This window comes from Sphingomonas sp. IC4-52, from assembly GCF_020707225.1.
GTDB lineage: Bacteria > Pseudomonadota > Alphaproteobacteria > Sphingomonadales > Sphingomonadaceae > Sphingomonas.
Window position 1 is genome coordinate 1 of sequence record NZ_JAJFEU010000002.1, and the last position, 57,671, is coordinate 57,671.

The following is a 57,671-nucleotide window of genomic DNA, read 5'->3' on the forward strand; positions in this document are numbered from 1 at the left end:
GCGTCGCCAGGCATTGCAGCTTGCGGTTGTACGGTTCTCCCAGAACCCATTCATAACGTCCGTCCACCAAGGACACACCGTCGCCTCCGCCACAACGCGGAGGCGTTCGTGTTTCCAAACGGACACATTTGGTGACGCGGGGTGGAGCAGCCCGGTAGCTCGTCAGGCTCATAACCTGAAGGTCACAGGTTCAAATCCTGTCCCCGCAACCAACACCAACGCCATCCCCCCCCCACACGCGGCATCGGCGGCACCGCAAACAACCGCGAATATGAGTCAGCGCGACACCGCTGACCACACGCACACCGTCCCGGCAAGGTCCGGCGGGGCGCCTCAAACGCGCGACGCACCCGCTGCTCGCTGGCGGAGGACCAATTGCGGTCCGCGACAGCACTCTCCCCCGCTTCGCGTCCGTATAGCCGACGTCTGCAGCAGACCCACTCGAGCGCCTGGCCCTGAGCCGCGTCTTGTAGCTATCTCACACCACCAAGAAGAGCTGTGGCGGTCGGGTCGTGAGCATCGGCGCACCCAATGATGGCACCCGATACCTGCCTCTCTCACCAGCCCGGCGGACCAACGGTTGGCTCTGCAGGCCGACCAACCTCTCACGCCCAACCCCCCGCTCCCGCCTGACAGCCGCGCTGCTGACTCCAGCCGTCACATCGAGCCAGGACCGTAAAGCAGCTCCGGCGCTCATCTATACCGAGGTTTGGAGTAGATGATCACCAACCTAGACGAGCCCTATCGCAGCTTACGGCGCTCGTCTGCCGCCGATGGAGAGACATTCTCTCTGGTTCGAAGTCGGCACAGCGGGTGCCGAAAGCCCCCGACGACTTCTCCCGAGTAGACGCGGGCGTGCGGCTGTCATGTTAACCACCGCAGCGTGCTTGCCCCTTCGGCAGTGTACCGATGAACGTCAGACTGCGGCAGGCGGCATCCGGTGCTAGACTCTGGTAGACCGGGTACTCGGAGGAGGAGCGGTCCGGCGCTTAGAGCCCCTAGACCCTCAAGTTCCGCGAATCTGAACCTTTGCAGCGGCGTTAAAGGTAGCTGCGTTCAGCTTGCGCGCCGCGGAGTCATTCCAGCGGAGAAGTGCCGAGTCATATCAGACGTTGCCGTATTGCCGCCCCGCTGGATCTCTCGCCCGATGCAAGGAATGGACGCTTCTACGAGGCCGCGCCGGGGGATGCCTAGACCAGCGTCCTCAATCCATTGCTCATTCCGCCTGAGGGAGCCGCGATGGCTTATCGGTCGGGAGGGCCATCGCTTCCTCAATCAGCGGTCTGAAGTTACCCGCTTCCATTTCAGCCGAGTGACGTAGGTTTGGCCCGATCTCGATATTTCAAGCTCGGTGATCAGCTCGATTGTGTTGTTGTCCAGCGGCACGATCAGCCGGACGAAGCTGGTCCCCACCCGTGTTGGTTGCGAGGCGAAGAGGATATCGTGAATCACTCTGTCGCCCTCGCGCCGCCACGTGCCCGCATAAGAAAAGAATTGCGTAAAGCTATCTGCGATCGGATCCCCGATAGCGGCCCAGGCGGGATCCATCAGGAACGCGGACATGCGTCCATCCGCGGCATATTGCAGTTGCCCCGCCGGTGGATCACCGAAGGTCTTTCGTTCTTGGTCGCCCCGCTGGTTGACGCAGGAGACGAGCGTCCAGGTACCGAGAAGATCGGTCATGCTTTCCCCCGATATGCCGGGGAAGGGGCGAGTAACCGTCGTCCGCCCGCCCCCTCCTTAACCGCTGCTCAGGCCGCGACGGCTTCCTTGCGCTTTTTGCGCACGATCGTCTGGGCATTGGTATATTCCAAAAGGCCCTCGATCCCGCCTTCGACGCCGACGCCGGACTGCTTCATGCCGCCGAACGCCGCCATCGGCGACAGATGCTGCGTCTCGTTGACCCACACGGTGCCGCTGGCGATGCGCTGCGCGATCTCGAACGCCTTGTCCTCATCATTGCCCCAGACCGAGCCGCCAAGGCCGTAGTCGGTCGCATTGGCGCGCGCGACGACATCATCCACGTCCTCGAACTTCAGGAGCGGCAGGACCGGGCCGAACTGCTCCTCCTGCACGATTCGCGCGTCCTCGGGCGGATTGTCGAGGATCGTCACGGGCACGAAGTAACCCGGCACGTCGGCCTTCTCGCCCCCCACCAGGAACTTGTAGCCCTTGTCCTTGGCGTCCTGGATCAGCTCCAGCACGCGGGCATATTGCTGCTTGTTGTTGATCGGGCCGATCTGCGTGCCCTGTTCGGATCCGTCGCCGACCTTCACCGTCTTGGCATAAGCCACCAGTGCATCGCGCAGCTGGTCGTAGATATCCTTGTGGACGTACATCCGCTTGGTCGCGATGCAGATCTGGCCGTTGTTGCGGAACGCCGCCCAGAACAATTCCTCCGCGACCTTCTCCACGTCCACATCGGGCATCACGATCGCCGCGTCATTGCCGCCCAGCTCCAGCGTCACGCGCTTCAGCGTCGGCGCGGCCGACTCCATCACGCGCTTACCGGTCGCGGTGGAGCCAGTGAAGCTGATCTTGTCGAAACCCGGATGACTCGTCATCCACGGGCCGAGATCGTCGCCGCCGGTGACGATATTGAGCACGCCCGGCGGCAGCAGCTGCGCCGCCAGCTCACCGAATTTCAGCGTCGACAGCGGGGTGAAGGGCGACGGCTTCAGCACCATCGTATTGCCCGCCAGCAGCGCCGGGCCGACCTTGAACATCGCCAGGATCATCGGGAAATTCCACGGCGCGATGGCGCCGACGACGCCCAGCGGCACGTGGCGCGTCTCGCTGTAGCGCTCCTCCGAATCCTCGTTGACGGTGACGGGGAGGTCGAGCTGCGAGGCGGCCATCAGCCAATATCCCGCGCCCATCACCTCGCCCTGCGATTCGGCGTGCGGCTTGCCCTGCTCCTTGGTGAGGAGGCGCATCAGCGGATCGGCATTCGCCATGATCGCCTGGCCCAGCGCGGCGAGCTTCGCCTTGCGCTCGGCGATCGGCGTCGCCGCCCAGCCGGGGTATGCCTTGCGCGCGGCGGCAATCGCCTTGTCCAGATCCTCGCGCGTCGCGTCCGGCACGCTGGCGATCTTCTCTTCATTCGCCGGATTGACCACATCGAGCGTCGCGGAGCCGGTTACCAGTTCGCCGCCGATCAGCATGCGATAATCACTGTCGAAGTTCATCGCGTCTCTCTCCCGATTCTGTTTGCGCGTCACATAACAGAAGTTACGGGATCAATACCACCTTGATGCACTCACCCCGTGCCTGCGCCGCAATGGCGTCGTTGATCTCGGCCAGGGGGAACGTCTGCACCAGCCGATCGAACGGAAAGCGCCCGGCAGCATGATGCGCGATCAGCTCGGGGATGAAGTTCTGCTGATCGCTGTCGCCTTCGATGATGCCATAGATGCGATGCCCCGGAGTCATCAACGCGCTGATGTTGACGGTGATCGACGCACCGGCTTCGCGCGGCACGCCGACCAGCCCGATCGCCCCATGGCTGCCCAGCGCTGCCATGCCCGCCTCGATCACCGAAACATTGCCCGTGGTGTCGAAGGCGAAGTCCACACCTTCAGGCACGAGCGCGCGGATTGTTGCCGCCAGATCGCCCGCCGCTGGATCGATCACATCGGTCGCGCCGAGTTCGCGGCCGACCGCCCGCCGAGTCTCGACCGGCTCCACCAAGATGATAGGCGCACAGCCGCGGATCTTCGCCGCCATCACTGCCGCCAGCCCGACCGGCCCGCCACCGAACACCACCAGCGAGGTGCCCGGCTGACAGTCAAAGGTGCGCATGATCGCCCCGGCGCCGGTTTGAAAGCCGCAGGCGAGCGTGCCCAGCATTTCGAGCGCCGCCGCGCTTCCCTCAACCCTCACCAGATTGCGTGCGCGGGTAATCGCATAGGTGGCAAACGTGGATTGTCCGAAGAAGTGCGAGGCGACCGGCGCGTCGCCATTGGCATAAGCGCGCGATCCGTCCGTCACGCGCATCCCGGCATAATTGAGCGGCACGAAGCTGCGGCAATAGCTCGGCAGACCCTCGTCGCAGCGCGGGCAGGCGCCACAGCTGGAAAAGCCGACGATCACTTTGTCGCCGACGGAAAAGCCTTCCACACCCTCGCCAATCGCGTCGATCACCCCGGCGCCCTCGTGGCCGAACACGGCGGGGAACGGGTAAGTTGCGATCTGATCACGAAAGACAAGGTCGGTATGGCACAGCCCGACGCCCGCGACCCTGACACGTACTTCGCCGGCCTGCGGCTCCTGCACCGTCAGTTCCTCCAGCACGAAATCGGAATGGGGCCCGTGCGCAACGGCGGCGGTGCAGGTCGTCATCCTTGTCTCTCCCCAACTTTTTTCTGTGGTGGAGCCTAAGAGCGCCTCGCGCGAAGTTCAAACGGTCGCATCATTGCAACGACCGCCTGATACCGCCGCGATGGCCGATCGCTTGTAAGCCTCTGGAGCGGAAAGTGCCGGCTATCGCGGCTCCAGAATTTGTAACATGATCCGTTTCCACGAAGCCGGCGCCCGCGTGTCGACCGGCAGGAGGAGAGGGCAGACCATGCTGGTAGGAGATATCCCTGCCATCGCCGCGCATCATGCACCCGATGTCGTGGCGGTGCAGTTCCAGGATCGTGCCGTGACCTACGCCGAGCTGCGCGACAGCTGCTGGCGGTTATCCAATGCGCTGCTCCGGATTGCGGCACCGGGAGATCGGGTGGCGATCCTGGCTGAGAACTGCCCGGAATATGCTTTGTGCTATTACGGCGTGCCCGGCGCAGGCATGGCGCTCACCTTCCTCAATTATCGGCTGAGCCCGGCGGAGCTTGCGTATATCATCGGCAATGCCGAGCCGACGGTGCTGATCGTGGAGGACAAGTTCGTCGCCGCGATCGAGGCGATCCGCGACCGGATCGACGTGCGTACCATCATCACAATCGGCGTGCCCTCCGCCGGCATGCTGAGTTTCGACACTTTGTTGGCCTCGGGCGAGCCGGTGCCGCCGGACGTGACAGTTGCGGACGACGACCTTGCCTGGCTGCTGTACACTTCAGGCACGACCGGGCTGCCGAAGGGCGCGATGCTGAGCCACCGCAACGTGATTGGCGCAGTGATGAATTCGCTCGTCAGCTGGGATCGCGACGATGGCGAGGTGAAGCAGCCCGTCTACATGCTCACCTTTCCGATGTATCACGTCGCCGGCTATGCACTGCTGATCCAGCATCTGCGGGCGCAAGCTGTCGTGCTGATGCAGAATTTCGATCCGGAAATCCTGTTCGCGACAATCGAGCGCCATGGCGTAACGGCGACCTCGGCCGCACCGACGATGATCGCCATGCTGCTCGATCATCCGGCCATGGAGCGCTACGATCTCTCCTCACTGCGCAACATGGGATATGGTGCCTCTGCCATGCCCGCGGCGGTGCTGCGGCGCGCTCGGGAGCGGTGGCCGAATGTGCGCTTCGCGACAGGTTTCGGCATGACCGAGCTTGCCGGTAACGTGATGGTACTGACCGCGGAGGAGCATGACCGCGCGCTGGACGAGGGGCTGCCTATCCTCAACTCTGTGGGGCGGCAGATGCTGCTGTCGCAGGTGCGCGTAGTGACTGAGGATGGCCGCGACGCAGCGCCGGGGACGGAGGGCGAGATCCTGGTGCGCGGCGATCAGGTGCTGTCAGGCTATTGGCGCAATCCCGAGGCGACGGCCAAATCCTTCACCGGTCCATGGTTTCACACCGGCGATGTCGGCCGCTGGAACGAGGATGGCTATCTGTGGATCGTTGATCGCAAGAAGGACATGATCGTTTCCGGCGGGGAGAACATCTATCCGCGGGAGGTGGAGGAAGTGCTCTACCGCCACCGGGCGATCCGCGAGGCGGCGGTGATCGGCGCAGAGGATCCGACGTGGGGCGAGCAAGTGGTGGCGATCGTCTCCTGCCGGTTGGGCGAAACGACCACCGCGACGGAGCTCATCAGCTTCTGCCGCGAGCATATCGCCAGTTACAAGAAACCGCGCGCGGTAGTGTTCGTCGAGGAACTGCCGAAGAACGCCTCGGGCAAGGTGCTGAAACGCGAACTGCGCGAGCGGCTGGCCGCCGGCGTGCTGGTGCTGGAACGATAGGTCCGGGCCGGGCGGAGCACCGCCGAGCGGCGCCCCGCCCGTGCGGTCTCAGGCGTTATAGGCGAGCTTCAGGCCCGGTCGCGGCCAGCGCGCCTTGTACAGCTTACCCGTGCCCGAACAGGTGATCCAGGCCGTGCGCATGTCATCTCCGCCGAAGCAGATGTTGGTGGTGATCGGATCGGGGAAGGCGAAATGCTCCGATGAACCATCGGTCGGATCGAATGCGGTGATGCCGCCGTTCACGATCGTCGCGACGCAGATATGCCCGTCCGCCTCCACCGCGAGGCTGTCGAACAGCTGATAGCCGGGCAGCGGACCGTACACCTTGCCCGCCACCCACATGTCCTGGGGTGTCGCGAGCTGGCCCGGCCCAGCGATCTCGAACGCCCAGAGGCGGCCGGTTGTGGTCTCGGCGACATAGACGGTCCTGCCGCTGGGCGAGAGGCCGACGCCGTTGGGTGTCACCATGCCCTCGCGCACCCGCACGATGTGTGAGCCATCAGGCCTGGCGTAGAGCAAGTGGCCGACCTGCGTGACGTCGCCATTCCCCTTGCCGAGATCGGTGAACCAGAAGCCACCCTCGCGATCAAAGACGATGTCGTTCGGGCCGCGCAGCGGCCGGCCGTCGCACTCGGTGTACAGCGTGGTCACCTCGCGGGTCGCAAGGTCGATGCGCTGGATCGAACCGGTTTTGTAATCGGCCGGCGTTCCGTGCGGCGCGAGCATGCCATCCTCGCGCTCGATCCACTCGAAGCCGCCGTTGTTACAGACATAGACCGCACTGTCCGGGCCGATTGCAGCGCCGTTCGGGCCGCCGCCGAGTTCAGCGATCACCTCGCTCGTGCCATCCGGCCGCACCCGTGTGAGCGTCTGCCGCTTGATCTCGACCAGGATGATCGAGCCGTCGGCCATGGCGATCGGACCTTCGGGAAACAGCAGGCCATCCGCTACCAGTTCGATCTCCATTCTTCCTCTCCTCCGGCACGCGCCTTCGTTCGAGACGCTGTTGATCATGGGCGTTAATCAGTGCCCCACCTGCACGGCGCGGGATCATGCCCCGATCAGGCGTCAGTGCCAAATGCTACAGCCGCTCGCGGGGCAATGCGGCAGCGACGCAGAAGGTGTAGCCTGTTTTTGAATGTGGCCGGCGATCTCATTGAGGTTGCGGGAGCCAGGCGGGCAGCGTTCCGCCCGTGTCCACGGCCCCCACTTTCGACTCAGCCGGCGTAGCGCGCTTCCAGCAAATCGAGCTCGCGGATCAGCTTGCGCGCGGTGTCCGTGCCCACTTCCCGCCGGCGCCGCATCCCATAGATCGCGGTCCGCTCCGCCTTCAGCGCCGCGAGTCTCAGTTCGCGGCCAATGCTGTGAAGCTCGCGGCGCTCCTCGATGGTCGCAGCGTTGCTCTCCAGGCGATCGATGCGCTGGCGATAGAGATCCATCACGTCAGCGGCCATGGAGACATAGATGTCGGCGTCCCGGCGACCGCTTCCCATCCGATGTTCCAGCTCACCGATGGCAACGATTGCCGCCTGGGCGGCTGCAATCCGCGCACGATCCTCTGCATCTCCTGCCTCGGCTTCGGCGGGCATGTTCAAGTCTCGGAGAAGCCAGGGCAAGCCGATGCTGGCGATCACCAGCGACACGATGATCACGCCCATGGCGAGCAGAATAGCCAGATCGCGGGCCGGGAACGGTTCGCCGCTCGCCATCGCAAGCGGCAAGGTCAGCACACCGGCCAGGGTGATGGCACCGCGAACACCCGCGAACGACATGGCCGCGACGATCTTCCAGTCCGGCCGGATCTTCTCGCCCCGACGGCGCAGGGTCAGGCGGAAAGACACCCACACCCAGGCAAAACGCAGCGCGGCAAGGCCGAGATTGATCGCCAGCACATAGATCAGCAGCCAGCCGGGCCCATGGTGCCCGGTCAATTGCACGGTTTCCGTCGCGCTCATCAGGATGACCGGCAATTGCTCGCCTAGCAGCACAAAGATCGTGCCGTTTGCGGCAAACTGGATCACGTCCCACACCGTGCTGCGGCGGATGCGTGTGGTGGCCAGCGCATGGCCGCGTCCTTCCACCCAGCCCATGGTGAGGCCGGCGGACACAGCGGCGAGAATGCCGGAGCAGTGGAAATGCTCGGCCAACAGATAGGCGCCGAACGGGATCAGCAGGCTGATGAGGATCTGCGACGCGCTTTCCTCGCCCAGCTTGTCACTGACCCATTCCTTCATCCGCGCCACGGCCCAGGTCACGCCAACGCCGATCGCCAGTCCGCCGAACGCGAGCCAAAGGAAGTTGAGCGATGCGTCGCCCAGCGAGAACGTGCCCGTGAGCGCCGCGGCAATGGCAAAGCGGAGGCACACCAGCCCCGATGCGTCGTTCAGGAGCGACTCGCCTTCCAGGATGTGCATCATCCGCTTGGGGATGGGCACCCGCTGCGCAATCGCGGAAACCGCAATGGGGTCGGTTGGTGACACCACTGCGGCAAGCGCGAACGCCACTGGCAGCGGCATGGCCGGGATCATCCAGTGGATGAAGAAGCCCATGCCCACGACGGTGAGCAGCACCAGGCCCAGCGCCAGCTCGACGATGGTGGCGGCATCCTTGAACAGCTCCTCGCGCGGGATGCGCCAGCCGTCCAGGAACAGCAACGGCGGAAGGAAGAGGAGGAAGAAGATTTCGGGGTTCAGCGTTACTCGCCAATCCGCGGCGAGGCCGATCAGGGCGCCCAGTGCGATTTGCACCAATGGTCGTGGCACGTTGAGCGGAAGGAGGCGCGATAGAACCCCGCTGAGCACCACGGCAAGCAGCAGGAAGAGAATGATCGTAATGGTTTCCAGTGTTCCGCCTTTCACGTGTCGGGACGTGGGCGGACACCTAGCCAGCTTGGCGGGTGGTGAGTACCCTCTTGGTCAGTTCCCGCTGTCTTTTGGAGCCGCGGAGCAGAGGACCGGGTGGCGGTGGAAGCTCTTCTCTAGGGATCACGGGCGATCGTTCAATCGCCTCGCGTGATCAGGCGCTTGCCGAGCCGGCGGTGATGGTGGTGATTTTCGGCGCGGGCGCGCAGCCGCATCGCTGGACGTCGTGCATCAACATCTCTCCGGTTGCGACCACGGCGAACGTACGAGCATCGACATATCGTACCGGCTCGCCATCCGGCAATGCGGCCCAGCTTGCGCCGCGGTACAGGCTGGTCCCTCCCTCGCCCTGGGTGGTGAACACGTGGCAATGCTCGATCACGTACAAGGGTGTGCCATCGTCCCCGGTGCAGCGATGCCGGGCCAGTTCCTCGATCATCGCGCCATGCTTTCGACGGTGCGTACAGATCGCGCACGCTGAGGTGGTTGTCCGCTCGGGGGACGGAGATGTTGTTCCATTGTACGGCTGCCACTTGTTCGAGGTCGGCTCGCTCAGACGGCGCGCCGAAAGACCGGATCCTGTTACCCCCGAGCTCGACCGGCCATGCCGGACGAGCCGGGGCTACTGGCGCGCGGCCAGTTGCCCCCCGTGGTGGCGAAAACGCGGATAGGTCGCGGGTGCGAACATGCGTCAAAACTGATCGCGCAGGGGCGTCAAGTCAAGGAAGCCCCGCCCGGGCTATGGGAATGGCGGCACGCAAATCGCCTGAAATCACGATCGTTTAGGGTCCGCAGAGCACTTTCAAGGAAATTACGCGGGGTGCCGAACCAGTTGCGCTCAGCAACGTTTATGTCCCTTACGCGCCAGGCAGGGAAGCGCTGATGATCTTCAACCTTCAGGTGAATGGCACGCCTCGAGCGGTTGACGTGCCCGCGGACATGCCGCTGCTTTGGGTATTGCGCGACGTCGTCGGCCTCATGGGGACGAAATATGGCTGCGGCATCGCCCAGTGTGGGGCCTGTACGGTTCACCTGGATGGAAAGCCGGTGCGATCCTGCGTGTTGCCGGTTTCAGGTGTCGGCACTCGAGCCATTACCACCGTGGAAGGGGTCGGCGAAACGCCGCAGGGCAAGGCGGTGCAGGAGGCTTGGCTTGCCATTGAAGTGATTCAGTGTGGCTATTGCCAATCGGGTCAGATCATGTCGGCAGCGGCGCTGCTTGGCCGAAATCCGCGGCCGGATGATGCTGCCATTGACGCGGCCATGGCCGGCAACATCTGCCGCTGCGGCACCTATCCGCGCATCCGCGCAGCCATCAAGCGAGCCGCCGGTCTGCCGACGGAGCACGTCTGATGCCCGCCGCCCGCCGCGGCCCGGCGTATGGCCTGCTGGACGCGGGCGACCTGACCGACACATCCCGCCGCCGTTTTCTCGTCAGCGGCGCGCTCATGATGGGCTTTGCCGTGACTGGCAAGGCATGGGCCCAGAACAAAGGGCGGGGCGAACAACCGACGTTGCGCGCGATCACGCCCGGCGGTCCGGAGCAGGGCGCCGCCTTTCAGGGGTTTGCCCCCGGTGGCTTCATCCGCATTCCGCGCGAGGGCAAGGTATCCTTCATCATCCCCTCCGTCGAAATGGGGCAGGGGATCTACACCGGCGAAGCCATGATGATGGCGGAGGAGCTCGAGCTCGCGCTGGAGCAGATCGAGGTTGTGCATGCCCCGGCCGATGAGAAACTGTACAGTCAGCCGATCCTGAAAAGCCAGGCGACGGGGGGCTCCACCTCCATCCGCGGCGCGTGGAAGCCGATGCGCCAGGCGGCGGCGGCGGCGCGGACCATGCTGATTGCTGCGGCTGCCGAACGGTGGCGCGTTGCACCCGACCAGTGTTTTGCCGATCAGGGCCGGGTTTATTGCCGCACGAACGGGCTCTCGCTTCCTTATGGCGCGCTCGTCGACGCGGCCGGCGGACGGCCCGTGCCGCAGGAGGTGCCGCTCAAAACTCCCGGGCAGTTCAAACTGATCGGCCGGTCAAAGCAGCGAGTGGACACGCCGGCGAAGACCAATGGCACCGCCGTGTTCGGCATCGACGTGCAGGTGCCCGGCATGAAGGTCGCGGCACTGGCGATGTGCCCGGTTCAGGGTGGCCGCGTGAAAGCGATCCAGGACCGCGGTGTGAAGCAAGTGCCCGGCGTGCTTGGCGTACTCAGGATCGACGATGCCGTCGCAGTCGTGGCGGACCATTTCTGGGCCGCGCAGAAAGGGCTTCAGGCGCTCGACGTCGAATGGGATCTGGGCCCCCTTGCAACTCTCCAGTCCAATCACGTCCGCGACCGGCTGGTCGCTGCTGCCGAGAACGGGAAGCCGGTGCTCGGCCGCTCGGTCGGGGATGCGGATGCAGCCCTTCGCGGGGCTCGTTCAACCGTGGAAGCGCGCTACGATCTTCCGTTCCTTGCCCACGCGACAATGGAGCCGGTGAACGCCACCGTCCACGTTCGCCCCGATAGCTGCGATGTGTGGGTCGGAACGCAAGTGCCCGCCGCCGCTCAAACGCGCGTTGCCAAGACAGTCGGCCTGCCGCCGGAGCGGGTGTTCGTTCACAATCAATATCTCGGCGGCGGCTTCGGGAGGCGGCTTGTTCCCGAACACATCGTGCAGGCCGCCCTGTTCGCCAAACAGGTGCCGTTCCCGCTCAAGGTGATTCAAACGCGCGAGCAGGACATCCGCCATGATCTGTTCCGTCCGGCCTATCACGATCGGCTGTCCATGGGTCTGGACGCAAAGGGCATGCCCGTCGTCTTTACCGATCGTGTGACTGGTGGCTCAGTGCTGGCGGACGGCAGCTTTCTTGAGGAGGGGCTACCGGAAGGTACGTTGGACAGTGACGCTGTCGAGGGAGTCGCGGAGACGCCTTATGCGATCCCGACCGTTCGCGTGGACTGGATTCACGAACGATCGCCGGTGAAAGTGAACTGGTGGCGCGGCGTTGGCCCAGCGGCCAATGTGCATGTTCTGGAAAGCTTTATCGACGAATGCGCCCATGCCGCGGGGCAGGATCCGGTGGTCTATCGGCTGAAGATGCTGCGCAACAATCCTCGTGGCCGAAATGTGCTGAAGATGGCCGCCAGGGAGGCGAAATGGGGCTCTTCGTTGCCGCCACGGACTGCCCGGGGTGTCTCGCTGCACCAGAGTTTCGGCAGTTACGTCGCGCTGATCTGTGAAGCGCACGTCACCCCGGTCGGCGAAATCGAGTTGCGCGGCCTGACGGCGGTGGCCGATGTCGGGGTCGCGATCAACCCGAACAGCGTGATCGCCCAGATCGAAGGCGGCGTGATCTTCGGCCTGTCGGCGGCGCTGTACAATGAAATCACTTTCACCGACGGGCGTGTCGATCAGAGCAATTTCAACGATTACCGACAGATGCGCATCAACGAGGTGCCGCCCTTCACCGTCAAGCTGATGGAGAGCGAGGCGGAACCCGGCGGTATCGGGGAGTCCGGCACCGTCTCCGCAGCGCCTGCACTGGGCAATGCGATCTTCGCCGCCACCGGCATCCGTTTGCGCAGCCTTCCCTTCCGACGCCAGGAACTGATGGAAAAGGGTGCCGAGAAAAACATCATTGCCGGCACGGCAGCCGTCGCGGGTCTGTCGGCGATGTTGGCGGGTGACGCGGGAGAGCAGGCATGAGGCGCTGGCTCCGTATCTCTCTGGGGATATTGGGGATCCTGCTTGTCGGGGCCGCCCTTTTCTTCTTCCTCCCAGCCCGCCTCGACCCCGTTCAGGCTAGTGTTCGTCAGCCACGCGGCGCCGCGCTGATCGAACGCGGCCGATATGTCGCGACCGCCTCGGACTGCGTTGCGTGTCACTCCGTGCCGGGCGGGCGCCCCTATGCCGGTGGGCTTGCGTTCAATTTGCCGTTCGGCACCATTTTCTCCTCGAACATCACGCCGGACCGGCAGCACGGTATCGGCACCTGGACAGATGCGGAGTTCGTGCGCGCCATGCGTCACGGCGTCGATGACCAGGGGCGAGAGCTGTATCCGGCCTTCCCCTACACCGCTTATGCTAACCTTAGCACCGACGACATTCTGGCGCTCCGGGCATATCTCAACACATTGGAGCCTGTGGCGAAGCCGGTTCAGGCGAATGGTCTGCGCTTCCCGTTCAACCAGCGCTATCTGATGCGCGCCTGGAAGTTGCTCAATGCCCCGCAACATCCTTGGCAACCCGATCCCCAGCGCTCGGCGGAGTGGAACCGCGGCGCCTATCTGGTGGAGGGTGCGGGGCATTGCGCGGAATGCCATACCCCGCGCAACTTCATCTATGGTCTGGTGCGGAGCCAGGCCTATGCCGGTGCCGTCACGCAGGGGTGGAAGGCCTACAATATCACCTCCGACCCAGAGAGCGGGATTGGCAACTGGAGCGTCGACGAACTGGCGCGATATCTGGGTACAGGACACGCGCCGGGACGCGGTGCTGCCAGTGGATCGATGGGGGAAGCCGTCAGTCTGAGCTTGAGCAAGCTCACACCTGCCGATTTGCGGGCGATGGCAGTCTATCTGCGGTCCCTCCCTCCCAAAAATACCGAAGCTGCCGCGCGAGTTGAGCGAAACTCGCCAGCGATGGCGGCTTCCACCCTGTACAGCCCCGGGCAAGCCGCCGCCCACGGCAACGTGCCAGGGCTTCGGCTGTACGAAAGCGCATGTGCGAGTTGTCATGGCTGGAACGGCGAGGGTGTACAAAGCCGGTATGCGTCGCTGCGAGGCGCTCAGACGGTCAACGATCCAGAGGCTACGAATCTGATCCAGGTCATTCTGCGGGGCACGTCGATCGAGACGCAATATGGCCATGCGACGATGCCGGCTTTTGGTGCCTCATTAAGCGACGCGGAGGTCGCCGCTCTCTCCAACTACGTCCTCCAGCACTTCGGGAACAAGCGCCCGTCGGTCACGCCCGAACGCGTGGCCCGAGCCCGCGCGGAAGGGCGCTGAACGGCATTCAGGCAGCCCAAGGTGATACCCGTCAAGATCGTCGTTCGTTAGAATGACCGGCGAACTCTCGCGCGCACGCCTCCTGATCGCTCAAGTGCTATTGCGAGCCATTCACAACTTCGTTAGGTCCGTCGCGCGATGACACGGTGCGAAAGCGGAGTTCCGCTGCCGTCGGTGTCTCTGTCGGGTCGAAAAAGGACGAAGAACAGTCGTGAGCTTTCACCGCATGTTGCTGCTGCTCCCCACGGCCGGTCCGATGAGCTGCCCCCGAGGAGTGAGCGGATACACATCCTTGCCTCCTCATTGGCAGCGGCTCCGTCAGCCCGCCACAGATGCAATGGCGCTTGCGTCCTTCGATGGCTGCTGAAGCTCTTCTTGCCAGCGCAGCGGCCGCGTCCACGGCGGGGGTGGGTCTGCTCCGGTTCGCATGGTCACTGCCGAGGCGATCTCTCGTCCTGAACAGCCTCGGCTGGGCCGCGGTGTTTCTCGGCTGCGTCCTCGCTGGCGCGCATTCCGGGGCCTGGGGCATCTCCATCGCGACCATGTTGGGGATGGCGGCGGCATTAGTCCTGCTCGCCTATGCGGCTGTTGCTTCGCCGTCATCTGCCGGGCCGAAGGTGTCGAACCGACGCGTCAGGATGCTTCCGGAAGGAAATGAGCCGCTCCATCTTCGCAGGCGCATCATCACCTTCCTGATCATCGCAGTGGCGGCGCCAGTTGTTTCAACCATCATCGCGGTGGGTGCACGTGTTCTTGCGATGCGCGTTGGAACGGGAGAGGCGAACGCGAACGTGATCGCGCTTGCAGTGATGCCTCTCGCCTGGACGGCGCTCAGCCACGTTTTGCTGATGCAGGAAGAGCGTTCCACCCAAGTCAAAATGCTAATGATCTGGGCTGCTATCGGCAGCCTCGGCGTGATCCTGGAGCTTGTCGGATGAGCCTCGCGCCGGACAATGCAACAGTCAAACGCGCACTTTCCGTGCATGCAGCCATCGGCCTCGTCGCCAGTGCGCTGCTGTATCTGGTGAGCTTATCGGGCGCCGTCGCAGTCTTCTATCAGGAGTGGCAGCGGATCGAACAGCCCGACGCCCCGGAGATGACGGCGATCGGCCCCGCGGCGGTACAGCGGGCTGTTGAGGCAGTTCTTGCAACTGAGAAGGGCAAGCCGCCCACCACTCATCTTTATGTGCATCTCCCGGTGGAGCCTCTGCCGCGCGCGACGATCACGACCGACACCCAGGCGTTCCACGTCGACCCATCCGGCAAGATCGCGGGCCCGGAAGAAATCGCCTGGTCCGACTTTCTCGTCGAGCTTCATTATACGCTTAACCTGCCGGCTGTTCTCGGGATCACCATCGTCGGGGGATTGGGCGTGATGATGCTCGCCTTGTCGCTGTCCGGCGTGGTGGCGCATCCTCGCATTTTCCGGGATGCCTTTCGGCTGAGGGCGCGCGACAAAGGTGGCATTGGTCTTGCGGATTGGCACAACCGGCTGAGCGTCTGGACCCTTCCTTTCACGGTCGCGATCGCCTTCACCGGCGCCTTGATCGGCATGGCGTATGTCACGGCGTTCGGTCTCGCAGGGACGAGCTACCAGGGCGATATGGAGGCGGTCTACGCACCGATCTTCGGCGCTGAAGGCCAGCCGGATAAGACTGCGGCGCCACCGCCCAACGTTGCGGCGGCAATGGAATATATGCGTGATCACCACCCGGAGGTGGAATTGACCTACGTTACCTTGCACGATCCCGGTACGGCCGGGCAGCACGTCCAGGTGCTCGGGGAACACCACAGGCGCCTGATTTTCGGAGAATATTACACCTTCGACGCGCAAGGGCGCTTTCACCAACGTGCCGGCCTTGCCGATGGTGCGATTGGTCAGCAGGCTGCGGCTTCCAATTACCGGCTGCACTTCGGCAATTTCGGCGGTTTGCCAGTGAAGGTCGCTTATTTCCTCTTTGGTCTGGTGCTGACCGCCATCTGCGCGACGGGCACGTACATCTGGCTTGGCAAACGGGAGCGCCGAGGGGTGAACGAACCGCGCCTGCGGGCCGCCTGGGACGCCACAATATGGGGTACGCCGCTCATGCTGGGGGTCACGTTTCTGCTTCGGCAGGTGATCGGCAATGATGCGCCGCTCGCGCTCATCTTCTGGTTGGGAATGTCGGCGCTTGTAGCCGCTGGCTGCTTGATCACATCGCGCGATACGCTTGCGAAGGCGCTCCAACTCGCACTGGCCGCAACCCTCGCCCTCATCCCGATCGTAATCTGGATGCGCTAGGGCTCAGGCTACGATCGTCGTTAACAAGTTGATAACCATGAATATACCGGAACGATAGTCGTGCTGATGGGCTTCTATTCCAAGCATTGCGAACCTTTTCGCAAAAGGAGGGATGATGAACGCCAATCTTGTGTCAGCCGTGTTTGACAGTCATGCAGAAGCGGAGCGTGCCGTCGCCGAGTTGCGTAGCAGCGGCATCTCCGACGATGCGATTTCCGTTATTGCTAGGCATGATGGTGACGGCACCTCGGATGAGGGCAGCGGTGCGGGCAGCAAGGAGTTCATCGGCAAGGTCGCGGCAGGTGCCGGCATCGGCACGCTTCTAGGCATCGCCGCTCTCGCCATTCCGGGTGTCGGCCCGCTCGCAGCCGCTGGTGCCATCGCGTCTTCAGCGGTCCCAGGTATGGCGATCACCGGTGCCGCCCTGGGCGGGGCGGCAGGCGGGCTCGAGAAAGTGATGACCGACCACGGCGTCAGCCATGAGGACGCGAGTTACTACGGTGGCCGGGTCAACGAAGGCGGCGTTTTCGTCTCGGTTGACACTGGTGCGGGTGGCTTGGCTGCAGATCAGGCCGCCGAGATCCTTTATCGTGCCGGCGGCCACAGCGCTGCGCGCCCCAGGGCAGTCGGCACCGTCTGATCGCCTTAAGCCAGGTTGAACAATGTTCAAAGGCGGGCCGGAGCTCTATCCGGCCCGCCCGGCTTTACCTGATCATAGCCGAACGCGGAGACCAACGCGGCAAGTTGGCGATCGTTACCGCCCGTGCTGTTCTCGCCCCATAACGCCACCGCCTGCGTGCCAACGACGTATCGATACTCCTTCATCTCGCCAGCGCATCTCGTCTTGGTGCCGAGCCGGCGGCCCATCCACCAGAACCAAAGATCATCGCCTTGAGGGGCAAGCTGCATGAACATGTCAGCGCGCAGCACATCGGCATGCAATGCGCCCGGCGGGTAGAGAACGCCTCCCGCACCCACCGCCAGCAGATCATCCGCTGGTTCGAAGGCCGACCCATCGTTTAAGTTCAGCTCCCAGGCCAGGTACGGCTTGAAGCCTTCTGTGTCGAAGCCAATCCGATGCGCACGTCGGCACACGATGGAGGGATCTACGGGACTGTAGCCGTCGACCAGCACTCCGAGCCAATCCGGCGGGTAGATGATGTCGTCATCCGCAGTTGCGATGAAGGCATGGGGAAACGCTTCAAGGGCAGGCACCAATTTCTTGTAGGATCGAATGTCAGCGGAGAAGCGTATCTCCAGCCCCCTGTCGCGCAGCGCCCACACCGCGCGTGGGATGGCATCACGATCGCGCTCGGCTATCCACAAGATCGTCCGGTCGGCTTTAACATCCTGCTCCAGCAGCGATCGCAACGTGTAGTGAAGCGAGCGAAAGCGCCGGGGATAGGAGGTCACCGACACGATCAGCTCGCTTGCCAATCCGTGTGGGCGACCGGGCGGCTGCCAGACCGGCAGATTGGCCCAGATCAGCTGCCGGACTTCGTCGATGCGCCGCCGAGCCGCTGGTCGCGCGCGCTGCAGCAGATCGAACAAAGGAAGCGATCGCTTCAAGTTGGCAGAGGTGTCGCTGATCGGCCTTGGGGCAATAGCCTGTTTGGTCATCGCTTCTCAGGATATGGTCCAGGCGAGAACCTTTCATCCCGTAATAGTTCCTAAGTATAGAAACATGGGTATGATCAGGAAGTATCCTTATTGCCCATCCTGGGTGCATCGTGTTGTTTAGATCGTACATCTAATGACTTAGATGGAGGCGGTTGCGCGTTGACCCGGTGTAAGGGGGTGTCTTCGGAGAGGCCTCAATCCGTTGGTGAGCGATGCGCCGCCGACGCACCGGTGCACTAGGCGCGCGGCGGCGCATCGTGGCCAGAAATGAGGCATGCCGATGTCTGACAAGGGGCTGAGCGCGCCCGATCAAGCTTCCTTGCTTCGCGTGCCAAGGCCGGCCTTGCTGCCATCCCTTGCGGAGGCTCTTGGAGAGCGTCCAAGTGCGGACGAGGCCTTCCCGGTCGACAAGGCGGCGCTTCGGTTGCGCATTGCATTGCTGATGCTGACGATGGACGTCCTGTTCTTGTCAGCCAGCTATGGTGTGCTTGCATTGGTCCGAAGGCCTGGCCGACTGGTTTTTTCCGACACCCATATGGTGGCCTTGGTGTCACTGTTTCTGCTGATCGCGATCAACACCAAGGTTTATGGTTTCGAGGCCATCTCGAACTTCTCCACCAGTTTGCGCCGCGGGTGGGGAGCGTTGTCGCTTGCGCTGTTCATCATGGCCTCGGCGGTTATGTTGTTCGTTCCGCATGGAATATCCGCCATTGCCGGATTGGCGCTGCTTGCCCCCTGTGGAATGATCGGGCTGTTCGTCGTTCGTCGGTTCACGGCATGGCGCGCCCGTGCCCTGATGCCGGACGGCCCAACCAACAAATTGGTCGTTTGCGACGGCGTCGATCGAGCGGCAAAACCGGGCGAGTTCGTCGTGTGCGTTCGCGAAGCCGGCATCCAGCCCTCTATGGACGATCCGCTCATGCTGGATCGGATCGGCCGGCTGGCCCGCCGGGCAGACCGGATCGTGGTGTGCTGCCCGCCAGAACGGCGCGAAGCGTGGATCACCGCACTACGGGGCACGGGGGTCGACGTGGAATTGATCCTGCCGGAGCTTTGCGCGCTTCAGCCCCTCGGCTTGCAACATTTCGACGGCGCAACGACGATAATGGTAACCCGCGGTCACCTGAGCCCACGGGACAGAATGGTCAAGCGCGCGCTTGATCTTGGTGTGGCCATTGTGTTGCTGCCGGTGCTGCTGCTTGCCACGCTGGTCATCGCCGTCCTCATCAAGCTGGACGATGGCGGGCCAGTATTCTTTGTCCAGAAGCGGGTCGGCCAAGGCAATCGCCTGTTCAATCTCTACAAATTTCGAACCATGCGGGTCGGTCAACTGGACCGCGACGGCGCGCAATCCACGCGCAGGGACGATGAGCGAGTGACGCCAATTGGCCGCATCCTGCGCTCATCGAGCCTGGATGAGCTTCCGCAGTTCTTCAACGTGCTCAACGGTGACATGAGCCTGGTCGGGCCACGACCGCATGCTTTGGGTTCGTTGGCCGGTGAGGCGCTGTTTTGGGAAGTGGACCAGCGCTACTGGCATCGTCACGCGGCAAAGCCGGGGCTGACCGGGTTGGCCCAGGTGCGGGGTTTCCGGGGGTCCACCGCCGCTTCCAGCGATTTGACGAACCGGCTGCAGGCGGATCTGGAATATGTCGCAAACTGGTCACTACGGCATGACGTGCGGATCATCTTAGCCACCTTTAGCGTGCTGGTGCACCGAAATGCTTATTGATGCAGTCTAAAAAGGTTCTCCATCTGAGCTAGTCGATCGCGTGAGGCGGGCTGCTGGCAACTTGTAATTAGGCGAAGTAATCCGGATAGGTTTTCCTGGGAAAAGCCACCCTTATCATACGCATAGAGCGCGATGCTTAAGCGTTTTTCCTTAGTGATAGGGCACTTGGATTCTGGCAGCGTTGCACCTGGCCATTCCTGACGGGATGGTCATTGGCGATTGCAGTGAATGCGCTCTGCGTCGCAAGTTCCAGGAGCGGCAAGATGGGCAGCAATGCCGTGGCTTCACTGTTTGCCACGCGAAGTTTGTTCGGTCGAACGGGTAGCGCGCCAGTATCGCTGACGAACATCGGTGCGCATCGGCGGTGGCGGGGCTCATGACGTGGCTTGTCCCTGTCGTGATGTTCGCGTGCCTGGTGGCTCCCTCGTGGGCGGAGGCGGAACCGGCGAACAGGGCTTCGCGCTTGCCGATGGGCGGCATCAATCTCGCGGGCGGAGAGTTCAACGCACGCCGCGCGCCAGGCGTCTATGGTAAGGACTATATCTACCCATCGGGCAAGACAGCTTCTCCGTTCGTGAACAGCGGAATGCAGATCGCGCGGGTACCGGTGCTCTGGGAGCGTATTCAGCGCGCTCCCGGAGGAGATCTGGACGCTGGCGAAATGGCGCGTCTTGATCGCGCATTTGCCCAGCTTGCGGGCTTCCGCCTGATTGTCCTCGATCTGCACAATTATGGACGGCTGCGCGGCAAACGCCTGGACCAGTGGGAGGGTGGTGCTGGCCGGCTTGCCGATCTGTGGCGCCGCCTGGCGACATATTACCGCGGCCATCCGCAGATCGCCTTCGGTCTGATGAATGAGCCGAACGGAATGTCGGCGCGCACATGGCGCGGGATGGTCGACCGCGCAGTGCAATCGATCCGGGGCACTGGCGCGCGAAACTTAATTTTGGTCCCTGGGAGCAACTGGACGGGTGCGCATAGCTGGACGCGTGGGGGCGCGGCCTCCAACGCCGCTGCCTTCGCCGACTTCCGCGACCCCGCCGGCAATTTCGCCTTTGAGATGCACCAATATCTCGACCGGGATCATTCCGGGACGAAGTCAGAGTGCGTCGATCCCGCCGCGGCAGCGCGCCGCCTGGAGCCCGCGACCCGCTGGCTGCGGCATCAGGGCCAGCGGGGCTTCCTGGGTGAATTCGGGGCGGCGGCCAGTGCCGAGTGTCTGGCTGCTTTGTCGTCGCTGCTCGGCGCGGTGCAGCGCGCGCCCGACGTGTGGCTGGGCTGGGCATATTGGGCCGGGGGGGATTGGTGGGGCAAATATCCGATGAATGTACAGCCCGCCGGGGACGGGCGGGCGAAGGCGCAGATGGCCGTGCTCAGCCGCTTCACTCGGGCGCCCCAAAGATGAGAGCGCGGCACACATTTTGGTTCGCGGCCGTCGGCGTCGCGTTAGCAAGCGCCAACGCCTCGGCTCAAACCGTGCCGGATACGCTCGACGTGCGCGCAGCGGTGGTCTCCACCTTTGATACCAACCTGCTCCGCCTGAGCGAGGAGCGCGCGCCGGGCGACCGCGACGATGTTCGGGTCACCCCGCAACTGGACGTGAACATACGCCGTCTGATCGGCGGCCGGCACCAACTCACGATCGGCGGCACGGCCGGCTATGACTTCCACGGCCGCTACTCCTTTCTGGATCGAGAAAGGATCGATCTCGGCGCAGACGTGAACATCGTCCTGGGTGCGTTCTGCAATATCAGGCCAGGCGTACGCCTCAATTGGGGCCAGGCGCAGCTTTCCGACCAGGGCGTGATCGTCGGCAACACAGAGCGGCGAACCGATTATGAAATATCGCTGGCGTGTCGCCGACCGGCCGGCCTGTATCCCCGGTTCGCCGGACGGCTGACCCGGGTGACCAACAGTGCGGAGCGACGCCGGGTCTTCAACCTTAACGATGATTATGTCGAAGCGGGGCTCGGCTATTCGCTGCCGAGCGTCGGAGACGTGCTGCTCGTTGGAAGCTATGAGCGGTTCGACCGGCCGGTGCTCCGCGACATCGCGGACTTAAACGACCGGACCGAGACATACCGCGCCGGCCTTGAGTTCCGACGCGCTGTTGCACCGCGCATCTCCTTCAGAGCAGCCGCCTATTACCTCCGCGTTGAAACGGAAGATGACAGCTGGGCGAACTTCAGCGGGATGGGGTTCAGGGGCGGTATCGAATTTCGTCCCGCGCCATCGCTTGAGGCTGATATCCAGCTCTCTCGCGACATTGCCAATCAAAGCAACATTGCGACGGCCTATACCATTCAGACCGAAGCCAGGGCCAACGCCACCTACCGCCCGTCAACGCGCTCGCAAATCCGCTTGGGCGGGCGCTATCTGCGAAGGGCACTTCGCGGTCAGTTGATCGTCGACACCCCTTTCCCGCGCGAGCGCGATGCCACCTACGGGGTCTTCGCCGGCTATTCGTTCGACGTCACCGAGCGCCTGAGGGCAGGCCTTACGGCGCGGCATGAGCATCGTGACGCGCCGCTCAGCTTCTACCGCTTTTCATCAACGTCGGGGGCAGCCTCGCTGTCCCTTCGCTTCTGATTGGAGAAGTTACGATGCCTCTCCCGATCATGCTCCTGCTGCTTCTCGCGTCGCCCCAGCAAGTGGCGGCTGCGGCCGTACCAACCGGCGGCCCGGCCTCCGTCGCAGCCGATGCGGCTTACCGGCTGGGAGTGAATGACGAGCTGCAGATCTCCGTCTTTGGAACGCATCCCATCGACGTGAAAACGCGGGTGAAGGAAGACGGCAGCGTCACGGTTCCGATGCTCGGCGACGTGCCGGCCAGCGGGCAAACGACGCGTGAGTTTGCCGAAACCATCGCAAAGCGGCTGCGCAGCGGGAAGCTATACACCAATCCTGTCGTGAATGTCGAAGTGGTGAACTTCGTCAGCAATGCGGTGACGGTATTCGGCAGCCTGCAATCGCCGGGCATCTATCCGCTGGATCGACCTCTGACGCTTGCCATGGCGCTGGCCCGCGCGGGGGGCACCAGAAGCGATGCCGCCGATTACGTGATCCTGAAGCGCGCCGGTCGCCCGGATCAAAGGGTGCGCACGGATGATCCGGAAGGCCTCGGCCTCGCGCAGCCATTGGTCGCTGGCGACACGTTGTTCGTTCCGCCCGCGCCGATGATCTTTGTCTACGGGCAGGTCAACAAGCCCGGTCGAATTCCGCTGCGCTCGGATATGACGGTGATGCAGGCACTGGCCGAGGCGGGTGGACCGACATTGGCGGGCTCCCGGCGACGGGTCACGCTGACCCGGGGCAGCGTTTCGCAAAAGCGTGTCCCGCTGGATGCAAAGGTGCAGCCGGGCGACGTTTTCTACGTCAACGAAAAGCTGTTCTGAATGGCTATCGACCTGACCCATGCGTCCGGAACCTTGGCGCGGCTGCTGCAATGGCTGCGCCGGTTCGCGACGACATTGAACGGTCCGCAGCCAGTGCGACCGGCCATCCCTCAGGCGGCACCCGGTGCTGTGGCAGCAAAGGGGTCGCAGGTGCCGCGCCGTGAAACGCCGGGGGCACCGGCCGGGCCGATCCGCACCGCGCGTGAACTTGCCGGCATCACCGACCCTCGCCGGCAGGCGGTGAACGCCAGCTTCAACAGTACGCAGCCAATCGCCAGCCGTCGGGATCTATATGGGCGAACCCATATGCTGGAGGCGCTGTTTGAGGCTGTCGTGGATCGGCACCAGCACGCCTTGATCTACGGCGCACGCGGATCCGGCAAGACGTCCCTGGTGCGGGTCTTTGCCGATTACGCCGACCAGCAGGGCATGACGATCATTTACACCGCCTGCGAGCCGCAACAGAGCTTCGGCGCGCTGATGGCATTATACCTTGGCGACGTGCCGGACACGGCAGTCGCGCCGCGCGACCTCGCCGCCTTTCGTGAGCGCGCCCGGCTCATCGGGAAGAACAGCGGTGTGCGCGATGTGGTGGAGGCCCTGTCCTTCATCCGGCGTGGGCGAACCGTGTTCATCCTCGACGAATATGATCGCGTGACAGATCCAGAGGTGCGGGCCGAAACGGCCGCGCTGCTGAAGATGCTGTCGGACGCCAGCATCCCCGTGCAGATCATGCTGGTGGGCATCGCGCGCGACTTGCGCCACCTGATCAATGATCACCCGTCGTTGCGGCGGCACCTTTCTGCCTTCCCGCTAGGGCGGATCGACGCGCGCTCCGTACGCGAGATGATACAGAATGGCGGTCAGAAGATCGGCATCACGTTCGATGATGACAGCCAGCAGCTGATCCTCGATCTCGCTTGCGGCTCGCCCTATCATGCACGATTATTCTGCGCCCATGCGGTGTTGCGCACCCTGCGCGAGGGCAGGGAGCAGGTGTCGGGCGCGGCGGCGCTTGCCGGCATCGTCACTGCTGCCGAGGATTGGTCCCGCCTCAGCGGTGAGGACGCAGAACTCTTCCACGATCTCGTCAACGGCCCGCCCGGGGAGACGCACGCGCTTGCCGCGGTGGCACGACTGGCTGCTGTCGAGGATGTGGTGAGCCATGCCCGTTTGCATCAGCTGATCGGCGCTGACGCGACAATGGCGATTGCGCGTTTCGGCCCCGCGTTAGTGCCGGACGGAGCGGATTGCCACGTCTTCCGCGACAGCGTGGCGCCGCAATTCTTTCTCGGGATCCTTGCGACCCATGCCGCACAGGCGAGCGACCCGCACGATCAATCCCCCATCACGTTTTCTGCATCCAGATGAGGCGCCCGCATGCCCTTTCCTGATCTTTTGCGCGGCATCGTGCAGCGCTGGCGATTGATGCTGGCCATCATCGTCGGCACGGCAGTGCTGGCGGCTGTCTGGATCGCATTGACGCCCAGATCCTATGTCGCCTCTGCCAGTTTGCTGATCGATTCTAAGGTTCCCGATCCGGTGGGGTCCACGGGTGATCAGCCCTCCAAGGCCGGCACCGCGCTTGCCACCGAGGCGAAGATCGTCGCGAGTGCACCGATCGCCGCCCGTGTCGCGGCAATGATCGGGCAACTCAACGATCCCGCCGTCCGTCAGGCGTGGATGGAAGCGACAGGCGGAGTACAAAGCCTCCGTGGATGGGCGGCCAAGCGCCTGCTGGCTGGCTTGGAAGTCGTCACGAACTCCACCGATAACCTGCTGGTCATCAGATACACGTCGTCGGACGCAGCAAGGGCGGCACGGATCGCCAACGCCTTTGCCGCTGCTTACACGGCCGAGCGGCTCGCCATGAGCACGGATCCGGCCCGAACCTATGCGTCATGGTTCGAAAGGCGGATCGGGGAAGCCCGTCGGAAGCTCGAGGCGAGCCAGACCGCGCTCTCCGAATTTCAGCGCAAGCGCGGCATCATCTCCACCGGCTCGATCGACGCGGAGAGCACCCGGTTGGGAGAATTGTCGTCGCAGCTTTCCACTGCGGAAGCGCAGGCCGCCGACGCCCGCGCACGTGCATCCGTCGGTGGCGCAAACCTTGCCGAAGTGCAGCAAAGCGCCGTTATTCAGGGCCTTCGGTCGCAGATCGCCACCAAGTCGGCACAGATCCAGGAGATGAGCAGCGAACTGGGTGCCAACCACCCGAATATGCGCGCCGCCAATGCCGAACTGGCAGAGCTTCGGGCGAAGCTTGGCAGCGAAACCGGCAAGACGTCGAGTGCGCTAGGCGCTGCGCAGGCCGCTTCCAACTCACGTGAGGCTCAGATCCGGGGGCTTCTGGCGCAGCAACGTGCGCGGATGCTGGCGCTTGCGGATGATCGAAGCACGCTGGAGGTGCTGGAAAGCGACGCCGCTTCCGCGCGGCGGGAATATGACGCCGTCATGCAGCAATTGGCCTCGATGCGGCTGCGAAGCACGTTGCCGGCCACGAACGTGCGGGAACTCGACCGAGCGGAGCCGCCGCTGCTGCCCAGCAGTCCCGACATTGCAATCCGATTCTTGCTGTCGCTGCTGTTCGGATTGCTGCTCGCTGTCGGCGTCGCGGCGGCACTGGAATTCCGTCGTCCCCGGGTCCGGAGCGTAGGCGCATTGCGGGCGCTCAGCGGCGCGCCTGTCCTCGGCGTGGCGCGGATAGGCGCCAAACCACCCTTGTTACCGGGAGCTCAGACGGCATGAGACTTCGTACTCTTGAGCCGAGTTACCGCTCTCACGGCGCGCCGCCCGGCGACGCCGACGATGAAGGTGAACGGGCCGCACCTTTCGAGCTTGATACGCATGTGCCTGGCGGCAGCGATCCGGTGGATACTCTGGCGCAGGCCGCCCGCAACTTGCGGACGATGATCGCTGCGGCGCGGCTGAAGGACGGCCGTCCACCGAAGTCGATCGTGCTGCTGAGCGCGGAGGCCGAGCCCGAAACTGCGCTAACGGCCGGGAACCTGGCGATCGCAAGCGCTCGTTCGGGGTGGCGAACCCTGCTGGTCGACACCAGTAATGGCCAGGCCGTGCAGACGCGCTTGTTCCGTATCGAGCCGGGCGCGGCCGTGGCCCCGCTTGAGGAAGTGGCGGACCTCGGCGCCTTTGTTCAGCAGACCGCGGTGCCGGACCTGTTCCTGTTGTCGGTCGGTGGTGTGGAACAGTCGAACGTCGGCGGCACGGTCGACCCGCATCGCTTTCTCGAACCGCTGGTCGCTGACTTCGATCTGCTGCTGATCGACGCCAGTCATACCAGTACCGATTGCCCGCTTTCCGAAGCTGCCGAGGCGGCCATCGTGGTGCTTCGCCAGGATCACTCCACGGTGAGTTGCGTGGGCGAAATGATCGGCCGCCTGCGCATGCAGGGCACGCCGCTGCTCGGAACCTTTCTGGTCGCCTGATCCGCCTTCGGAGGAGACGCATATGCGCATCGTTCATGTCGTGCGGCAGTTCGCACCCGGTGTCGGCGGGCTGGAAAACTATGTGCGGTGCCTGGTTCGCGAACAACGCCGCCAGGGTCATGAGCCGTCCGTAGTAACGCTGAACCGGCTGTTTGACGCGCCGGATGTTCTGCTACCCGATCGTGAGGTGATTGACGGGGTGGACGTTCACCGCGTGGCCTACCGCGGCAGCAAACGCTACCCGCTGGCGCCAGGCGTGCTCCGTCATGTGCGCGAAGCGGACCTCATCCATGTTCATGCCGTGGATTTCTTCGCGGATTTTCTGGCCCATGCCGGCTTCATCCACCGCAAGCCGATGGTGCTCAGCACGCATGGCGGCTTCTTCCACACGCCTTACGCGCAAGGGCTGAAGAAATGGTACTTCAAGCACATCACTGGCCACGCGCTGAAGGGCTATGGCGCAGTGATCGCGTGCAGCCATGCCGATGCAGCGCTGTTCGAACCGATCTGCGGTGATCGCTTGGTCACGGTAGAGAACGGGGTCGAGGTCGACCGTTTTTCGAACATCGCCGCGCCGGACGCCAAAACCATCATCTCCTTCGGACGACTTGCGCCAAACAAGCGACCCGATCTGCTGTTGCAGTGGTTCGCCCGCGTTGCGGAGATTGATCGCGAATGGCGCCTCATCATTGCCGGTCGACCGATGGGGGTGGAGCCGGATGATCTAACGCAACTGGCACGAAGGCTGGGCATCGAGAGCCGGGTGGAAGTGCATGCGCTCCCCGACGATGCACACCTGCGAGCGCTCATCGCAAGCGCCAGCATATTTGCTTCAAGTTCGGCGTTCGAGGGGTTCGGTCTTGCGGCGGTGGAAGCAGCCGCAGCAGGCCTTTACCCGATCCTCAGTGATATACCGGCGCATCGACGCACGCGGGACCGGCTTCGTTTCGGCGATCTGATCGATTTCGAGGATCCTGCCAGTGCCGCCGAGTTCTGCCGGCGCCACGCTGCGGGAGCGTTGCGCCCGCCATCAGCCGACGCGCGTGGCGGCGCGCTCGCCACCTTCACTTGGCCCTATACGGCCGAATGTATCGACTCGGTCTATAAGGAGCTGCTGGGGCAGGAGCGCCGCTGGATCGGCGGAATCGCCGTACAGGCACTGGACGAGCCGCGGGCGATCGCTCAGCTGGAATCGATCGTGGACCGGCACGAACCCAAGGTGGTGTCCTTCTGCAACGCCCATACGGTGACGACGGCTCGGGATGACGGGTCTCTGGTCGCGGCCATGTCGAAGGCTTTGGTGCTGAACGATGGCGTTGGACTCGATATCGCCAGCCGCATTCTTTACGGCAGCCGCTTCCCCGCCAATCTCAACGGCACTGACCTGCTGCCGTCGTTTCTTGCCCATGCCGATCGGCGGCTGCGCGTCTATCTGGTGGGAAGCGCGCCTGGAATCGCGGCGCGTGCTGGTCGCGTGCTGATGCGCCGTTATCCGCACATTGATGTGGTGGGCAGCGCTCACGGCTTCTTCGGTCTGGAGGACGAGCCGGAACTCCGCAATCGGATCAGGCATGCCGCACCCGATGTCGTGCTGGTGGGCATGGGGCAGCCGTATCAGGAAAATTGGGCGGCGCGGAACGTGGAGGCGCTGCGAATGCCGGTGATCTGCGTCGGCGGGTTCATCGACTTCACGGCAGAGGCTACGCAGCGAGCGCCGGAATGGGTGCGGGCAGCGCGTCTGGAGTGGGTTCATCGCGCGCTCAGCGATCCCCGCCGCCTGCTTCGCCGCTACACCATCGGCAATGCCCGCTTCCTGATCGGATTGGTGCGGGAAGCGGCAGCGGGGGTCCATCATGTCGACCCTCGTAACTGGCGTATGCCCGAACGCTCGCCCGAGACTGTGACCAGCAGAGCCTGATCATGGTGGCGTCGCGAAGCAATGGGGGAGCGATGCCCGCGGCGCCCGCTCCGGAGGCGGCGCGAAGGCGTGTGCTTATCGTGTCCCGCCACGATTATCGTACTGGCCGCCGGGCCAGCATCCACTTTCTGGCCGAGGCCATGGCCGCGCAGGGCCACGATGTGCGTTTCGTCTCTGTGGGGTTCAGTTGGCTGTCCCATCTGCGAAAGGATCGGCGCTGCGCCTTTGCCGATCGGGCCAATCAATGGGAGGAACGCGACGGCGTTAAAGCGCTGCTTTGGAAGACGCCGTGGCATGCCGTGGACCTGCCGGGTATCGGAGCGCAGGTCGGCTGGCTCTATGACCTCTGGTCCCTTCTTCCGGGTCGGCAGCTGGACGAGGCCGCGGCCGATGCGGACACAATCATTGTTGAATCGGGCATTGCTCCTGTACTGATCCGCCGGTTGCGGGCGCATGCTCCCAGGGCAACGCTGGTTTATCGCGCGGCCGACCTTCTCGACACCGCTGGTGTTCATCCGCGGGTGCAGCGCATCTTGGAGCGCGACGCGGCCAGCATCGACCTGATCGTCGTCGTCGCGCGCGAGATGCTCCCGCACTTTGCGCATTTTCCAGGTCGAAAGTTACTGATCAGGCATGGCGTCGATCGCGCGCAGATCGAGGCGGCGACACGAAGTCCCTACGCCGGTGGGCGCAATATCGTCTCGGTAGGCTCCATGCTGTTCGACGCCGAAGCCGTGAGCGTTGCCGCTCGTGAACTGCCGGACTGGACGTTTCACTTGATCGGCGCACCCGCTGGCCAGTTTGGCCCGAACGTTAGGCAATATGGCGAGATGCCGTTCGCAGATACGCTGCCGTATCTGCAGCATGCCGATATTGGCCTGGCGCCATATCTTCCTGGTCCTGCAGCGGAATATCTCGCCGACAGCAGCCTGAAGCTGCTGCAATATGGTGCTCTCGGTCTACCTGCCGTCTGCCCCCACTTCGCCCTCGACGGCAGCGCGCTGCGGTTCGGGTACGATCCTGCGCGCGCGGAGAGCCTCGTGGCCGCGGTGAGGATGGCGGCAGATGCGCCACATCAGGCCCAGCCTGTTCCCGACTGGGATGACGTTGCTCGGCAGCTGATGGAGGCAATCCATGGCTGAGCAGGCGGAACAGGGCAGCGTCAACATTCAGGCCGCTTGCGCGATCCTGCTGGCCGCAACCGTGCTGTTCAATCCCGCGCTTGCCCTCGCAGGGGCCATTGGCCTTCCACTCAGCGCGTCGCTGGTGGCATCAACGCAGGCGCTGATCGTTGCGGGCGCGCTGATCCTGGGAATGGCGCAGCCGAAGGCGCCGCCTTATGGCTGGATCGCGGCGGTGTTGGGGCTCCTCGCAGTCAGCGCGCTTACCGGCGCTGTCCGGTCGCAGTTCGATGCCAAAAGCCTTGGCGATGTGCTGCTGGTGCCAGCCTTCATCATGCTCGGCGCGCGGCTCACCCCCCGAACGTTGATCGTCACCTTGGTCATGTTGCAGGCCCTGGTTCTGATCGTTGGCATTTGGGAGGTAGCGGACCCGGAGGGGTTCGGCGCGAGGTTCAAGATCGCGGAATATTACGTGCGCACTCGCGGCTTTTCCGAAGCGGACTTCTGGGCGGGCGGAGATCTGTTCATCAGCTCGGAACGTCCACAAGGCCGGCTGCTGCTCGCGGGGTCGGGGCTGCACCGCGGGTCATCGCTGTTTCTGGAACCGGTGTCGCTGGGAAATTGGTCAGTTGTCGTGGCAATCGCCACGGCAGTGCTGTGGTCGCGGCTCAGCGTTCTGCTCCGGACAGGGCTGATCGTTTCCACGCTGATGCTGTTGATCATCTGTGACGGCCGGCTCTCGCTCAGCGTCTGCCTGATGCTGCTCGCCTTTCTTCCGATTGCTCGACATCTGCCCGAACGGTTCAGCGTCCTCTACCTGCCGGGGTGTATCCTGGCGCTCGTGCTGGCGGCGCGATTTGGCCTACTGATCGATACCGGCGACACGTTTGCGGGGCGGTTGCGGTACGCAGTGGATGCTTTCGGCCGCCTCAACATCGATCACCTGCTGGGGATAAGCAGCAAGCGCGTGGGGATGGAGGATGCGGGGCTGGCCTATTTCGTCGTTCGCCAATCGATATTCGTGGCGGTTGGCCTGTGGCTGCTGCTGACGCTGACGAGCCTGGGAGACGATCGCGCCGGCCGGATCTGCAAACATGGCTTCATGCTGTTCGTCGTGCTTTGCCTGCCGATCAGCAACGCGCTGCTGTCGATCAAGACCGCTGCGTTCATGTGGGCCGTTTACGGCTTCTGCTACGGTCAGGCGAGGCGCCGTGCCGCGCCCGCGGGACCGGGCGCCCCGGCAAGTACAGGCGACCAATCCCCCACGATGGATCCTCCGATCATCATCGGCGCGCGCGGCTGGGCGAGCGGGCATGGCTGAGGTGCCCGCCGGCCGAGCCGCGGCGCGGGGAGCAGCGGTGCTTGGGGCATCGCAAGCGGTGCGGATCGTCACCAGCTTTGCTTCCAGCATCTTTGTCGCCCGATTGCTTACACCCGCCGACTACGGCGTGATGGCGATGGTGGCGCCGGTAATGGGGTTCATCCTGATCTTCCAGAACCTTGGGCTCAATCAGGCGGTGATCCAGCGCCCGGTCCTTTCGCCCAGCGAGGCCAACGGCATCTTCTGGCTGAACATCCTTGGCACACTCGCCATCGCCTTGCTATTCATCCTGATCGCGCCGCTGGTCGGCATGTTCTACGGGGATCAGCGCGTGACCGGGCTGATGGCGGCGAGCGGCCTTTCCGTCATCGCCACCGGCGTCGCCGCGCAACACCTCGCGCTGCTCAACCGGCACATGCGTTTTGCCGCACTCAGCGCCGTGGAGACGGTGAACGCCCTCGTCGGCCTGTTCGCCACCATTCTGCTCGCTTGGTGGCTGCGCAGCTATTGGGCGCTTTTCTTCGGCACCCTGGTGGGCGTCGTGGCAGGCAGCATGCTGGCATGGTGGTGCGAGCGCTGGCGACCCTCGCTACGGCGCCTCGATCTCGCGGCCACTCGGCCGATGCTATCGATGGGCGCCGACATCACCGGCTTTAACCTGCTCAACTTCATTTGCCGGAACCTGGACAATCTGTTGATCGCGAAGCGCTGGGGCGCAGGCGAACTCGGCCTTTACGACCGCAGCTACCGGCTGATGCTGATGCCGCTGCAAACCATCAACCAGCCACTCGGCAAGGTGATGCTGCCCAGCCTCAGCCGGGCGCTGGACCGGCCGGAGGCGTTTCGCGGTATGTATCTGCTCGCAGTCCGCGCGCTGGTGCTAACAATCGTGCCCGGCGCCGTTGCGCTCTCGGCATGCAGCACGACCGTGATGGTGTTGCTACTGGGCGAACAATGGCGCGCCGCTGGCCCGATCTTCGCCTGGCTGGCGCTTACCGCTGCCATTCAGCCGGTGTCCAACGCTACCGGATGGCTGTTCATCAGCAGCGGCCGTACGCGCCCGATGGTACGGTGGGGCGTCATCTCCGCCGTGATGACGGTAGCCAGCTTCATTGTCGGCCTTCCCTGGGGCGCGACCGGCGTTGCTGCCGCTTATGCCATGTGCGAGTTGGGAAGGATCCCGCTGCTGTACCGCATGGCGACTCGCGACACGGCGGTCTCGGCGCAGGATCTGTACGCCGTGCTGATGCCGTCGCTGCTTGGCGCGGGCATGGCCGTGATGGTTGTTCAGGCGATGCGCAATTCGCTTGATCCGCTGTCGCTGCTCGGTGTTGCCATCCTACTTGCCTATGCCTTGGCGACACTCGCGCAACTGACGACCGCGGAGGGGAGGGCTGGGCTCGCCCGACTGGCGGAACTGGCCCGAAGCGCGGCGAGCCGTACCGGGGGCCGACCTGCCGCCGACTATGGCGGCTGACCAGCGCCGCGCCTCTTTCGGTTAAGCCGCCGCGGTACGCCTGGCGAGCAAGCGGGCGAATGCCTCGCGCGGACCATGGGCGAGCGCCAGTGCGACGCTGAGCTCCAGATAGCGCCACCGCGCATCTGCATGGGCACGGCGGATGCCAAGAATCGTGGTGCGCAGCTCGCGTCGCATCGCCCGCGGCAGCCCGCGCCCGTGCCGATCCATGAAGCGGGCGATCCCATCGGCGCGGCGAAGCGAGGGCGTGGCGATGCGCTCGCCGGTATGTTCGCGCCAATGGGCGAGCGGGGCCGGCACGACCGCATAAGTGGCGCCATGCTTGATCAGGCGGATGAACAGGTCCCAGTCGTTGAAGACGGTCATCTCGGGATCAAAGCCGCGGACGGCGCAGAACAGGTCCGCGCGGATGAGGAAGTTGCTGCCCGTCATCGAACTGCGGTGAGCCAATACGGTGGCGGCGGTTAAGCCCTCGGGGCTGGCTCGAACAACCGGCGCATGACCGGCTTCGTGCCGCACGAGGCCAGACAGGACGAGCGGCGTGCCGGCGCTTGCTGGGCTTGCGAGCTGCTCCAGAAAGTCCGGCATCCAATCGTCATCGTCGTCGAGAAAGGCGATCCAGTCCCCGGCGCTAACAAAGGCGCCGAGGTTTCGGGATCCGCATGCGCCCGGGCACGCGCTGTTGCGGATATAGCGAATCGGAACCGCGCTGGAGGCAGCGACTCGTTCCGCGACCATTCGGGTGGCCGACTCGTCGGCATCGTCGACGATGATGATTTCGTGCGCAGGGCGGGCCTGCGCGAGCACGCTTTCCACCGCGCGAGAGAGAAGGTCCGCGCGGCGATGTGTGGGGATAACGACGCTGATCTTCATGGTCGCTCCCGTGATCGCAAGAAGGTTCTGCCCGGAACCATGCTACAACGCCGACCCGCCCTGTCCATTTTCCATATTACCTAGCGAGGATTACGTAGTCGCCACCGCTGCAAAGCGAGGGGCAGTATTTCCTGTCGCTTAAAGGACGCGTTCTCATGGCTCATCTGTTCTCCGCCATTGCTGTTTCCGAGTCTCGAGCAATCCTGTTCTTCAACAGGCGTGCTTCGATCGCTCGGTGAGCAACCGTTCGATTGGAATGGTGCGAAGGTCATCTGTCCTGAGCGGCGGAAATCTCGCCCTGTGCCGGCAAAACGCTAGTTATCAATCAACAACCTGTCGTCATGAACTGGGACGGGCGGCCGCAATTACTCAGTGTCGACCTGCAAGCGCGAGCGGCTGGCAGGGCTGCGTACAATAACCCATCGGTAATGAGGAGTATTGAACCCGGTTCATTTCGGGTCGTGCGCCGTGCTGGGAATAGAGGCTCTGTAATACCTTTGATATGAACCCAGTTGTTGAAATATATGTAAGTTCAGCTAGGTAGAGGTCAGAAAAATAAGGTCGCGCCGTTCACAGGTGCTGCCGGAGGATGCTCCGGCCGTCGGGTACAAGGCTTCGGTTTGTCGGGGCGTACTCTGACGTTGGAGGAGGGGCTTGATGCTGGGCTTGCTCGGCAAGGCGGAGCCGCGAGCTTCGGCGCGTAGCTCTGCACTGTCTTCATTGTTCGGGCGGGGAATCCTCCGCAACCGGGCGCTGTCTTCTGCCGCACCAGCACGAGCGGGCGTCGTGGGCCAGCTGTTTACGGACTCGCTGAAGATACGGCGGATGCTCGGCGTTGCCGGGCTGCTCTTGGTCGCCACTGCTGGACGCTTGCTGCTTGGTCCATCCCTGCCCGGCAACATCTATTACGTATTTTACGTTATTGCCGGTTTGCTTGCGTGGTGGCTCGGCGGCGTCAGGCTCGCGCTTCTCACGGTGCTGGTGTCCGTCGCCATCAACGCCGCGTTTCTTCGCGAGTGGGAGGATGTCAGCCGCGAAGGCGCGCCGCTGACCTTGCTGTTATTGTGTTCGGTCGCGCTTGGTCTTGTTGGCATTCGCGCCATTCTGCAGCGCGGCGAGGCGGAGTCGGAGGCCAATCGGCTGACGCGAGCAGCGCTGGAACTGGAGCTGCTGCTGGATAGTGCGGCCGATGTCGCCATCTGCATGCTCGATCCATCCGGGCGCATCGTTCATTGGAATCAGGGTGCCGCTCATGTTCTAGGCTGGCGCGACGGAGAGGCGATCGGCCGGGATCTTTCGCTTTTCGCGCCGGGCACGAACCCGCATGCCGCGCAAGTGTGGCTGGCACGCGCTCGCGAAACCGGGCGGCACGAGAAGTCCGGCGAATGCCAGCGGCGCGACGGGACGCGTTTTCCCGGTCAGCTGACGATCACTTCGATCGGCGATGCGGAGGGAAATCATCGCGGCTTCGGTGTCGTCATCCGCAACGTCACCGTGGAGCTTCAGATCGAACAGGCGGTGCGGCTGCGTGAGAATCAGCTTCGCTTCATCCTCGCGGCGGTGCCGGACGCGACTATCCTCCTCGACGATCAGGGCTATATCCAGCTCTTCAGCCCCGCTGCCGAGCAGATGTTCGGCTATGACGAAAAGGCCGTCATCAATCAGCACGCCTCCATGCTGCTGTGCGAGCAATGGCATTTCGAAGTCGCCAATTTCTTCGCCGATACGACCGAACAGCTGCCAGAGTCGCAGACCACCACGCGACGCGTGTTCGCGCAGCGGGTGGATGAAAGCACGTTTCCCGCGCAGCTGACGATCGGCACCGCGTCCGCTGGCTCGCGGCGGCTATACACCGTGTTCGTCCGCGACCTGACCGAGCAGGAAAAGACCCGCGCGATGGTGGAATCGCTGCAGATGGAGGTCCTGCACGGCGCCCGGCTGACCGCGATGGGCACCATGGCATCAACGCTGGCGCACGAGCTAAACCAGCCGATGACCGCCATGGCCAGTTACATCGAGGGGTGCCGGCGATTGCTGGCCCGCTCCAGTGAGCCGCACGACCCACGTATTGACGTTGGGCTGGCGGCCGCCGCCAAGGAAGCGGTACGGGCTGGCCGCTTTATCAGCCACCTGCGCGAATTCGTGTCGCGAGGCGAAACCTTGCTGGCGGTGGAACAGGCGAACGAAGTCATCGCCAGTGGCCTGTCGCTGGTGACGGGGGTGGTGAAGGAAGCGCGCGTAACACTGGATTTCCGCCAGGGGCCGCCCGCCGAGATCTTCGCCGATCGCGTGCAGATCCAGCAGGTCGTCGTCAATCTGGTCCGCAATGCGGTCGAGGCGATCCGCCACGGCGATGCGCGCCTGATCACCGTCAGCGTCGAGGCGCGGCCGGAGGAGGTCGAGGTGCGGATCGACGATTGCGGCGCCGGCTTCCAGCCGGGAATGGCCGAGCAGCTGTTTGACGCATTCGTGAGTACGAAACGCAACGGACTTGGCGTTGGCCTGTCGATCTGCCGCACGATCGTCGAGGCGCATGGTGGGCGCATCTGGGCGTGCCCGTCGCCATGTGGCGGCGCCAGCTTCCGTTTCACCTTGTGCCGAAAAGTGGGGTATGCGCATGGAGAGTAAATTGGTTCACCTCGTCGATGACGAGGAGGAAGTCCGGGCGGCGACTGCCTTCATGCTGGAGGCTGATGGATACGCCGTTCGTAGCTGGCGCAGCGCCACGGCCTTTGTCGATGCCTTGGCGCGGATCGATCCAGGATGCGTGCTTCTCGACATCCGGATGCCCGACATCAGCGGGCTGGAAGTGCAGCAGCAGCTGAAGCAGGCGAGCGTCAACCTGCCCGTGATCGTCCTCACCGGTCATGGCGATATCACTGTCGCAGTGAAGGCGATGCGGGCGGGAGCGCTGACCTTCCTGGAAAAGCCGCCCGAGCGCGAAGCGCTGATGGATGCGCTGACCGAAGGGTTCGATCGACTGGCCGACGCATCCACCGCGGCTGCCCGGGAGGAACAGGCGCGGCGCCTGATTGCCCGGCTCAGCGAGCGGGAGCGTGACGTTCTTGGCGGGCTGACGCGCGGTTTGCCCAACAAATATATCGCGTACGACCTCGACATCAGCCCACGCACCGTGGAGATCCATCGTGCGAATCTGATGTCTAAACTGGGCGTGCGCAGCCTTTCCGAAGCCTTGCGGATTGCGTTCTCGGCTGATTTCGGCCGCACCAACGAAGGACGCCCGCAGCAGGGCAATCCACGCTGAGCCACCTGAAGTCTCCACGCGCGGGCGCAGATCCCCGCGCCACACGCCACTTCGATCCGCAACAACGTACGCATTTCACCGAAGCCGAACTGCATACCCGACCCTGCTAGAACCGGCGCCACGGCCGGGTCCGGGTAACCCGGTCGCCGGCAGTCACGCGCCCCAGGCCGCGACAGCCGTGGGACGTGGGCACGTCGGGCAGGGGGACAATCGAGAATGCGCATAGTGATGATCGGCACGGGCTATGTCGGCTTGGTGTCTGGGGCCTGTTTCGCCGACTTTGGTCATGACGTGGTCTGCGTCGACAAGGACGAAGCAAAGATCGCGCTGCTCGAGAGTGGTGGCGTGCCGATCTACGAGCCGGGGCTTGAGCAGCTGGTCGCCACCAACGTGGCGGAAGGGCGGCTTTCCTTCACCACGGATTTGACTGGCCCGGTCGGCGCTGCCGATGTGGTGTTCATCGGTGTCGGCACACCGGCTCGTCGCGGGGACGGGCATGCAGACCTTTCCTATGTCTATGCGGCGGCGCGGGAGATTGGAGCGGCGCTTCGCGGCTTCACCGTCGTGGTCACCAAATCGACGGTCCCGGTCGGTACTGGCGACGAGGTCGAGCGGATCATCCGCGGCGTGAATCCCGGTGCGCAATTTGCGGTGGCATCCAACCCCGAATTTCTGCGTGAGGGCGCAGCCATTGAGGATTTCAAGCGCCCGGACCGGATCGTCGTGGGAGTGGAGGACGAGAGCGCACGCCAGGTGCTGGAGGAGGTGTACCGCCCGCTTTACCTCAATCGCTCGCCCGTGCTGTTCACGGCACGCCGCACCAGCGAGCTGATCAAATATGCCGCCAATGCCTTTCTCGCGATGAAGATCACTTTCATCAATGAGATCGCGGATCTGTGCGAAGCAGTAAGTGCCGACGTGCAGGATGTCAGCCGTGGCATCGGGCTGGACAATCGGATCGGCACCAAGTTCCTCCATGCCGGGCCGGGATATGGCGGGTCCTGTTTTCCGAAGGACACGCTGGCGCTGGTAAAGACCGCGCAGAGCTACGGCTCCCCGGTGCGGCTGATTGAGACCACCGCCGCAATCAACGATGATCGCAAGAGGGCGATGGCCGGCCGCGTGATCGCCGCGGTTGGGGGCAGCGTGCAGGGCAGGACGATCGGCTTGCTCGGCCTCACGTTCAAGCCAAACACCGACGACATGCGCGATGCGCCGTCTATCGACATCGTTCGGGGGCTGATCAGCGCCGGGGCGCGGATCCGCGCTTATGATCCCGAGGGGATGGAGGCAGCCCGCGCCATGCTGCCAGAGGTGACCTATGTCGACAATGCCTATGCGGTGGCAGACGGTGCCGCCGCCGTGGTGCTGGTAACCGAGTGGAACCAGTTCCGCGCGCTTGACCTTTCACGGTTGCGCGAACGCATGGCGTCACCGGTCCTTGTTGACCTGCGCAATGTTTATCACGCCGATGAGGCGGAACGAGCCGGCTTCTACCACGTCGGGATCGGCCGCCCCTTGCGCCCGGTCGAGCAGGCGCGTGCCGCTGAGTGAAGTGGCGCGCAGGCTAAGGCTTGGCGGCGTGCGTGATCCCGCGGGATCGCAGTGAAACCAGGCCGGTAAGCTGGCAAGTAAACGCTGAAAAACTTGGCGGGCTACGATCGGTCGGTAGTTTTTTGCCGCTGACCGGCGCCCGCGAAGTTTGCTGCCGCCCTATGATTGGAATACTTAGGAAACGCAGCATCGTCCGGCCAAGGTTGTGGCTGCCAAATTCCACATGAAATTACAGCATTGGCGCGCCGAAATGCAGCGTTGCGCGCCATTTATGTCCGGATTGGACATCCAAAGTGCACCTAGCAGAGCACGGCTTACGTAAACTTGTATGTAAGAACGCGTTGAAGGCTCTGCGCCATCTTCCTCTCCGCGGCGGCTAGTGCCGCCGGAACAGGAGGATGACATGGCTGACATTGAACATTCGCGCTCGACGTTCGCGGCTCGCCTGCTGAGCCGCACTGTGCTGAGTTCGCCGATCTTGCTGGCGGTGCTGTCCGCCCAGCAGGCCCAAGCTCAGCAACGCGTGGTCAGCGCCTGCTCGGGCGTCAGTCTGCCGCGCTCGGCAGTGACCGACATTCTGACACCGGTGATCACTGGCATCGCCTCGCCGGTGGAAACGACGGTGAACGGGATCCTCGATATTCCACTGCTTGGCGCGCTGCTGCCGGATCTCAGCCTCAACGCGACGGGCCTTCTTACCCAGGCGGCAAGCGGGGCGCCGATCACGCTTCAGGTTCTCGCCACCGACGGCACCGTTGTGGCGCCGAGCGACCAGTGCCGGCTCACCTCCGATTCTATCACCCTCGACACGCCGGCCGGCGTTGCGATCGGCGGGAACCAGATCACTGGCCTTGGTGCCGATGGCGCGGCAGCGTTCGCCACCGACATCAACGCCATTGCTTTCGGCAACAATGCCCGGACGGAAGCCGGCGCTTTGGGCAGCGTGGCGCTTGGCACCAACAGCAGCGTCACGGCTGCGAACAGTGTCGCCTTGGGCACAGGCTCGATCGCGGGCCGGGGCGCCTTGGCCAATTACACCGCCACCGGGCTTACCGGCGCACAGAATTCCGCCGGTGAAGTTTCGATCGGGGCTCCCGGTGCCGAACGCCAGTTGACGAACGTGGCACCCGGCACGGCGCCAACCGACGCAGCAACGGTGGGTCAAGTCGATGGCGTTGCATCGCAGGTCGCGGCATTGGGCGCCACGGCGGTGCAATACGACGGCGCCGCCCGCGATCGCGTGACGCTTGCCGGCACAGACGGCACCGTGCTCGCGAACGTCGCGCCCGGAGCAGTCACGGCGGCCTCAACCGAAGCGGTGAACGGCAGCCAGCTGTTCGCAACGAATGCGCAGGTCGCGGCGAACACCGCCGCGATTGCGGGGCTCGGCAACGGATCGGCCGGTGCCGTGCGTTATTCCAACCCGGACAGTCCCACGGTTCCGAACGGCGGCACGGTCACCGATGATGCCACCCTTGCCGGTGCGAGCGGTGGACCTGTCGGCCTCCACAACGTGCGGGGCGGTACGCTCGCGGCCGGATCCACCGATGCGGTGAATGGGGACCAGCTGTTTGCAACCAATCAGGCGGTGGCTGCCAATACCGGCGCAATTACCGATCTGGACGGGCGGGTGACCACCAATGAGGCAAATATCGCCAATCTGACGACCGGCGTGGCGAACAACACAGCCGCGATTACCGATCTGCAGAACACGGTCGCCGGCACCAATACAAACGTCACCAACCTGACGAATCAGGTGAACGCGAACACCAACGATATCGCGACCATCAACAACAGCCTGGCGAACCAGCCGCTGCGCTATGCCGATGCCGCCACGCCGACGACGCCGAATGGCGGCACGGTCACGGACGATGCGACGCTGGCCGGGGCGAGCGGCGGGCCGGTGGGTCTGCGCAACGTGCGCGCAGGTGCTTTGGTCGCCGGCTCGACCGACGCGGTGAACGGCGATCAGCTCGCCACCACCAATGCTCAGGTGGCAGCCAACACCACCGCGATTACCAACTTCAGCAATCTGGTAACCGGAAGCGCAGTCAGCCCCGTTCAATATAGCAATCCGGATAACCCGACCGCCCCGAACGGCGGCACGCTGACCAACGACGTGACATTGGTGGGAGCAAATCCCGCCGCGCCGGTCGCGCTGCACAACATCGCCGGTGGCGCGGTTTCGGCGACCTCTACCGATGCCGTGAACGGGCAGCAGCTTTATGCTGTGTCCACCCAGGCAGCCAACAGCATCCAATATGATCGTGATGCAGCCGGCGCGCGGACCAACAGCGTGACCCTGGCTGGCGCGGACCCGGCAGCAGCGGTGGCCCTGAACAACGTGGCGGCAGGCACCGTTGCGGCTGGTTCGACCCAGGCGGTGAATGGCGGGCAGCTCTATGCCACCAATCAGGTGGCGCAGCAGGCAGCGACGCTGGGCGCGAACTCGGTCCAATATGATCAGGGGCGCACCTCCGTTACGTTCAACACCACTGGCAGCGCGGTGGTGCTGCGCAACGTGGCGGCCGGCACATCGGCCACTGACGCGGTCAATGTTGGTCAGTTGCAGAGCGGCCTACAGGGTGCGGTGAACCAGGCTAATTCGTACACCGACACCCGGTTGAGCCAGGCATTGTCGTCGATGAACTTCAACCTGCGTGAAGTACGTCGGGATCTCAGCGCCGGTACCTCGTCCGCGCTGGCGGCGGCCGGGCTGCCGCAAGCCAACGAGCCCGGGCGTTCCATGGTCGCGGTTGGCGGCGGCACCTATCGCGGCCAGACTGCGCTGGCGATCGGTGCCTCCACCTTCCTCAACGACGGCCATTCGATCTTCCGCATCGGCGCCTCGATCGACAGCCAGGGTTATGGCGGGGCGAATGCGGGCTTCGGCTATCAGTTCTAAGCCGAAGACCGCTCGGCCGGGGGGCGTCTGCAGCCATGGGCGCCCCCCGGTCACCAATTTTCCGGTCGGGCCGGTAAAGGTCTGATTTTCATGGGCCCTTTCCCCGCATGGCGCGTTACCGCGGCATGACGGGGAAATTGGCGATGGCGCACCGACGCCGCATGACGGGGGCAGATTTAGCGGCGGTGGCGGGCGACGGCCAAAGGCAGGGTGCATGAGCACCCCCCAATGGCTGTCGGTCGCTGTTCTTACCGGTATGATGGGGCTCTTTATCTGGGGCCGCTTCCGCTACGATGTCACGGCAATCCTGGCGCTGCTCGCCGCGCTCGCGGTCGGCATTGTGAAGCCGGAAGATGCCTTCTCCGGCTTTTCTGACGACATCGTCATCATCGTCGGCTCCGCGCTGGTAATGTCCGCGGCGATGCAGCGTTCGGGCCTGATCGAACGCGCGCTGGCCTTTGTATCGCGGCGGATCAAGCGGGTACGGTCTCAACTGATGCTGCTGACGGCATCCGTGGGCGTGGCATCGGCCCTGGTGAAGAACGTCGGGGCATTGGCGATGCTGATGCCTGCCGCGTTTCAGATGGCGAAGAAGAGCGAAGCGAGCCCGTCCGTCTTCCTGATGCCCATGTCCTTCGCCTCCCTGCTCGGCGGGTTGATGACGCTGGTCGGAACATCACCGAACATCATCGTCAGCCGCGTGCGGCAGGACATGACGGGGCAGCCGTTCAGCATGTTCGATTACCTGCCCACCGGGCTCGGGCTGCTGATCGTCGGGCTGATCTTCTTGCGGTTCGGCTATCGGTTGCTGCCGCGGGATCGCCGCGCCACGGCGACGATGGGCGATGCGCTCGACATCAGCGGCTATGTGACCGAGGCGAGCATTGCGGAGGGCTCACCCGCGATCGGCGAGACGGTGGGTGCCTTCCTGGAGCGGCACGAGCGGGAGGTGAATGTCACCAACCTGCTTCGCGCCGGCATGCGCACGGTGCCGGCGCACCATGTCGAGCTCCGCGAAGGCGACATCCTGATCCTGGTGGGTGAGCCAGATGCGCTGGAACGCGCCATTGCCGCCGACAGCCTGGTGCTGGAGGGAGAGCATCGCGAGCTTTCCGGCGAACAGGAAGGTGACGAGATCGGCGTGATCGAGGGCGTGATCGGGGCCAATTCGGTGCTGGTCGGCCAGACGGCGGGAAGGCTGCGGCTGCAGGAGCGTTATGGCGTCAACCTGATCGCGCTGTCGCGCGCCGGCGAGCGGCTGGCTCGCCGGCTCGGCCGAACGAAGCTGGCCGCGGGCGACGTGATCGTCCTTCAGGGCTCGCTCACCCGTCTGCCGGATCGGTTGCAGGACCTCGGCGTGCTTCCCCTGGCTGAGCGGACGCTGCGCCTCGGCAGCAGTGGGCGCAGCTGGCTGCCGCTGATCGTGCTCGCGGCAGCGATGACCGCCACCGCGCTTGAACTGGTGCCAGTGGCTGTGGCCTTCTTCGCCGCGGCAGGGATCGTCGTGGCGACCGGCGCGCTGCCCACACGCGAGGCGTATCAGGCCGTCGAATGGCCGATCCTGATCATGCTCGGCGCGCTGATCCCCGTCAGTGACACGTTGCGGACAACGGGCGCGTCAGACCTGATCGCGACCGGTCTGGCGAGCGTTGCGACCAGCCTTCCGGCGTGGGGCGCGGTGGCGCTGATCATGGTGGCAGCGATGGCGGTGACGCCGTTCCTCAACAATGCTGCGACGGTGCTGGTGATGGCGCCCATCGCGGCGGTCTTCGCCCATGACCTGGGCTATCGACCCGAGGCCTTCCTGATCGCGACGGCGATCGGCGCGGGCTGCGACTTCCTCACGCCGATCGGGCACCAGTGCAATACGCTGGTGCTTGGCCCCGGCGGCTATAAGTTCGGGGACTATGCCCGGCTGGGGGCGCCTTTGTCGCTGCTGATCGTCTTGGTGGGAACGCCGCTGGTGATGTGGACGTGGCCGCTGCACTGAGCGCCGCGGCTTAAGCCGCGGGCACCGTTTCGTCCATGAGCCCCGGGTTTTCGGCGCCCCCCGTCAGGGCGAGGCGAAGCTGCTCCTGATCCAGCCGTCCTTCCCAGCGGGCCACCACGATCGTGGCCACGGCATTCCCGATGAAGTTGGTCAGGCTACGGCATTCGGACATGAAGCGGTCGACGCCCAGGATCAGCGCCATGCCGGCGATCGGCACGTCCGGCACGATCGACAGCGTCGCGGCCAGCGTGATGAAACCGGCACCGGTGACGCCCGCGGCGCCCTTTGACGACAGCATCGCCACGCCAAGCAGCAGCAGTTGCTGCCCCAGCGTCAGATCCACGTCGCACGCCTGTGCGATGAACAGCGCTGCCAACGTCATGTAGATGTTGGTGCCGTCGAGATTGAAGGAATAGCCCGTCGGCACGACGAGGCCGACCACCGACTTGGCACAGCCCGCGCGCTCCATCTTTTCGATCAGCGAAGGCAGCGCGCTCTCGGACGATGACGTGCCCAGCACCAGCAGCAGCTCAGCCTTCAGATAGGCGATCAGGCGCAGGATGGAAAAGCCGCACAGCCGCGCCACCGTGCCCAGCACGACCAGCACGAACAGGAGCGAGGTCAGGTAAAAGGTGCCCACCAGCGCGGCAAGGTTCGCCAACGTGTCGATGCCATATTTGCCGATGGTAAAGGCCATGGCTCCGAACGCGCCAAGAGGTGCGGCCTTCATCACGATTGACACGACCTTGAAGAAGGCGAGCGAGAGGTCGTTCAGGCCGCCGAGCAGCCGATCTCCGCGATCGCCGATCATCGCCAGTCCGATCCCGAAGAGGATGGCGGCGAACAGCGTCTGAAGGATGTTGCCTTCGGTCAGCGCCGACAGGAACGTGTCAGGGATGATACCGGTCAAAAACCCGGTGATCGTCGATTCATGGGCCTTTGCCGAATAGTCGGCGACCTTGCTGGCATCGAGGGTGGCCGGGTTGATGTTGAGCCCGCTGCCGGGCTGGACGACATTGGCAACGATCAGGCCGACGATCAGGGCGAGGGTCGAGAAGAACAGGAAATAGGCGAACGCCTTGCCCGCGACCCGCCCCACCGCGCCCAGATCCCGCATCCCCGCAATGCCGGTCACGATGGTCAGGAAGATGACGGGCGCGATGATCATTTTCACCAGCTTGATGAAGGCGTCGCCGATCGGCTTCATCGCCTCACCCGTCGCCGGCGCGAAATGGCCCAGCAGCACGCCCGCCGTGATCGCGATCAGCACTTGCACATAAAGGTGGGTGTACCAGGGGGAACGGACGGGGCGCGTAGGCTGGCTTGCGATGGTGATCAAACCTGGGTCCTCATGATGCTCGCTCCTCCATTGGCCGGCGCGCCGCACGCTGGCGACGGCCCCGAATGTATCGAAGCAGGCGAAAGCGGGTGTTTGCACACGGTTTCGTGGGCAAGCGCAAGTGGCTCCCGAGGCGCCGCGGATGTGTCGCGCCGCTCGTACGAACAGCGATTGTGACCGTTGGCGGGATCGCACGGCCGCCCCATCGGTTTGTTGTGCGACCAAAGAGGATAAGCTGATGGCCGACCCGGATACTCGCCTGTACGGCATGGCGGATTCCGCCAATCACCAGGCACCCGCAGAAAACGGCATGCGCGGCGAAGGTGCTGCCGATCGTGATGCAAAATATCGCCGCGAAGTCACGCCTCCGGACCAGCCGACGATCGTCGTTGAGGAAGAATCGGGCGTGGCGTTCGCCGAGGCAAATGGCGCCGTCGCCGCGCCGAGCCATCCGGAGGATCAGGATCAGGACCGAGATCAGGCAGCCGGGTCAGCCGCCCCTGCTGACGAGCCGGCGATCGTTCCCGACGCAACGCCCATCTACCCGGACACTACCTCGTCCTACGCTGCCTCATCGCCGAGCCCGGCGCCGTTGCAGCCGATCCACGCCGATCTGCCGCGGATCTATCCCAACGAAGGCACCAGCTACACCGCACTCACGCCGCCACCTGCTCCCTCGCCCTGGCCCTGGATCGTGGCGGCACTCGGTCTCGGGTATATCGTCGGCAGAGGGCGATGGCGCCGGGCAGCGGTGACAACTCCGAACACCGAGGCGGCCCCGGTGGCCTTGACGCGGCTGCCGGGTGAGCAGGGCAGCTTCGTTCAGGTGCGCAACGCCGGACCGGAAGAGCTCAGGGATCCGCCGGCCAAATGGTCGCGGGTGGACGAGGCAGTGGACGAATCCTTCCCCGCCAGCGATCCGCCGGCTTATTGATCAGGCCGGCGGCACTTCGGTGAAGTCGACCCGGCCCGCCGTTCAGGCGGTGGGCCACATCATCAGGCTGGTGTTCACCACGCGCTCCAGTTCCTCGCGTGAGGCGCCAGAGCCCGATTGCACGCCCATCCCCTGCAGGATGGCGTAGAGGTAAAGCGTCAGGCTTTCCGGCTCGACATGGTCGGGCAAGTCGCCGTCCCGCTTCGCCTGGCGAAAACGCTCGATCAGCGCTTGTTGCGATGAAGCGCGGCGGGCGATCACATCGGCCTTGATCGACTCGGCCTCGGCGCCGCAGGCGGTTGCGCTGATTACGCCAAGGCACCCCTGGGGATCACAGGCGCTCGTCTGCGCCTCGATTGCGCCACGCATGATATGTTCCGCCACGGCGCGGGCGGTGGGCTGCTTCAGCGCTTCGCGGGTATAGGCAAGCTTCTCCGCCTCGTAGAGGTCCAGCGCCTTGTGGAACAACGCTTCCTTGTTGCCAAAGGCGGCGTAGAGGCTCGGCTTGGTGATGCCCATCGCCTCGGTGAGGTCCGCCATCGAGGCGCCCTCATATCCCTTGGCCCAAAAAACGGCGAGCGCCTTGGCCAGCGCCTCGTCAACGCAGAATTCGCGCGGACGCCCCTTGATGGACGGTGCAGCGTTCGATTCCATAACAACCGGTATATATGCGTTTTTTCCCCCCGCTCAAGCGGTGCGTCACCCGCGCCGCAACCGCTTGGCTGCGGCGCCGTTCTCTTGCCTGAAACAGGAGACGGATGTGGGTGTGATCAAGGGCATCGAACACGTCGGCATCACGGTGCCGTCGATCGAAGCGGCCGAACGCTTCTTCCAGAAGGCGTTTGGTGCGAAGACGCTGTACGCGCTGATCGAGAAGGGCGGCAAGTCGCAGCAGGGCGACGAAATGTACGACAAGAACGGTCTGGAGCCCGGCACCCGCATCGTCGCCATGCGCATGATGCGGATCGCCGATGGCGCCAACGTCGAATTGTTCGAGGTGGAGGGCGGCCACGGTTCTACCGCCGACGCCCCCAGCCACATGGGGATCCATCATTTCGCCCTTTATGTCGACGATCTCGATGAAGCCGCGGCCCGGTTCCGCGATGCCGGCGGCACGATGCGCCATGGTCCGATCGAGCTTGGCGGGAAGGAGAAGGGACCGGGCAACCGCTGCTGGTTCGGCGTCGCGCCATGGGGCATGCAGGTCGAGTTCGTTCACCTGCCCTCGCCGATCGCGCTGGACGATCCCGAAACCAGCGGCCCGCGCTGGCTTCCGGGCTGAGCTGCCGGGGGGGCGGGCGGAAACTTCGATAAGGCCGCTGCGGCCCCTAACACAAATGGCAGCTTACACGTTGCCGGCGTTCCCCTGTACAGAGCGCAGCCCGCCACCCTCATTGGGTGACGGGAAGAGAGGCGTGCTCAACGCCCGCTCCGGGGAGAAACAATGATGTTGCGTAACACTGCGTCCGTATTCGCCCTTGCCGCCTCGATGATGGCTGCAAGTTCCGCCCTCGCACAGGACGCCGCGTCAGCGACGCCGTCATCCGAAGCGCAGGTCGGAACGGACGTTGCGACAACCACCAGTGCCGCCGCCGAAGAGCGTAGCCCGCAGGCCGAGACCGGCGACATCATCGTCACCGCACAGAAGCGCGAGCAGAGCCTGCAGGACGTGCCGATCGTGGTGTCGGTGATCAATCAGCAGCAGCTCGAGGCCGCCGGCGTCCGCGACGTCAAGGATCTCCAGACGATCACCCCTGGCCTCAACGTCACCTCCTCGACCAGCCCGGCGCAGACCTCCATCCGGATCCGCGGCGTCGGCACGATCGGCGACAATCCCGGCCTGGAAAGCTCCGTGGGTACCATCGTCGACGGCGTGTATCGCGCCCGCAGCGGGGTGGCTTTCGGTGATCTTGGCGAGCTGGAGCGCGTGGAGGTGCTGAAGGGGCCACAGTCGACCCTGTTCGGCAAGAACATGTCGGCCGGCGTCATCAACGTCGTCACTGCCTCGCCCAGCTTCAATCCGTCGGCCGAGTTCGTCGGCAGCTACGGCAATTACAATGCCTGGACCGTATCGGGCGCAGCCACTGGCGCGCTGATCGGCGATACGGTGGCTGGACGCATCTTTGCCCTGAAGCGCGAGCGTGACGGTTTCTGGAAGGTCCGCACCGGCGCCGGCCCGCGCACCAGCGACCGCGCGGACAACGAGAACAACTGGACGGTGCGGGCGCAGCTGCTGATCCGTCCCACCGACGCGATCAACGTGCGCCTGATCGGTGACTGGTCGGAACGTGACGAGGATTGCTGCGTCAACGCGCCCAGCATCGCCGGCCCGACCGCGGCATTCATCGATGCGCTGGCACCCGATGCCGGTACCGTGCGCAACGGCGATCCGTTCGACCGCGTCACCTACGCCAATCGCCCGACCGATTTCCGCATCCGCGACCGCGGCGTTTCGGGTCAGGTCGACTGGGATCTGAGCGACAACCTCAGCCTCACCTCCATCACTGCCTACCGCTTCTACCGTTCGAACAGCGGCGTGGACGTCGACTATTCGTCGGCTGACCTTTGGTATCGCGGCTCGGAGGGCAATTCGAACCGGTTCAAGGTCTTCTCGCAGGAGGCGCGCCTCGCCTATAACAGCGACCGGCTCAACTCGATCCTGGGCGTCTTCTATGCCGACGAACGGCTGGTCAGCCGTCAGAACACCTTCTTCGGGTCGGATTACGAGCGCTACTTCGGCCTGTTGCTGTCCGGCGGTACCAACGGCAATGCCGTTTCGGCGCTCACCGGTCTGCCGGTCGGCACGAACTTCGTGGCCAACACCGGGCAGCGGGATTTCCACCGCCACCGCGCCAGCTCGTTCGCGGTGTTCACGGACAATACCTTCACCCTGGCCGAAGGTCTCGATCTGACGCTGGGCATCCGCTACACCGACGAGGTCAAGCGCGCGACCTCGCGCTACACCAACACCTCGCCGGGCAACGCCTGCGCCGCGGCAATCGCGCGGCGCCTGCCCACTGCCGCGCTCAGCGCGATCTGCTCGCCCACCGCGGACGTTGCTTTCAACGATGTAACGATCACGCAGCGCCGCCCGGAAAACCGCTGGGCGGGGTCGGCAAAGCTGCAATATCGCATCTCGCCGCAGGTCATGGCCTATGGCTCCTACGCCAACGGCTTCAAGTCGGGCGGCTTCAACCTTGATCGCGCGCGCCTCGCGCCCGGCGTGCTCAACCCGGATACGTCGTTCGCCACCGAAAAGGTGGAAAGCTACGAACTCGGCACCAAGACGACGCTGCTGGATCGCCGCCTGTTCGCGAACATCGCTGGCTTCTACCAGACGTACAAGGACTTCCAGCTCAACACCTATACGGGTGTCAGCTTCGTGGTGACATCCATTCCGAAGGTGACGTCGAAGGGCGTCGATCTGGACCTGTTGTTCAACACCGGCATTCAGGGCCTGACGCTGAACGCCGGCGCCACTTATGCCGATACGACCTTCGGTGACTTCCCGCCGCCGCTGCCGAACCTGACCCGCCTGTCCGGCAACCGCCTGCCTTATGCGGCGAAGTGGAACGTAACGGGCGGCTTTACCTCGAAGCAGCCGATCACGGACGATCTGAACCTTCGCGCCTCGGCCTCGCTGAAATGGTCTTCACGCTACAACACCGGGTCCAACCTCGATCCGCTGAAGGTGCAGGAGCCGTTTGCGATCCTGAACACCCGCATCGGCATCGAGCCGGAGAACGAGGCGTGGTCGCTCGAAGTCTGGGCGCAGAACCTGACGAATTCGCAATTCTACCAAGTGATCGTGGATCAGCCGCTGCAGACCGGCACCTATGGCGCCTTCCTCGGCCAGCCGCGCCTCTACGGCGTCACGGGCCGCGTGCGCTTCTGATCCGGCGGGCCGCTGCGGCGGCCCTCCGGCCGTGCGGCGGGCGATCGGGAGGGGAGCCCCGATCGCCCGCCGTTATTGATTGCGCCTATCCCATTTCGGCCTTGCCCTAGCGGCAATCATCCAACACTCATCTTTCAAAGCCGGTTGACCGGCGCAGCGAGAGGATGAGGATATGGAGCAGCAATCCGCTGTCGCGTTGAACGATCGGCCGTGGCCGGCCGTCGATCTGCCGGAGGCGTATCGGATCCTGACTGCGCCGGGCGCGCCGTTCGAGACGCGCGAAGAAGTGATCCGCGGCGTTTCCTTGCGCACCTATGTCAACGCCATGAACGACCTGCGGCAGGTGTTTGACCTCGCGCGCGGCTGGGGCGACCGTGAGTTCATCATCTACGAAGGAGAGCGCCAGACCTATGGCGAGCATTTCCGCGCGGCGGGTAAGCTCGGCCGGGTGCTCCACGATAGCTTTGGCGTGCGCAAGGGGGACCGGCTGGTCGTCGCGATGCGCAACCTGCCGGAATGGTCGATCGCCTTCTGGGCCGGGATGTCGATCGGCGCGGTGGTCACGCCGCTCAACGCGTGGGGCATTGGCGACGAGCTGGCTTATGGCATCAGCAACTCGGGCGCCCCGGTCGCGATCGTCGATGGTGAGCGACTGGAGCGGCTCGCGCCCTATCTCGGTGACCTGAAGCTCGACGGACTGATTTCGGTGCGGACCACCGACGATCATGGCACCGGCGCGATCCCGCTGGATGACCTCATCGGGCCGCGCGATCGCTATGCCGAGCTGCCTGATGATCCGATGCCCGATCCCGGCCTCCACACCGACGATCCTGCAACCATCCTTTACACCAGCGGCACCACCGGCCGGCCCAAGGGCGCGCTGGGCACCCATCGCAACGTCCTGACCAACGTGATTTCGATCACCTTCGGCGCAGCGCGGGCGACCATCCGCCGCGGTGATCCGCTGCCGGTGCCCGATCCCGACGCGCCGCAGCGGGTGAACTTGCTTCCCGTGCCGCTGTTTCACGTGACCGGCACCAATTCCATGCTGATCCCGACGGTGATCGCCGGGGCCAAGCTGATCCTGATGCACAAGTGGAATCCGGAACGCTTCCTGGAGCTGGTCGAGACGGAGCGGGTCAACGGCACCACCGGCGTCCCGGCGATGGTGTGGCAAGTCCTGGAATCCCCCGATTTCGCCCGGCGCGATCTCTCCAGTCTCGACAGCTACGGCTATGGCGGCGCCGCGATCGCGCCGGAACTGACGCTGAAGTTCGCGGAGCTGTTCCCCTGGTTCAAGCCAAGCCAGGGCTATGGCGCGACGGAGACATCCTCCGTGTCGATTGCGAACAGCGCGGAGGATTACCTGCGCCACCCCGACAGCGTCGGCATGCCGGTGCCGGTGTGCGACGTGAAGGTCGTGGACGAGGACGGCAACGAACTGCCGCGCGGTCAGGCGGGCGAATTGTGGATCCGCGGTCCCAACATCGTCGCGGGCTATTGGAACAATCCGGATGCGACGAGCCAGTGCTTCACCGACGGCTGGTACCACACCGGCGACATCTGTCGCATCGATGACGAGGGCTTCGTTTATCTGCTCGACCGCGCCAAGGACATGCTGATCCGCGGCGGCGAGAACGTCTATTGCGTGGAAATCGAGGATGTTCTGGTCGCCCATCCCGACGTGATGGATGCCGCCGTCGTCGGTCTGCCGCACCGCATCCTTGGCGAGGAAGTCGGCGCGCTGGTTCAGCTTCGTCCCGGCGCGGATGTGACGGAGATGGAGCTGATCGCCCATGCCTCACGCCACCTGGCACCGTTCAAGGTGCCGGTGCGTATTGTCGTTCGTACCGAGGAATTTCCGCGCAATGCCAGCGGCAAGACCCTGAAACCGATTTTGAGGGAGGAACTCATCGCTACCCATGCGTCCCAGCCCGATGGGGCAGTACTGGCGCCGCAGCCGATCACTGTGGGCGGCCAGGAAATCCCGCTTTCAGCGAAGGCAGAGGCGGGACAATGGGCCGCGACGACTGAGGAGAGCCGCAGTCGCGGCCTGCGGCTTGGCGCCGCCGTTGCGGCGGTCGGCCTTGTGGCGGCCGGCGCTTACTTGGCGCGCGGCGCCGCAAGCCAGGATGAGGAGATCGGCTACCATCCGCTCGACGTGCCCAAGCCGCTGGCGGAGAACCTCTGGATCGTGGACAGCGGCCCGATCAGCGCGATGGGCCTGAAGCTGCCGATCCGAATGACGGTGATCCGCCTTGCCGATGGCGGCCTGTGGCTCCATTCGCCGACGCGATACACGCCCGCGCTGGCAAAGGCGCTGACGGGGCTGGGGCCTGTCCGTCATCTGGTGGCGCCGACGCTGGCGCACTGGACGTTCCTGGCGGAATGGCAGGGTGCGTTTCCCGACGCCACCGTCTGGGCCGTACCGGCGCTGCGACACCGCGTCCAGGTTCAGCAATCGGGCGTGCGGATCGACAATGATCTGGTGGAGGTCGGGCCGCCCGCCTGGGATGCGGAGGTGGAGCAGGGCCTCGTCAGGGGCGGCGGCGGCTTTGAGGAGGCGTGGTTCTTCCACCGGCCAAGTCGCACCTTGGTGCTGACCGACCTGATCGAGAATCTCGACCCCGCGAAGCTGCGCCCGGCAACTGCCGCGGTGATGCGAGCGACGCGTGCCACGTCGGGCACCACGGGGCTGCATCTGCGCTCGGCGCTGCGCATGCGCGCCGATGCCGTGCGGGCCGACGTGGAAAAGATGATCGCGCTGGCGCCCGAAACAATCGTGTTCGCGCACGGCGACATTTTCCGCGGCCGGGGAACGGCGCAGCTCGCGGGCGCCTTCGCCTGGCTGAAGTGATCCCGGCCCTGGCTGTAAGGCTGCGGAGCGCCGGATCGCCGGCGCTCCCCGTCCATCAGCCTGCCGCCGGCAGTTGATGCAGATAGGCGTCGAGCGCCAATGCAGTTCCTTGTGGCACATGCAGGCCCAGCTTGCTGCGGCGATAAAGAATGTCCTCGGCGGTGCGCGCCCATTCCGCCGTGACCAGATAATCCACCTCTGCCTGGTACAGGTCACCGCCAAAGGCGCGCCCAAGATCCGCGATGGTCCGGGCTGATCCCAGCAACCGGCCGACGCATGTGCCATAGGCGCGTGCGAGCCGGCGGAGCAGGGCAGGCGGCAAATGCGGCCGCTCACGGCACAATCGCTCAACAAAGCGGGTGAAGTCACCTCCGGCAATGTCGCCGCCAGGGAGTGTCGCGCCCGCTGTCCAGGCCGGCCCCGCTCCAGGGAAGAAGGGTTGCAACTCCCGCAGCGCATGTTCGGCAAGTTTGCGATAGGTGGTGATCTTGCCGCCGAAGATGCTGAGGATTGGCGCACGCCTGTCGTCGCCATCAAGATCGAGGACATAGTCTCGCGTCACCGCCGAGGCATTGGTCGCCCGGTCATCATAGAGCGGGCGAATGCCGGCATAGCTCCAGCAGATGTCGTCCGCCGAGGTTGGCCGCGAAAAATACCGGCCGATCGTGTCGAGCAGGTAGCCGGTTTCCACCGCGCTGATCTCCGCCTTTGCCGGCGCGGCATCCCATGGCTCGTCCGTGGTGCCGACCAGCGTGAACTTGCCTTCGTAGGGAATGGCAAAGACGATTCGCCGATCGGGGTTCTGCAACATGAAGGCGTGATCGCCTTCATACAGCTTGGGAACCACGAGGTGGCTGCCCTTCACCAGCCGCACGCCCCCCTCGGCACGGGCGCCGGCGGCGCGATCCAGCATGTCGCTCACCCAGGGCCCGGCGGCATTCACCAGCGCCCGCGCGCTCACCTGACGTTGCCCGGCTGAATCAGCGATCGTCGCCGTCCATGCCGCGCCGCTGCGCCACGCCTCGATCAGCCGGGTGCGAGTTGCAATCGCCGCGCCGCGCGCGGCTGCGTCCATCGCATTCAGAACGACCAGGCGGCTATCCTCCACCCAGCAGTCCGAATAGACAAATGCCTTGCCGTCGCGACAGGCGAGCCCGTCCCCCAGCGGCGAACGGGCCAGCGCCACCGTCCGCGTACCTGGCAGCTTCTCGCGCCCGCCGAGGTGATCGTAGAGGAACAGCCCCAGCCGTACCATCCATGCAGGCCGTGGCGACTGGTTCTGGGGCAGCACAAAGGCGAGCGGCCAGATGATGTGGGGCGCCATGCCCAGCAGCCGCTCGCGCTCGATCAGCGCCTCCCGTACCAGCCGGAATTCGCCATATTCCAGATAGCGCAGCCCGCCGTGGATCAATTTGGTGGAGGCCGCGGAGGTGTGGCTGGCGAGATCGTCCTGCTCGACCAGCAACACGGAAAGGCCGCGCCCGGCGGCATCACGCGCAATGCCCGTGCCGTTGATGCCGCCGCCAACGATCAGGAGATCCACCATAGTCGGTTCGACCTGCGCCTCCATGCAATCACCCCCTGTCCGTTGCCGCCAGCATAGCGGCGGGCGCCGGCGGTGACAGCGTTGACGATGGTCCGAAAGGCACGCCAAGGTCAGTGCCGACGAATGGGTGGAGAGAGACGTGGCGGCGCACATCCTGGTGATCGATCAAGGAACGACCTCCACGCGCAGCATCCTGTTCGACGAAAGCGCGCGTCGCGTCGCGATCGCTCAGGTGGAGTTTCCGCAGTATTATCCCGCCCACGGCTGGGTAGAGCATGATCCCGAGGATATCTGGCGCGATACGCTTGCCACCGCGCGGCAGGTGATCGGCAACGCGGGGATCGATCCGGCTGACGTCACGGGGATCGGCATCACCAATCAGCGCGAAACGGCGGTGATCTGGGATCGTGCCACCGGCCAGCCCATCCACCGCGCCATTGTGTGGCAGGACCGGCGCGGCGCGGATCTTTGTGCCCGGCTGCGCGCCGATGGTGCCGAGGATCTGATCCGCGCGCGCACTGGCCTCCTTATCGATCCCTATTTCTCGGCGACCAAGATCGCGTGGATGCTCGATCACGTGCAGGGGGCGAGGGCGCGTGCGGAGCGGGGCGAGCTGGCGTTCGGCACCATCGATGCCTTCCTGCTCTGGCGGCTGACGGGGGGAAGGGTACATGCCACAGATGTCACCAACGCCAGCCGGACGATGTTGTTCGACATTCACCGCGGCTCATGGGACGAGGAACTATGCCGGTTGCTCGGCGTGCCGCTCGCCTTGCTGCCCGACGTGCATGACAATGCCCATGTTTATGGCGCCACCGACCGGGATTTGCTCGGCGCTGCCATTCCCATCGCGGGCATGGCCGGGGATCAGCAGGCGGCGTTGTTCGGACAGGCGTGTTTCGATCGCGGCGCGGCCAAATCGACCTATGGCACTGGCTGCTTCATGCTGCTCAACACGGGTGCGGACGCCGTCACGTCGCAGCATCGCTTGCTCACCACCCCCGCGTATCGGCTGAACGGCGAGACGACCTATGCTCTGGAAGGCTCGATCTTCGTCGCTGGCGCGGCGGTGAAATGGCTGCGCGACGGCCTCGGCATCATCACTCATGCCGGTCAGACCAACGACATGGCCACTCAAGTGCCGGACAGCCACGGCGTTTACATGGTTCCCGCCTTTGTCGGTCTCGGGGCGCCGCATTGGGATCCGGCAGCGCGGGGTGCCATCTATGGCCTGACCCTCGATACCAGCCCGGCGCACCTCGCTCGCGCCGCGCTGGAGGCGGTCGCCTATCAGACGCTCGATCTGGCGGAGGCGATGATGGCCGACGGCGGTGGCCGGCCGGAGCGGCTTCGCGTCGACGGCGGGATGGCGGCCAACGACTGGCTCTGCGGATTTCTAGCCGATCTCATCGGCACGCCGGTGGAGCGTCCGGGCGATCTGGAAACCACCGCGCGCGGCGCTGCCTTTCATGCCGGGCTCGCCACTGGCTTATGGTCCGGTCTCGATGCACTGGCGGCGCTCTGGTCGCGCGACCGGCAGTTCGACCCGGCGATGGCCGCGGATGTGCGTGCGCCCTTGGTCGCCGGCTGGCGCGACGCCGTGCGCCGCACGCTCAGCGCTACCTGACGCCCGGCTGCGTTCACAGCAGCAGGCGGAACAGCGCCCCACCGCCCGGCGCCTCATGCACCTCCAGCGTGCCACCATGCGCCACCGCAATCTGCCGTGCCAGGTTCAGCCCGACGCCGGTGCCCTTGGCACGGGTCGTGAAGAAGGGGAGGAACACCTCCTGCCTTAGCTTGGCGGGAACGCCCGGGCCGTTGTCGGCCACTTCGATCATCAACGGTTGGGCGGGGGCGATGGTCAGCGTCACGGCGGGATCGGGGCGATGCTCGCTCGCCGCCTGTGCCGCATTGCGCAGCAGGTTCAGCAGCAATTGCGAGAGCAGCGCGCGGTCGCCGTGGATCGAGAGGGGACTGGCGTTCACGTGCAACGTCACGTTCGGCCATTCGGCGCGGAACAGGCGCGCATGCTCCTCGGCGAACTCGGTAGCGGCGAACGCATGCTGTACCACCGTCGGTTCGCGCGCGACCACGCGATAGCTGTCGATGAAATGGCCCAGCCCCTGCGTCCGGCGTGCCAAGGTCATGGCCGCTTCACGCGCATCCGCGATGCGGGCGGCATCGACCTGATCGTTCGACAACAGTGTCGCCGTTGTCTGCGCCAGCGACATCACGGGGGTCAGTGAATTCAGGATTTCGTGGGTGAGGACGCGGATGATGTCGGTCTGCGCCGCCATTTCCACCGCATCCAAGGTCTCCTGCACTGGTTGCACCACTACCGCGCGCGTCCGCCGCCCCAGCCGGTTGAGCGTGGCCTGCCGAACGAGCGTGCGCTTTGCCCGACCGTCGAGGTTCAGGATCAGCATCTCCTCGCCGCTGGCACCTTCGTCGGCCAGTCGCCGGGCAAAGGTGGCGCCATAGGTCGCATAATCCTCCGGCCTGACGCCCGCATGGCGCGTGAACAGCGCCCGCGCCGCCTTGTTGCCGGGCTCCACGCGGCCGCCATCGATCGTCAGCAGCGCAATTGGCATGTCATCGATCAGCGCATCCTTGAACCGCAGCTCGGCATCGATTTGCCCACGCTGTTCGCGCAGGCGCCGGATCGCGTCGTTCAGCGCGGCGCCCAGCGTGCCGAACCCGGCACCGCCCGCCTCGGGGAAGTGCGCTGCGAAATCGCCCAGCCGCACTGCCTCCAGGAATCGCGCCAGTTCCAGATTGGTGCGCGCGACATGCCGCCACAGCGCCGCCGCCGCCAGCAGTGACAGACCAATGGCGACCACCCGCACCATGACCAGGGATGGCGTGCGGAACGCCCAAACCACGGCCATCAGTGCCAGCAGCAGCACCGATATGCGAAAGATCAGGCCAAGCGTGAAGCGCCGGTCAAAGCCCATGCTTTTCCATGCGCCGATAAAGTGCCGCTCGCGATAGTCCCAGCTCACCGGCGGCGAGCGTGATGTTGTAGCCGTGCTTGCGGAGCGCCTCTTCCACCAGCCGCCGTTCAACCCGATCGAGGTTCAGATCCTCTGCTGGCCGGGGGGGGTGGATAACAGGCCGGCGCATACCCGGCTCCAGGCCGAAATCCTCCGGTTCGAGCACATGGCGGGCCGAAAGAATGGTGGCGCGTTCCACCGCATGGCGCAGCGCGCGGACGTTGCCGGGCCAGTCATGCGCGATCAGCGCAGCACGCGCCGCGTCGCTCAGCGCCGGGCAGGGGCGATCATAGCGTGTGGCGTAATGGCTGAGGAAATGCTCGGTTAGTTCAATAACATCCTCCGGCCGCTCGGCGAGGGGCGGCAGCGCGATCTCCACCGTGTTGAGCCGGTACAATAGATCCTGGCGAAACACGCGCTCATCCATCAGCCGCTCGCGGGGCATGTTGGTGGCGGCGATCACGCGAATGTTGACCTTCACCGGCTTGTTCGCCCCCACGGGCGTTACTTGCCGCTGCTCCAGCGCGGTCAGCAACTTTGGCTGAAGGTGAAGCGGCAGGTTACCGATTTCATCCAGAAACAGCGTTCCGCCATCCGCCGCCTGGATCCGCCCGATGCGATCGGTCTTTGCGTCGGTGAATGCACCTTTGACATGGCCGAACAATTCGCTGTCGATCAGCTCTGTCGCAATCGCGCCTAGATCCACGGTCTGAAGCACCTTGGCCGCGCGCAGCGAGCGGGCGTGCAATTCACGCGCCACCACTTCCTTGCCGGTGCCGTTCTGCCCCAGCACCAGGACATTGGCGTCGGTCGGCGCCGCGCGCTCGATCAGCGAATGGACGCGCGCCATGGCGGGGGAATGGCCGAGCAGCGGGGACTTGGTGGCCGGTGAGGGTCGTGGGGCGCCAGCGGCGCTTCGCGACCGGCGCAGCGCGGCGGCCGTACGTACGGTGGCGAGCAGCCGGTCGTTCGACCAGGGCTTGGGCACGAAGTCGGTAGCGCCCCGTTTCATCGCCGCGACGGCAACATGAACCCCGGCATGGGCGGTAATCATCACCACCACCATTTCCGGGTCGATCGCGGTTAACCGGTCCAGCCACGCCAGCCCCTCGCTCGCATCCGTGGCACCGCGCGCAAAGTTTGCGTCCAATAGGACGACGTCGGGCGCCCGGCCCTCAATCTCGGGTAGCGCCTCCTCCGGGCTTCGCGCGGTTACGACCTCCCGGAACAG

General features: G+C 64.5%; 41 protein-coding genes and 1 tRNA gene (1 of these 42 running past the window's edge). 29 read left to right on the top strand and 13 right to left on the bottom strand.

The genetic code is table 11. The features are described from left to right. The first annotated feature begins 135 nt into the window (after window positions 1-135). A tRNA-Met gene (locus LK535_RS06505) sits at window positions 136-212 on the top strand. Window positions 213-1,275: 1,063 nt separating this feature from the next. Here the strand turns inward: LK535_RS06505 and LK535_RS06510 are convergent. From LK535_RS06510 to LK535_RS06520, 3 genes are all read right to left on the bottom strand, one after another. Then, window positions 1,276-1,683, bottom strand: a complete 408-nt coding sequence (locus tag LK535_RS06510; RefSeq protein ID WP_227771105.1) for a lipocalin-like domain-containing protein — start codon at window positions 1,681-1,683, stop codon at window positions 1,276-1,278. A gap of 68 nt (window positions 1,684-1,751) precedes the next feature. Next, entirely contained in the window at window positions 1,752-3,188 is a 1,437-nt protein-coding gene (locus LK535_RS06515) for an aldehyde dehydrogenase family protein (RefSeq protein WP_227771106.1), read from the bottom strand. Between the two features lie 43 nt (window positions 3,189-3,231). Beyond that, entirely contained in the window at window positions 3,232-4,341 is a 1,110-nt protein-coding gene (locus LK535_RS06520; protein WP_227771107.1) for an NAD(P)-dependent alcohol dehydrogenase, read from the bottom strand. A 166-nt stretch (window positions 4,342-4,507) separates the two neighbouring features. On the opposite strand from LK535_RS06520, the gene LK535_RS06525 reads away from it, so the two are divergent. Next, window positions 4,508-6,127 (top strand): acyl-CoA synthetase, encoded by a 1,620-nt coding sequence (locus tag LK535_RS06525; protein ID WP_227771108.1) that lies wholly within the window; start codon window positions 4,508-4,510, stop codon window positions 6,125-6,127. 48 nt (window positions 6,128-6,175) lie between these two features. On the opposite strand, the gene LK535_RS06530 is transcribed toward LK535_RS06525, so the two are convergent. The 3 genes from LK535_RS06530 to LK535_RS06540 all read right to left on the bottom strand — a co-directional run bounded on the left by LK535_RS06530 (window position 6,176) and on the right by LK535_RS06540 (window position 9,427). Further along, window positions 6,176-7,093 (bottom strand): SMP-30/gluconolactonase/LRE family protein, encoded by a 918-nt coding sequence (locus tag LK535_RS06530; RefSeq protein ID WP_227771109.1) that lies wholly within the window; start codon window positions 7,091-7,093, stop codon window positions 6,176-6,178. A 251-nt stretch (window positions 7,094-7,344) separates the two neighbouring features. Next, entirely contained in the window at window positions 7,345-8,970 is a 1,626-nt protein-coding gene (locus LK535_RS06535) for a Na+/H+ antiporter (RefSeq protein ID WP_227771554.1), read from the bottom strand. 172 nt (window positions 8,971-9,142) lie between these two features. Beyond that, window positions 9,143-9,427 carry a hypothetical protein gene (locus LK535_RS06540; protein WP_227771110.1) on the bottom strand — a complete coding sequence of 95 codons (285 nt, stop codon included), beginning with the start codon at window positions 9,425-9,427 and terminating at the stop codon, window positions 9,143-9,145. 446 nt (window positions 9,428-9,873) lie between these two features. On the opposite strand from LK535_RS06540, the gene LK535_RS06545 reads away from it, so the two are divergent. The 6 genes from LK535_RS06545 (at window position 9,874) to LK535_RS06570 (ending at window position 16,899) form a co-directional block, all read left to right on the top strand. Next, window positions 9,874-10,341: a (2Fe-2S)-binding protein gene (locus LK535_RS06545; protein ID WP_227771555.1), complete on the top strand. Its 468-nt coding sequence runs from the start codon at window positions 9,874-9,876 to the stop codon at window positions 10,339-10,341. Then, entirely contained in the window at window positions 10,341-12,674 is a 2,334-nt protein-coding gene (locus tag LK535_RS06550) for a xanthine dehydrogenase family protein molybdopterin-binding subunit (RefSeq protein WP_227771111.1), read from the top strand. Before LK535_RS06545 ends, LK535_RS06550 begins: the two co-directional genes overlap by 1 nt. After that, the gene (locus LK535_RS06555; protein WP_227771112.1) at window positions 12,671-13,978 is read left to right on the top strand and encodes a c-type cytochrome; all 1,308 of its coding nucleotides are present in this window, start codon (window positions 12,671-12,673) and stop codon (window positions 13,976-13,978) included. The genes LK535_RS06550 and LK535_RS06555 overlap by 4 nt, the downstream gene beginning before the upstream one ends. Before the next feature lie 356 nt (window positions 13,979-14,334). After that, entirely contained in the window at window positions 14,335-14,916 is a 582-nt protein-coding gene (locus LK535_RS06560) for a hypothetical protein (protein WP_227771113.1), read from the top strand. Continuing rightward, window positions 14,913-16,259 (top strand): PepSY-associated TM helix domain-containing protein, encoded by a 1,347-nt coding sequence (locus LK535_RS06565; protein ID WP_227771114.1) that lies wholly within the window; start codon window positions 14,913-14,915, stop codon window positions 16,257-16,259. Before LK535_RS06560 ends, LK535_RS06565 begins: the two co-directional genes overlap by 4 nt. Before the next feature lie 115 nt (window positions 16,260-16,374). Beyond that, window positions 16,375-16,899: a general stress protein gene (locus LK535_RS06570; protein WP_227771115.1), complete on the top strand. Its 525-nt coding sequence runs from the start codon at window positions 16,375-16,377 to the stop codon at window positions 16,897-16,899. A 26-nt stretch (window positions 16,900-16,925) separates the two neighbouring features. On the opposite strand, the gene LK535_RS06575 is transcribed toward LK535_RS06570, so the two are convergent. Then, the gene (locus tag LK535_RS06575; protein ID WP_227771116.1) at window positions 16,926-17,879 is read right to left on the bottom strand and encodes a hypothetical protein; all 954 of its coding nucleotides are present in this window, start codon (window positions 17,877-17,879) and stop codon (window positions 16,926-16,928) included. Between the two features lie 274 nt (window positions 17,880-18,153). Between LK535_RS06575 and LK535_RS06580 the strand changes: the two genes are divergently transcribed. From LK535_RS06580 to LK535_RS06630, 11 genes are all read left to right on the top strand, one after another. Next, window positions 18,154-19,611, top strand: a complete 1,458-nt coding sequence (locus LK535_RS06580; protein ID WP_227771117.1) for a sugar transferase — start codon at window positions 18,154-18,156, stop codon at window positions 19,609-19,611. A gap of 376 nt (window positions 19,612-19,987) precedes the next feature. After that, the gene (locus LK535_RS06585) at window positions 19,988-21,016 is read left to right on the top strand and encodes a glycoside hydrolase family 5 protein (RefSeq protein WP_227771118.1); all 1,029 of its coding nucleotides are present in this window, start codon (window positions 19,988-19,990) and stop codon (window positions 21,014-21,016) included. A 71-nt stretch (window positions 21,017-21,087) separates the two neighbouring features. Next, a complete protein-coding gene (locus tag LK535_RS06590) occupies window positions 21,088-22,200 on the top strand; it encodes a gellan polysaccharide biosynthesis protein GelF (RefSeq protein WP_227771119.1) in 1,113 nt (370 codons plus the stop codon). Between the two features lie 14 nt (window positions 22,201-22,214). Then, window positions 22,215-23,006, top strand: coding sequence for an SLBB domain-containing protein (locus LK535_RS06595; protein ID WP_227771120.1), 792 nt, complete (start codon window positions 22,215-22,217; stop codon window positions 23,004-23,006). Then, the gene (locus LK535_RS06600) at window positions 23,007-24,377 is read left to right on the top strand and encodes an ATP-binding protein (RefSeq protein WP_227771121.1); all 1,371 of its coding nucleotides are present in this window, start codon (window positions 23,007-23,009) and stop codon (window positions 24,375-24,377) included. A gap of 9 nt (window positions 24,378-24,386) precedes the next feature. After that, window positions 24,387-25,754: an exopolysaccharide biosynthesis protein gene (locus LK535_RS06605; protein ID WP_227771122.1), complete on the top strand. Its 1,368-nt coding sequence runs from the start codon at window positions 24,387-24,389 to the stop codon at window positions 25,752-25,754. Further along, window positions 25,751-26,452 carry a hypothetical protein gene (locus LK535_RS06610; protein WP_227771123.1) on the top strand — a complete coding sequence of 234 codons (702 nt, stop codon included), beginning with the start codon at window positions 25,751-25,753 and terminating at the stop codon, window positions 26,450-26,452. Before LK535_RS06605 ends, LK535_RS06610 begins: the two co-directional genes overlap by 4 nt. A gap of 22 nt (window positions 26,453-26,474) precedes the next feature. Then, entirely contained in the window at window positions 26,475-28,370 is a 1,896-nt protein-coding gene (locus LK535_RS06615) for a WecB/TagA/CpsF family glycosyltransferase (protein WP_227771124.1), read from the top strand. 80 nt (window positions 28,371-28,450) lie between these two features. After that, window positions 28,451-29,512, top strand: coding sequence for a polysaccharide biosynthesis protein GumK (locus LK535_RS06620; protein ID WP_227771125.1), 1,062 nt, complete (start codon window positions 28,451-28,453; stop codon window positions 29,510-29,512). After that, the gene (locus LK535_RS06625) at window positions 29,505-30,812 is read left to right on the top strand and encodes a polysaccharide biosynthesis protein GumE (RefSeq protein ID WP_227771126.1); all 1,308 of its coding nucleotides are present in this window, start codon (window positions 29,505-29,507) and stop codon (window positions 30,810-30,812) included. Before LK535_RS06620 ends, LK535_RS06625 begins: the two co-directional genes overlap by 8 nt. Further along, complete coding sequence (locus LK535_RS06630) at window positions 30,805-32,289, top strand: lipopolysaccharide biosynthesis protein (protein WP_227771127.1); 1,485 nt, start codon at window positions 30,805-30,807, stop codon at window positions 32,287-32,289. Before LK535_RS06625 ends, LK535_RS06630 begins: the two co-directional genes overlap by 8 nt. 21 nt (window positions 32,290-32,310) lie before the next feature. On the opposite strand, the gene LK535_RS06635 is transcribed toward LK535_RS06630, so the two are convergent. Continuing rightward, window positions 32,311-33,162 carry a glycosyltransferase family 2 protein gene (locus LK535_RS06635; RefSeq protein ID WP_227771128.1) on the bottom strand — a complete coding sequence of 284 codons (852 nt, stop codon included), beginning with the start codon at window positions 33,160-33,162 and terminating at the stop codon, window positions 32,311-32,313. 657 nt (window positions 33,163-33,819) lie between these two features. Between LK535_RS06635 and LK535_RS06640 the strand changes: the two genes are divergently transcribed. The 5 genes from LK535_RS06640 (at window position 33,820) to LK535_RS16905 (ending at window position 42,876) form a co-directional block, all read left to right on the top strand. Then, window positions 33,820-35,790, top strand: coding sequence for a PAS domain-containing sensor histidine kinase (locus tag LK535_RS06640; protein WP_227771129.1), 1,971 nt, complete (start codon window positions 33,820-33,822; stop codon window positions 35,788-35,790). Then, window positions 35,780-36,427 (top strand): response regulator transcription factor, encoded by a 648-nt coding sequence (locus tag LK535_RS06645; protein ID WP_227771130.1) that lies wholly within the window; start codon window positions 35,780-35,782, stop codon window positions 36,425-36,427. Before LK535_RS06640 ends, LK535_RS06645 begins: the two co-directional genes overlap by 11 nt. 216 nt (window positions 36,428-36,643) lie before the next feature. Beyond that, the gene (locus LK535_RS06650; RefSeq protein ID WP_227771131.1) at window positions 36,644-37,981 is read left to right on the top strand and encodes a UDP-glucose dehydrogenase family protein; all 1,338 of its coding nucleotides are present in this window, start codon (window positions 36,644-36,646) and stop codon (window positions 37,979-37,981) included. 403 nt (window positions 37,982-38,384) lie between these two features. Then, on the top strand, window positions 38,385-40,886 hold the full coding sequence (locus tag LK535_RS06655; RefSeq protein WP_227771132.1) for a YadA family autotransporter adhesin: 2,502 nt from the start codon (window positions 38,385-38,387) through the stop codon (window positions 40,884-40,886). Window positions 40,887-41,100: 214 nt separating this feature from the next. Further along, the gene (locus LK535_RS16905) at window positions 41,101-42,876 is read left to right on the top strand and encodes an SLC13 family permease (protein ID WP_227771133.1); all 1,776 of its coding nucleotides are present in this window, start codon (window positions 41,101-41,103) and stop codon (window positions 42,874-42,876) included. 10 nt (window positions 42,877-42,886) lie between these two features. Here the strand turns inward: LK535_RS16905 and LK535_RS06665 are convergent, their stop codons facing one another. Beyond that, on the bottom strand, window positions 42,887-44,212 hold the full coding sequence (locus LK535_RS06665) for a dicarboxylate/amino acid:cation symporter (protein WP_227771556.1): 1,326 nt from the start codon (window positions 44,210-44,212) through the stop codon (window positions 42,887-42,889). A 241-nt stretch (window positions 44,213-44,453) separates the two neighbouring features. On the opposite strand from LK535_RS06665, the gene LK535_RS06670 reads away from it, so the two are divergent. After that, window positions 44,454-45,149: a hypothetical protein gene (locus tag LK535_RS06670; protein ID WP_227771134.1), complete on the top strand. Its 696-nt coding sequence runs from the start codon at window positions 44,454-44,456 to the stop codon at window positions 45,147-45,149. A gap of 42 nt (window positions 45,150-45,191) precedes the next feature. Here LK535_RS06670 and LK535_RS06675 read toward each other — a convergent pair whose 3' ends face one another. Continuing rightward, window positions 45,192-45,803, bottom strand: coding sequence for a TetR/AcrR family transcriptional regulator (locus tag LK535_RS06675; protein ID WP_227771135.1), 612 nt, complete (start codon window positions 45,801-45,803; stop codon window positions 45,192-45,194). 106 nt (window positions 45,804-45,909) lie between these two features. Here LK535_RS06675 and LK535_RS06680 point away from each other — a divergent pair, with 106 nt between their 5' ends. From LK535_RS06680 to LK535_RS06690, 3 genes are all read left to right on the top strand, one after another. Next, complete coding sequence (locus tag LK535_RS06680) at window positions 45,910-46,431, top strand: VOC family protein (protein ID WP_227771136.1); 522 nt, start codon at window positions 45,910-45,912, stop codon at window positions 46,429-46,431. Window positions 46,432-46,593: 162 nt separating this feature from the next. Beyond that, on the top strand, window positions 46,594-49,044 hold the full coding sequence (locus tag LK535_RS06685; protein ID WP_227771137.1) for a TonB-dependent receptor: 2,451 nt from the start codon (window positions 46,594-46,596) through the stop codon (window positions 49,042-49,044). A gap of 172 nt (window positions 49,045-49,216) precedes the next feature. Then, window positions 49,217-51,901, top strand: a complete 2,685-nt coding sequence (locus LK535_RS06690) for an AMP-binding protein (protein ID WP_227771138.1) — start codon at window positions 49,217-49,219, stop codon at window positions 51,899-51,901. 55 nt (window positions 51,902-51,956) lie between these two features. Here LK535_RS06690 and glpD read toward each other — a convergent pair whose 3' ends face one another. After that, entirely contained in the window at window positions 51,957-53,471 is a 1,515-nt protein-coding gene (gene glpD, locus LK535_RS06695) for a glycerol-3-phosphate dehydrogenase (RefSeq protein WP_227771139.1), read from the bottom strand. Window positions 53,472-53,586: 115 nt separating this feature from the next. On the opposite strand from glpD, the gene glpK reads away from it, so the two are divergent. Then, entirely contained in the window at window positions 53,587-55,074 is a 1,488-nt protein-coding gene (glpK, locus tag LK535_RS06700; protein WP_227771140.1) for a glycerol kinase GlpK, read from the top strand. A gap of 13 nt (window positions 55,075-55,087) precedes the next feature. Here glpK and LK535_RS06705 read toward each other — a convergent pair whose 3' ends face one another. Both LK535_RS06705 and LK535_RS06710 read right to left on the bottom strand, forming a co-directional pair. Next, window positions 55,088-56,401, bottom strand: coding sequence for a sensor histidine kinase (locus tag LK535_RS06705; RefSeq protein WP_227771141.1), 1,314 nt, complete (start codon window positions 56,399-56,401; stop codon window positions 55,088-55,090). After that, on the bottom strand, window positions 56,391-57,671 hold the 3' portion of the coding sequence (locus LK535_RS06710) for a sigma-54-dependent transcriptional regulator (RefSeq protein WP_227771142.1). It continues 81 nt past the right edge of the window; only the last 1,281 of its 1,362 coding nucleotides appear in the window; its start codon lies off the right edge, out of view — the gene reads right to left on this strand; it ends in the stop codon at window positions 56,391-56,393. Before LK535_RS06710 ends, LK535_RS06705 begins: the two co-directional genes overlap by 11 nt.

Excerpts from the sequence above, each read along its gene's own strand:
- LK535_RS06615 (WP_227771124.1), top strand. The coding sequence starts at position 26,475 with ATGCGCATCGTTCATGTCGTGCGGCAGTTCGCACCCGGTGTCGGCGGG.
- glpD (WP_227771139.1), bottom strand. The coding sequence starts at position 53,471 with ATGGAGGCGCAGGTCGAACCGACTATGGTGGATCTCCTGATCGTTGGC.
- LK535_RS06675 (WP_227771135.1), bottom strand. The coding sequence starts at position 45,803 with ATGGAATCGAACGCTGCACCGTCCATCAAGGGGCGTCCGCGCGAATTC.
- LK535_RS06655 (WP_227771132.1), top strand. The coding sequence starts at position 38,385 with ATGGCTGACATTGAACATTCGCGCTCGACGTTCGCGGCTCGCCTGCTG.
- LK535_RS16905 (WP_227771133.1), top strand. The coding sequence starts at position 41,101 with ATGAGCACCCCCCAATGGCTGTCGGTCGCTGTTCTTACCGGTATGATG.
- LK535_RS06585 (WP_227771118.1), top strand. The coding sequence starts at position 19,988 with ATGACGTGGCTTGTCCCTGTCGTGATGTTCGCGTGCCTGGTGGCTCCC.
- LK535_RS06630 (WP_227771127.1), top strand. The coding sequence starts at position 30,805 with ATGGCTGAGGTGCCCGCCGGCCGAGCCGCGGCGCGGGGAGCAGCGGTG.
- LK535_RS06640 (WP_227771129.1), top strand. The coding sequence starts at position 33,820 with ATGCTGGGCTTGCTCGGCAAGGCGGAGCCGCGAGCTTCGGCGCGTAGC.
- LK535_RS06570 (WP_227771115.1), top strand. The coding sequence starts at position 16,375 with ATGAACGCCAATCTTGTGTCAGCCGTGTTTGACAGTCATGCAGAAGCG.
- LK535_RS06650 (WP_227771131.1), top strand. The coding sequence starts at position 36,644 with ATGCGCATAGTGATGATCGGCACGGGCTATGTCGGCTTGGTGTCTGGG.
- LK535_RS06580 (WP_227771117.1), top strand. The coding sequence starts at position 18,154 with ATGCCGATGTCTGACAAGGGGCTGAGCGCGCCCGATCAAGCTTCCTTG.
- LK535_RS06690 (WP_227771138.1), top strand. The coding sequence starts at position 49,217 with ATGGAGCAGCAATCCGCTGTCGCGTTGAACGATCGGCCGTGGCCGGCC.
- LK535_RS06600 (WP_227771121.1), top strand. The coding sequence starts at position 23,007 with ATGGCTATCGACCTGACCCATGCGTCCGGAACCTTGGCGCGGCTGCTG.
- LK535_RS06565 (WP_227771114.1), top strand. The coding sequence starts at position 14,913 with ATGAGCCTCGCGCCGGACAATGCAACAGTCAAACGCGCACTTTCCGTG.
- LK535_RS06510 (WP_227771105.1), bottom strand. The coding sequence starts at position 1,683 with ATGACCGATCTTCTCGGTACCTGGACGCTCGTCTCCTGCGTCAACCAG.
- LK535_RS06555 (WP_227771112.1), top strand. The coding sequence starts at position 12,671 with ATGAGGCGCTGGCTCCGTATCTCTCTGGGGATATTGGGGATCCTGCTT.
- LK535_RS06560 (WP_227771113.1), top strand. The coding sequence starts at position 14,335 with ATGGCTGCTGAAGCTCTTCTTGCCAGCGCAGCGGCCGCGTCCACGGCG.
- LK535_RS06645 (WP_227771130.1), top strand. The coding sequence starts at position 35,780 with ATGGAGAGTAAATTGGTTCACCTCGTCGATGACGAGGAGGAAGTCCGG.
- LK535_RS06705 (WP_227771141.1), bottom strand. The coding sequence starts at position 56,401 with ATGGGCTTTGACCGGCGCTTCACGCTTGGCCTGATCTTTCGCATATCG.
- LK535_RS06515 (WP_227771106.1), bottom strand. The coding sequence starts at position 3,188 with ATGAACTTCGACAGTGATTATCGCATGCTGATCGGCGGCGAACTGGTA.
- LK535_RS06610 (WP_227771123.1), top strand. The coding sequence starts at position 25,751 with ATGAGACTTCGTACTCTTGAGCCGAGTTACCGCTCTCACGGCGCGCCG.
- LK535_RS06540 (WP_227771110.1), bottom strand. The coding sequence starts at position 9,427 with ATGATCGAGGAACTGGCCCGGCATCGCTGCACCGGGGACGATGGCACA.
- LK535_RS06605 (WP_227771122.1), top strand. The coding sequence starts at position 24,387 with ATGCCCTTTCCTGATCTTTTGCGCGGCATCGTGCAGCGCTGGCGATTG.
- LK535_RS06575 (WP_227771116.1), bottom strand. The coding sequence starts at position 17,879 with ATGACCAAACAGGCTATTGCCCCAAGGCCGATCAGCGACACCTCTGCC.
- LK535_RS06635 (WP_227771128.1), bottom strand. The coding sequence starts at position 33,162 with ATGAAGATCAGCGTCGTTATCCCCACACATCGCCGCGCGGACCTTCTC.
- LK535_RS06685 (WP_227771137.1), top strand. The coding sequence starts at position 46,594 with ATGATGTTGCGTAACACTGCGTCCGTATTCGCCCTTGCCGCCTCGATG.
- LK535_RS06625 (WP_227771126.1), top strand. The coding sequence starts at position 29,505 with ATGGCTGAGCAGGCGGAACAGGGCAGCGTCAACATTCAGGCCGCTTGC.
- LK535_RS06525 (WP_227771108.1), top strand. The coding sequence starts at position 4,508 with ATGATCCGTTTCCACGAAGCCGGCGCCCGCGTGTCGACCGGCAGGAGG.
- LK535_RS06670 (WP_227771134.1), top strand. The coding sequence starts at position 44,454 with ATGGCCGACCCGGATACTCGCCTGTACGGCATGGCGGATTCCGCCAAT.
- LK535_RS06530 (WP_227771109.1), bottom strand. The coding sequence starts at position 7,093 with ATGGAGATCGAACTGGTAGCGGATGGCCTGCTGTTTCCCGAAGGTCCG.
- LK535_RS06520 (WP_227771107.1), bottom strand. The coding sequence starts at position 4,341 with ATGACGACCTGCACCGCCGCCGTTGCGCACGGGCCCCATTCCGATTTC.
- LK535_RS06595 (WP_227771120.1), top strand. The coding sequence starts at position 22,215 with ATGCCTCTCCCGATCATGCTCCTGCTGCTTCTCGCGTCGCCCCAGCAA.
- LK535_RS06550 (WP_227771111.1), top strand. The coding sequence starts at position 10,341 with ATGCCCGCCGCCCGCCGCGGCCCGGCGTATGGCCTGCTGGACGCGGGC.